Source organism: Streptomyces sp. NPDC057743, from assembly GCF_042798755.1.
Classification (GTDB): Bacteria; Actinomycetota; Actinomycetes; order Streptomycetales; family Streptomycetaceae; genus Streptomyces.
The window spans coordinates 1-41554 of sequence record NZ_JBHVJX010000053.1; the positions used below are offsets into that span (position 1 = coordinate 1).

Consider the following 41554-nt stretch of genomic DNA (forward strand, 5'->3'; position numbering starts at 1 on the left):
AGCTGCCACAGTTCGGGGCGTTGGCGGCGCGGGTCCCACCCACCGAACTCGTCGCGCAGGGAGAAGACGCGTTCCTTGGCGCGGGCCTTTTCCTCATCGCGGCGGCCGCCCCCGAAGACAGCGTCGAAGCGGTGCGAGTCGATCGCATCGAGCAGCGGGACAGTTTGCAGGGGGTTGCGGGTGCCATCAGGGCGTTCGCGCAACTCGCCGCGGTCGATGAAGTCCTGCACCGAGGCGACATGCAACCGCAGCCCGTGGCGGGCCACCGTGTGGTCGCGGTACTCCAACACCTCGGGGAAGTTGTGACCGGTGTCCACATGCAGCAACGCGAAGGGCACCGGCGCCGGCGCGAACGCCTTCAGCGCCAGATGCAACATCAGGATCGAGTCCTTACCACCGGAGAAGAGAATCACCGGCCGCTCGAACTCCCCCGCCACCTCACGGAAGATGTGCACCGCCTCCGACTCCAACGCATCCAGGTGGGACAGCGCGTAGGGGTCGTGGAGTTCCTCGGTGACAGAAGCGACGGTCGTCACGCCAGCCCCCTCTCGACGAGCAGCGCGTGCAGCGCCGCCGCGGACTCCTGGACGGTCTGGGTGTGCGACTCGATCCGCAAGTCGGGTGCCGCCGGCGCCTCGTAGGGGTCGTCGACGCCGGTCAGACCGGAGATCTCGCCGGCCGCCTGCTTGGCGTACAGGCCCTTCACGTCCCGCTCTGAGCAGACCTCGACCGGGGTGGCGACGTGCACCTCCACGTACGGGGTGCCCTCGCCCTGGTGGCGCTTGCGCACCGCCTCCCGGCTGTCCGCGTACGGGGCGATCACCGGGACCAGGACCTTCACGCCGTTGCTGGCCAGCAGCTCGGCGACGAAGCCGATCCGCTGGACGTTGGTGTGCCGGTCAGCGCGGCCGAAGCCGAGGCCCGCGGAGAGGAATTCGCGGATCTCGTCACCGTCGAGCACCTCGACGCGGTGGCCCTCGCCGCGCAGCCGGTCGGCCAACTCGCGCGCGAGGGTGGTCTTGCCCGCGCTCGGCAGACCGGTCAGCCAGATCGTGGCGCCCGTCATCTCTCTCTCCTGAATCTCCGCCATCAGTGCAGTCCGCACTCGGTCTTGTTGGTGCCGGCCCAGCGGCCGGCCCGCGCGTCCTCCCCCGCCAACACCCGGCGGGTGCACGGGGCGCAGCCGACGGAGGCGTAGCCGTCCATCAGCAACGGGTTGGTGAGTACCCCGTGCTCGGTGATGTAGGCGTCCACGTCGTCCTGCGTCCAGCGGGCTATCGGGGAGACCTTGACCTTCTGCCGCCGGGCGTCCCAGCCCACCACCGGGGTGTCGGCGCGGGTCGGCGACTCGTCCCGGCGCAGCCCGGTCGCCCAGGCGTCGTACTGCGCCAGGCCGGCCTCCAGCGGCTCGACCTTGCGCAGCCGGCAGCACAGGTCCGGATCGCGGTCGTGCAACTTCGGCCCGTACGCGGCGTCCTGCTCCGCCACCGACTGACGCGGTGTCAGGGTAACGAGGTTGACGTCCATCACCGCCGCCACCGCATCCCGGGTGCCGAGGGTCTCCGGGAAGTGGTACCCGGTGTCCAGGAACACCACGTCCACGCCGGGGAACGCCCGGGAAGCCAGGTGCGCCACCACCGCGTCCTCCATCGAGGACGTCACGCAGAAGCGGCTGCCGAAGGTCTCCGCGGCCCACCGGAGGATCTCCGGCGCGGAGGCGTCCTCCAGGTCGCGGCCCGCCTGTTCGGCGAGCCGCTGAAGATCGGTGGGTATCACGGCGTACCTCCGTCGGAAGCGGAAGCGGAAGCGGAAGCGGACCGGGGCCCGGCGGCTCCCGGGGCCAACAGGCCCAGGAACGCGAGCCGGAAGCCACGACTGCACGCCCGGCACTCCCAGGCCCCTCCCGCGTGCCCTCGGCCCCGCTCGGCCTGCGGGGCCCCCGATCCGCCCTCCGACGGGCGCAGGTCCTCGTCCCCGCAGTACGGGCAGTAGAACGGCGCGGCGCGTTCGCTCACGATGCCTCCCCGGCTCTCGCGGTGCGGCTCACTTCAGCGCACCCTCTTCGGCGCGCGCCGCCCAGGTGGCGAACCGCTCGCCGTCCGCGCGCTGTTCCTGGAAGTTGCGCAGCACCCGCTCGACGTAGTCGGGCAGTTCGTCGGCGGTCACCTTCAGCCCGCGGACCTTGCGGCCGAAGCCCGGCTCCAGGCCCAACGCGCCGCCGAGGTGCACCTGGTAGCCCTCGACCTGGTTGCCGTGCTCGTCCAGCACCAACTGGCCCTTGAGGCCGATGTCCGCGACCTGGATGCGGGCGCAGGCGTTGGGGCAGCCGTTGAGGTTGATGGTGATCGGCTCCTGGAAGTCCGGCATCCGGCGCTCCAGTTCGTCGATGAGCCAGGAGCCGCGCCCCTTGGTCTCGACGATCGCCAGCTTGCAGAACTCGATGCCGGTGCAGGCCATGGTGCCGCGCCGGAACGGCGAGGGGTTGACCTGGAAGTCCAGCGCCTCCAGGCCCGCGACCAGCGAGTCGATCCGGTCCTCGGCCACGTCGAGGATGATCAGCTTCTGCTCGACGGTGGTGCGCAGGCGGTCCGAGCCGTGCGCGGCGGCGAGTTCGGCGATCTTGGTGAGGGTGGTGCCGTCCACCCGGCCGACGCGCGGGGCGAAACCCACGTAGTAGCGGCCGTCCTGCTGCCGGTGCACGCCGATGTGGTCGCGCCACTGGGCGACCGGCTGCTCCGGCGCCGGGCCGTCCACCAGCTTCCGCTTGAGGTACTCGTCCTCCAACACCTGGCGGAACTTCTCCGGGCCCCAGTCGGCCATCAGGAACTTCAGCCGGGCACGGGTGCGCAGCCGGCGGTAGCCGTAGTCGCGGAAGATCCCGACCACGCCGGCCCAGACGTCGGCGACCTCGTCCAGCGGCACCCAAGTGCCCAGGCGCTGCGCCAACTTGGGGTTGGTGGACAGGCCGCCGCCGACCCACAGGTCGAAGCCCGGGCCGTGCTCGGGGTGGACGACGCCGACGAACGCGATGTCGTTGATCTCGTGCACCACGTCCTGGACGGGCGAGCCGGAGATCGCCGTCTTGAACTTCCGCGGCAGGTTGGAGAACTCCTTGCTGCCGATGTAGCGGTCGTGGATCTCATCCACGGCGGGGGTGCCGTCGATGATCTCGTCGGCGGCGATCCCGGCGACCGGGGAGCCGATGATCACGCGCGGGCAGTCGCCGCACGCCTCGGTGGTGGACAGCCCCACCGCCTCCAGCTTCTCCCAGATGGCGGGGACGTCCTCGATGCGGATCCAGTGCAGCTGGATGTTCTGTCGGTCGGTGATGTCCGCGGTGCCGCGCGCGTACTGCTCGGAGACCTCGCCGATGGCGCGCAGTTGGGCGACGGTCAGCCGGCCGCCGTCGACCCGGACCCGCAGCATGAAGAACTCGTCGTCCAGCTCCTCCGGCTCCAGGATCGCCGTCTTGCCGCCGTCGATGCCGGGCTTGCGCTGGGTGTAGAGACCCCACCAACGCATCCGTCCCCGCAGGTCGTTGGGGTCGATGGAGTCAAAACCGGCCTTGGAGTAGATCGTCTCAATGCGTGTCCGCACATTGAGACCGTCGTCGTCCTTCTTGAACTGCTCATTGCCGTTGAGCGGCGTGAAGTGCCCAGCGGCCCACTGGCCCTCGCCGCGGTGGCGGCCGGCCTTGCGGCGGGTCGTGGCGGTGGGGAGGTCCGGGTTGGCGGCCATGGTTTACGTCCTTCTGGGCGGCTCAAAGGGGCTGCGGACGGCTGCGACGGACCCCGTTTGACCTGCGCGGACATGCCGAACGCGGCGCACGGCGGCGCGCTCTTGGGTGGTTGTGCGCATCGGGGGTGCAGCGCGTCCGCGACGATGGGGACGGCGTGCGAGAACGGTGGTGCTGAGTGGTGTCCGGGGGCGCGGGTGGGGTCCCGGCACGCGCGGCCTCAGCCCGCCCGACAAATGGCGCTGGACATGCGGCCGAGGTCGACGTGCCGCCGACTCACCAAGGCAATTCCAGCTTCAGACATGACGGAAGCGTGGCACGCAGTTCTCCGGACAGTCCACCGTCATCCAAGATGTGGACGTGTACGTACCGAATGGCGAGACGGTGTGGTGTGCGTCACGCGGTGGACGGGCGGCGGGTGAGCGGCGGTTGGGCAGTCGGACGCCGGCGGGAGCGGCGAAGGGGGCCGCGGAGCGGTGCCTGATGTGGCGCGGGAAGCGGCCTCGCCTCAGTTCGCGGCGGTCGGTACCGGCCCCGCGCCGGGCCACGGGCCGGGCGTCTCGGCGGTGGGCTCCTCGCCCACCTCGGTGGCGTACAGCCGGAAGCCGCGCCGCTCGTAGTTGGCCCGCGCGTGCGGCCCGTCGTCGGTGCAGGTGTGCAGCCACACCCGCTTGGTCTCCGGCAGCCCGGGCCACCGCTCGGCCAGGTCCCAGGCCCGCGCCGTCCCGTGGGCGAGCAGCTGCCCGCCGATCCGTCGCCCCCGGAACGCCGGCAGCAGCCCGAAGTAGGTGATCTCCACCGACCCTTCGGGCTGCGCCTGGAACTCGATGAACCCGGCGGGCGTCCCGCGCTCGTACGCGACCCAGGTCTCGGTCCCCGGCTGCCCGAGGTGCTCGGCCCACCGCGCGTACGGCCACCCCAGCCGGTCGGTCCACAGGACGTCCGCGCCGACCGCGGTGTAGAGGAACCGGCTGAATTCGGGCGAGGGTGTCTCGGAGCGGACGATCCGCACCCCCTGCTCCGCCGGCGGCGCGGTCGCGGGCGCGAGGTCGGCGGGCGAGGTCTGTTCCAGGTACCAGGTGGTGACGGAGTGGCTCATGTGGCCAGCACATCACAACGGGGGAGGGGCCGGGCGCCGGTCCGGCAGGCGGGACGCCACCCGCTGAGGGGTGGCGCCCGGCCCACAGATGCTAGGGCACGCCCGGCCAGTCGCCCTCCGGTACGAAGACCGCGTCCGCCAGCCGCCCGACCTGGTCCGGGTCCGGCGACCAGCAGTACAGCATCACCTCGTCCGCCCCGATGGCCAGCAGGCCGGCGACCGCCTCGCGGATCGCCGCCGGGGTGGTCAGCAGACCGTTCACGACGTGGTCGGTGTAGGGGGAGGAGCCGTAGTACGCGCGCAGTTCGCGACGGGCGCGGTCCAGTACGGCGTCGGGGCCGAGGGCGACGTTCACCTGGGCCAGCAGGCGGGGGCTACCGGCCCGGCCGGCGCGGACCCAGGCGGCCTCCACGTCCCGGAACATGGCGTCCATCTGCTGGGACGGCAGGGCCGCCGCGAGGAAACCGTCGCCCCACCGGGCCACCCGCTCCACCACGGCCGGCACGAACCCGCCGAACAGCACCTCGGGACCGCCGGGCCGGGCCGGCGCCGGACCCACCGGACCGACGTCAGCGGACAGCGGCTCACCGGCCCACAGTCGCCGCAGCGTCGCCACCTGCCCGTCCAACCGGCGGCCCCGAGTGCGCAGTTCCACCCCCGCGGCCAGGTAGTCGTCGGCGCGCCCGCCGAGGCCGATGCCGAGCGTGAACCGGCCGCCGGACAGCAGATCCAGCGTTGCGGCCTGCTTGGCGAGCAGCGCGGTGCGGTGCAGCGGGGCCAGCAGCACCTCGGTCTGCAACCGCACCCGGGAGGTCGCGCCGGCCAACGCGGCCAGGGTGATCAGGGGTTCGGGGTTGGCGTAGACGAGCCGGTCGAGCAGCGCGACGGTGGAGAAGGGGGCGGCGTCGGCGCGCCGCGCCCAGGTCAGCAGCTGCGCGGGGTCGCCAATGGGAAGGCCGAGACCTACGGACACGGAAGATCCTCCAGAACGGCATGCCGAGGGCATGCGAAAGCGCGGATGGTCGTGTCGCCCACTCGCTTGGCCCGGCGCGCGGTCCCGCGCGTCGGCCGCTCCCGTTCTGCGACGTCCTTCTGGAGAGCTGTGTCAGAGCGCGCCCACCCTAGGGGAGGGGGTGCTGCCCGTGCACCGGGTTTTCCGGCGGCTGGCCGCCGGGTCGGTCGTCCCCGGACCGTCGGGCCGCCAGCACCCCCGGCGCCGTGGAGTGCGGCAGCAGCTCCACCGGCCGGGCCGGCAGCCGCAGTTCCACCTCCACCCCGTCCGCGAAGCGGTACGGCCGATGGGCCAGCACCCCGGCGAGATGGCGCCGCAGCCGGGACAGCTCGGCCCGGACCGTCACCGTCCGCCCGCCGTCACCGAACACGTCCCGGGCCAGCTCGGCCGCGCTGCGCCCGCGCGGATGGGTGGCCAGCAGGAACAACAGCTCGGCGTGGCGCGGGGTCAGCGCGTGCGACCAACTGCCCGCCGGGCCGGCCACCGTCACCACCGGACCACCCGGCCCGCCGAGGTCCAGCACCACCCGGTGCGGCCCCGGCGCCGGCTCCGGGCGGCCGAGCCGGATCAACCAGCCGCCCGGCAGCGGCTCCAGCGTGCACATCCCGTACCGCGGCAGCCACAGCGGCCCGGCCTCCGGCTCCCTGGGCAGCGCCACCCGGTCCGGCGGGGTCATCCCCGTCACCGCCGCCGTCCAGCCGTGCGGGTCCACCGCCAGCGCCCGCCCGCCGATCCGGGCCAACACCGGTGCCGCGCTGGCCCGCAGGCGCCCCAGGGACGCATGGTGCCGGGTGCGCAGCTCGCCCTCGGCGAGCCGGGCCACCGCGGAGACCAGCGCCAGTGTCGTCGGATGGAACGAGTGCGCCGGGCCGCTGAGGTCGACGGTGCCGAGCAGTCGCCCGTCCCGGGGGTCGCGCAACGGCGCCGCGGCGCACGTCCATTGGTGGTGGCTGCGCAGGAAGTGCTCGGCGGAGTGCACCAGCACCGGGCTGCCGGCCACCAGCGCGGTGCCGATCGCATTGGTGCCGACCACCCCCTCCGTCCAGTCCGCGCCCTTGTCGAAGCCCAGCCGGTCGGCCATCCGCCGGATCGGTGCGCTGCCGTCCCGCCACAGCACCCGGCCCTCGGCGTCGGTGACCACCATGATCTGCTGGGCCGCGTCGGCGGACGGCAGCAGCTCGCCGCCGAGCAACGGCAGCACCGATGCCAGTCGGGACCGCTGCCGCCGGTGCTCCAACTCCGCTACGGAGAGCAGGTGTTGGTCCGAGGGTCGCTCCGGGTCCACCCCGCGGTCCAGCACCCGCTGCCAGGACTCCCCGATCACCGTCCGGGGCGCGTCCCGGGGCGCCTCCGGCGTCAACTCGCCGGTCAGCGCCGCCTCGTGGAGGCCGGACAGCCGCCGCGCGGTCTCCCGGATGTCCTGGGCCGACCGGACGGCGCTCTCCAAAGGTCGCTCGGCCGGCCGGTCGCCGGTCCGTCCGCCGGCCCTCTCGATCGGTCTGTCGTTCACACTGCTCTCCGTCGTGCCCATGCGTCCGGCCTGCCCCCGGTCCCTGCCCATCGTGCCGTCAGCAGCCGTCCAGGAAAGGATATTGAGCAGAACAGGTGCAACGGAATGCAACCGTTGTGGCCTATGACGCCCGCAGGGAAGCCTGAACACCGGCGGTCGATGGCGTCCTTCCTCCACACCCCAAGGCGTGGGGACCCCCATCGGACGTTCGCCGGCCACCCGACGGAGGACCTCCGATGGATGCCGGGGACGCGATCGACCGCCCACGTCGTCGGCACGGTGTGGGAGGGGGCTCACCATGGTGGCCGCTGCCCCGCGGGTCGTGGTGATCGGCACCGGCGAGGGCGGCCGGAGCGCCCGGGCCGTCCGGCTGGCCGGACACTACGGCGTGCCCCGGCTGTCCGCGGTCGACGTCCTGATCAGGCGTCAGCCCCTGCCGACCGGGGGCTATGTGATCGACGGTGCGCCGCAACTCCTCGATCGGGTCGCGCGCTTCGGCGGTCCGTTGCCCGTACCGGCCTTCGCCGACCTCGTCGTGCACCTGCGCGAGGCGGGAGTGGACGGCACGGACGACGCCTACCGCGTGATCCGGTACTACGAGGCGCGCGGGGTCCTGGTCGGCTTCCGGCCGGACGTACCGGACGTCGAGATCATCGTGGTCATCGACGCGGCGCTGCGCGGACGCACCGCGCCGCAGCCGCCGCGATGGCCCTGAAGACCGGGAACGGTGCCGAGTCGGCGCGGTGCCGCTCCCACCCGGCGCGGCGGCGGTTATCCCCTGTCCGTCCCCCGGCCGGAGCCGGCTTGCTGACGGTTCCGGCCGGGGGCACGGAACCGCCGCCGCGCCCCTAACTCCCCTAGGGACTCGGCCCGTTGGCCCGTACTACCCGGCCGCCACCGGTCGCGCCCGCTCCACCACCGCCGCCAGGTCCAGCGTGTGCGGCAGCGTGCCGAACGCCGCCCCCGCGTCGCCGCCGAGCCGGGCGGCACAGAACGCATCGGCCACCTCCGGCGGCGCGAACCGCACCAGCAGCGAGCCCTGGAGTACCAGCGCCAGCCGCTCGGCCAGCCGCCGGGCCCGCGCCTGGATGCCCTCCAGGTCGGCGAGCTCGGTCAACAGCCCCTGGATCGCCCGGTCCAGCCGGTGGTCCGCGCCCCGCGCGGCGCCGATCTCGGTCAAGTAGGCGTTCAGTGCCGCCGGTTCGCGGCGCAGCGCCCGCAGCACGTCCAGCGCCTGGACGTTGCCGGCGCCCTCCCAGATCGAGTTCAGCGGTGCCTCGCGCAGCAGCCGCGGCAGCCCCGACTCCTCCACATAGCCGTTGCCGCCCAGGCACTCCAGCGCCTCGGCCACCAGCGGCGTGCACCGCTTGGTCACCCAGTACTTGGCCGCCGGCAGCGCCAGCCGCAGGAACGCCCGGTCCCGCTCGGTGCCGCCGTCGTACGCCGCCGCCAGCCGCAGCGCCAGCGTCGTCGCCGCCTCCGACTCCAGCGCCAGATCGGCCAACACGTTGCGCATCAGCGGCTGTTCGACCAGCCGGCGGCCGAACGCCTCCCGGTACGCGGCGTGGTGCAGCGCCTGCGCCACCGCCTGCCGCATCACCGCCGCCGACGCGGTCACGCAGTCCAGCCGGGTCGCCGCGACCATCTCGATGATCGTCGCCACCCCGCGCCCCTCCTCGCCGACCCGGCGCGCCCAGGTGTTCCCGTCGAACTCCACCTCCGCCGAGGCGTTGGAGCGGTTGCCGAGCTTGTCCTTGAGCCGCTGGAGGCGGAACGCGTTGCGGGTGCCGTCCGGCAGCACCCGCGGCAGCAGGAAGCAGGTCAGCCCCTCGGGTGCCTGGGCCAGCACCAGGAACGCGTCCGACATCGGGGCCGAGCAGAACCACTTGTGGCCCGTCAACGCGTACTCCCCGGTCGCCGCCAGCGGCCGGGCGACGGTGGTGTTCGCCCGCACGTCGCTGCCGCCCTGCTTCTCCGTCATCGCCATCCCGGCGAGCGCCCCCGCCTTCCGCGCGACCGGCCGCAGTTCCGGCTCGTACACCCGCGAGGTCAGCAGCGGCTGCCACACCGCGGCGAGTTCCGGCTCGGCCCGCAGCGCCGGCACCGCCGCATGGGTCATCGACAGCGGGCAGCCGTGCCCCGCCTCCACCTGGGTCCACACCAGGAAGCCGGCGGCACGCCGGACGTGCCCGTGCGGACGGGACCAGGCGTCGGTCAGCCCGGCGGTCACCGCGTGGCCGAGCAGCCGGTGCCAGGCCGGGTGGAACTCCACCTCGTCGATGCGGTGGCCGTAGCGGTCGTGGGTGCGCAACACCGGCGGGTGCGCATTGGCCTGTTCGCCCCAGCGCTGCGCCTGGGCCGAGCCGGCCGCCCGCCCCAGCCGGCCGAGTTCCTCCCGCACGCCGTCGAGGTGCTCCCCGGTGACGTACCGGGCGACCCCCTCGGTGAGCGCCGGATCGGCGGCGAAGACGTCGTACCCGGTCAGCGGCGGGGGCTGGTTCGTCACGGTATGAGTGGTAGCTGCCATGCCCGATACGGTAAGGAGGTGCCGCCGCCGAACGAACCGAACGAACCGCAGGGACCGCCGCGCGGGCGCCTCATCCGCGCCCGCGCCCTGTACCGCAACGTCTCCACCCACCGGCTCATCTGGCTGTTGCTCAAGGACATCGTCGGCAGTTGCATGCGCTACCGCGTCACCGGTCTGGCCGCCGAGGCCGCCTTCTGGTGCCTGCTCTCGCTGCCCCCGTTGATCCTGGGCCTGGTCGGCATCCTCGGCTACACCGAACCGTGGGTCGGCCACGCCACCGTCGACAGCTTCCGCACGCACCTGCTGCGCGCCGCCGGCACCGTGCTCTCCAGCCGCGGCGTCGACGAGATCGCCCGCCCGCTGCTCAACGACGTCTTCACCGCCCGCCGCCCCGACGTCATCTCCCTGGGCTTCGCCATCGCCCTGTGGTCCGGCTCCCGCGCGCTCAACGTCTTCGTCGACACCATCACGATCATGTACGGGCTCGACGGCCGCCGCGGCATCGTCAAGACCCGGCTGCTGGCCTTCCTGCTCTACCTCGCCGCGCTGGTGGTCGGGGCGATCGCGCTGCCGCTGATGGTCGCAGGACCCGATGTCGTCGTCGGCTGGCTGCCCGCCAGCGAGGACGCCATCCGCATCCTGTACTGGCCGGTCGTGGTGGTCCTCTCCATCGCCTTCCTCACCACCCTCTACCACCTCTCGGTGCCGGTCCGTTCGCCCTGGCGTGAGGACATCCCCGGCGCCGTCGTCGCCCTGGCGATGTGGCTGTTGGGCAGCTTCCTGCTCCGGCTCTACCTGACCGCGACCGTCGAGGGACCCACGATCTACGGCTCGTTGGCCGCCCCGGTCGCGGTCCTGCTGTGGATCGGCGTCTCCGCCTTCGCGGTGCTGGTCGGCGCCGCCATGAACGCCGCCCTGGACCGGGTGTGGCCGTCGGTCGCCACCGCCGCGGCCCGTGCGGAGCGCGAACGGCGGCGCGCCGCCGAGTGACGCGGAGCACCGGGTAGTTCAGGGCACCGGCAGCGGCAGATAGCGCCCGGCCACCCGCACCTCGTCCTCGATCGCGGCGGCGGTTGCGCGCAGCGCCGGCAACACGGCGGAGGCGGTGGCCCGTGGCGGCCGGCCGGCCGCGTGGCCGGCCACGCCCACCGCGGCGAGCACGCGACCGGCGCGGTCGTGCACCGGGACCGCCAACGAACGCAGCCCCGCCTCCAGTTCGTCGTCGACCAGGGCATGGCCCTCGGTACGGACCCGGTCCAGCAGGGCGGGCAGCCCGGCCCGTCCGGCGGCCGTGGCGCCACCCAGACGGGCGGCCCGCTCGGCGGCCGACAGTCCGGCCAGCAGGACCCGGCCCGGGGCGGTGGCGTGCGCCGGTACCCGGGTGCCCGGTGGGAGGGTCACGCTCAGGATGCGCCCGCCCGGCACCCCGGCGACGTACCGGACGGTGTCGCCGCCGTCGGTGGTCAGCACCGCCAACGAGGCCGAGTCCCCGACCCGTTCGGCCAGCGCGGCCAGATGCGGCCGGGCCAGCTCCGGCAGGGTCAGCCCGGAGAGCCGCGCGAAGCCGAGGTCCAGCACCTTCGGGGTGGGGCGGAAGCGCCCGTCACCGGACTCCGTGTAGCCGAGGTGCGTCAGGGTGATCAGGGCGCGCCGGGCGGTGGCGCGGGGGAGCCCGGTGGCCCCGGCGACGGCGGCGAGCGTCAACTCCTCCCGGCCCGGGCCGAACGCGGTGAGCACGGCCAGCCCGCGGGCCACCGACGCGACGAACCCGGGGCCCAGTTGTCGCTTCGCGGCCAGGTGCCCATCGGCCGGGCGGTCGGCGTCCCCGACGGCCGGGGCGGGCGGTGCGCCCAGCGCGTCCTCCATGGCGGCGACCGTGCCGCGGAGCCGGGGGAGGACCGCGTCCGGCAGCGCGAGGGCGGCGTGCCGGCTGGTGTGGCTGACCACGCTCACCGCGCAGACCACCTCGCCCGCCGGCGCCCGCACCGGCACCGCCACCGCGATCAGGCCCGGCTCGATGAGCTGGTCGTCCGCGGACCAGCCGGTCTCCCGCGCCGCGGCCACCCGCGCGGTGAAGTCCGCCGCTATCCGCCGGGCGCCGGCCTCGGCGGCCTCGTCCCGGCCCCGCTGCGGCACCGCGGGGAAGCCCGCGTCGGCCGGGTCCGCGGCCCGCCGCGCCCGCCAGCGGCGCCACTGTGCCGCGCCCCAGTCCGCCGCGAACAGGGCGCCCGGCGCGCCCCGTTCGGCCGGCAGCAGATCGCCGATCCGGAACGCCAAAGACATCGCGCGGCGGCGGATCGCCTGGTGGACGAAGCGCACCCCGTCGCCGTCGGGGACGGCCAGTGACACCGATTCGTCCAGTGCATCGGCGAGCCGGTCGGCCAGCGGACCGAGCCGGTCGGGCAGCCCCGTGGCGGCCAGATAGGCGTTGCCCAGCTCCAACAGCCCCGGGGCGAGCACCGCGTCGCGACCCTCGGCGCGGACGTGGCCGAGGGCGGCGAGGGTGCTCAGCACGCGGTCCACGGTGGCGCGCGCCAGGCCGGTGGCATGGACCAGATCGCTCACCGCCGCCCGCCCGCCGGCCGCGGTCAGCGCGCGCAGCACGGCCAGCGCGCGGATCAGCGGCGCCACCGCCTCCGGTGGCGGCGACGAGGCGGGCAAGGCGGTGCGGACGGACGACGGCAAGGGACCCTCCACGGCAGTGCGGAACCGTACCGGGCGGACCGTTGACACGACCCCGGGCCGGGGCCAGACTCGGGACGACCGCCCGCGTGAACTTCGGTTCACCAGGCGAACGACCCTCTCACAGAAGGGAGTTGAAAGGGAACCGGTCCGTACCCGTCCACCGCAGAAAAGGGCACCATGACCGCACCGCCCTCCTCCGCCCCGGACCCCGTGCCGTACCGCGGAGCCCCCGAGCGCCACCCCCGGCGGCCCCACCACCCCCTCACCGCCGCCACCGACCCCGAGGCCGTCGAGCTGACCGCCCCCGTCTTCGGCCCCGCCGACGTCGACGCCCTGGACGCCGACCTCACCCGACAGCACCCCGGCGCCCCGCTCGGCGAGCGCATCACCGTCGCCGGCCGCGTCCTGGACCGCGCCGGCCGCCCCGTCCGCGGCCAACTCGTCGAGATCTGGCAGGCCAACGCCTCCGGCCGATATGCCCACCGCCGGGACCGGCACCCGGCGCCGCTGGACCCCCACTTCACCGGCGTCGGCCGCTGCCTCACCGACGACCACGGCCGCTACGCCTTCACCACCGTCAAACCCGGCGCCTACCCCCTCCCCGACGAGAGCGCCTGGCGCGCCGCCCACATCCACTTCTCCCTCTTCGGCACCGCCCTCACCCAGCGGCTGATCACCCAGATGTACTTCCCCGGCGACCCGCTCCTCCCCTACGACCAGGTCCTCGCCTCGGTCCCGGCCGCCGCCGACCGCCACCGCCTGATCGCCACCTTCGACCACCAACTCTCCGACCCCGGCGACGCGTTGGCCTACCGCTGGGACGTCGTCCTGGACGGCCCCGCCGCCACCCGGACCGAGGGGAGCCGCTGATGCCGGAAGCCGCCGACCGCGGCGGGCCGCTCGCCCCCACGCCCGCCCAGACCATCGGCCCCTTCTTCGGCCACGCCCTGCCCTTCCCCGGCGGCGCCCGGATCGCGCCCGACGGCCACCCCGACACGTGCACCGTGCACGGCCACGTCCGCGACGGCACGGGCGCACCGGTCTGGGACGCCCTGCTGGAGTTCTGGCAACCCGGCCCCGACGGCCGCCCGCCCCGCGAGCCTGGCTCACTGCACCGCGACGGCACGCACTTCACCGGCTTCGGCCGGGTCCCCACCGACGCCGACGGCCACTACGCGCTGCACACCCTGCCCCCGACCGCGCCTGCCGGCCGCCCGGACACCGCACCCCACCTCGCGCTCATCGTCCACGCCCGCGGCCTGCTGCACCACCTGTTCACCCGCGTCTACTTCCCCGAGCACACCGCGGCCCACGCCACCGACCCGCTGCTCTCGACTCTCCCCGCGCACCGCGCCGCCACCCTGCTGGCCCACTCCGAAGGCCCCTCCCGCTACCGCTTCGACATCCAACTCCAACACCCCCCAAACGGCACCCCAGAGGAGACCGTCTTCCTCACCTTCCGCTGACCCCCCGAACGCGCCGCCCTGACCGCGCCCCTGCGAGGAGGGCCGCCCCCTATGCGGTAAAACCTCGATACGCCGCGGCCATCCCCGGACGCGTACACCGCCCCCACCCGCCCACTCACCCGCACCCGCCCACTCACAGCAACCACGACCCACCAAGAACCCACCCACCCGCGGGAGGTGACGGGCCGGAGGGGTGGGGTGTCCGGACGTAAAGCGAAGCAGTCCGGACGCCCCACCCCGGAGGGCCGTCACCGCACCCCGACAGCCCCGCGCAGCGGATCGGCCCCGCGCCGCAGGCGCAAACAGCAACCCGCACGGCGGGATAGCCAACAACGTGGGAGGCAGCCCGCGCAGCCCACGTGGGAAGGTCAGAACAGGAGCACCATGACACCCCCCGCCGCCCCCACACTGCACCACGCCACCGACGGCCCGCCCGGCGCCCCGACGCTGGTCCTCGGTCCCTCCGTCGGTACCTCGCTCGCCCTCTGGGAGCCCCAACTCCCGGCCCTGTCCCGCCGGTTCCACATCGTCCGCTGGGACCTCCCGGGCCACGGCGGCACCCCCACCGACGTCCTCGCCACCCCCGGCACCACCACCGTCCCCGAACTCGCCGGCCTGGTGCTGCAACTCGCCGACTCCCTCGGCCTGGACGCCTTCGCCTACGCCGGGGTCTCGCTCGGCGGCGCGGTCGGCGCCTGGCTCGCCGCCCACCACCCCACCCGGATCAGCTCGCTCGCCCTGATCTGCTCCTCCGCCCGGTTCGGCGAACCGGCCGGCTGGCGGGAACGGGCCGCGCTGGTCCGCGCCAAGGGTCTGGACCAGGTCGCCGACAGCTCGGCCGGCCGCTGGTTCACCCCCGCCTTCGCCACCACGCCGGAGGCCACCGCCCTGGTCACCGCCCTCCGCCAGGACGTCTCACCCGAGGGCTACGCCGCCTGTTGCGACGCGCTCGCCGCCTACGACCTGCGCTCCGCCCTGCCGCGGATCACCGCCCCCACCCTCGTCGTGGCCGGCCGCGCCGACCCGGCCACCCCGCCCGCGCACGCCCGCGAACTCACCGACGGCATCCCGGACGCCAGCCTCGTCGAACTGTCCGGCGCCGCCCACCTCGCCGGCGTCGAACGCCCCGCGGAGGTCCTCGCCGCGCTCCTCGCCCACCTCGCCCCACTACACGCCCAGCCCGCACCAGGAACGGACTACTGATGCCCGGTACCGCCACCGCTCCGGACGAGACCACCGTCGGCATCATCGGCGGCGGCCCCGCCGGACTGCTGCTCGCGCGGCTGTTGCACCGCGCCGGCATCGACTGCGTGGTCCTGGAGGGCCGCGACCGCGCCTACGTCGAGCAGCGGCAGCGCGCCGGCATCCTCGAACAGGGCACCACCGACGTCCTGCGGGCCTGCGGGGCGGGGGAGCGGCTGGACCGCGAGGGGCTGGTCCACGACGGCATCGAGCTGCGCTACGACCGACGCGCCCACCGCCTGGACTTCCCGTCGCTCACCGACGGCCGCCGGGTCACCGTCTACGCCCAGACCGAGGTCGTCAAGGACCTGATAGCGCTCCAACTCGCAGCCGGGCCACCGCTGCTGTTCGAGGCCCGGGCGCAGGCGGTGACCGGCGCCGACACCGACCGGCCCCGCATCCACTACACCCACGACGGCCGCGAACGCACCCTCGCCTGCCGCTACGTCGCCGGCTGCGACGGCTTCCACGGCGTCGCCCGACAGGCGATCCCACAGTCCGCCCGCCGGACCTACACCCGCACCTACCCCTACTCCTGGCTCGGCGTCCTCGCCGACGCCCCGCCCTCCCAGGACGAGTTGGTCTACGCCCACTCGCCCCGCGGCTTCGCCCTGCTCAGCATGCGCACCCCGGCGGTGAGCCGGCTCTACCTCCAGGTCCCCAACGGCACCGACCCGGACGACTGGCCCGACGACCGGATCTGGGACGAACTGGCGGCCCGTACCGCCCTCGACACCGCCCCCTGGAAACTGGCCCGCGGCCCGCTCACCGCCAAGGCGGTCCTCCCGCTGCGCAGCGCGGTGACCGAACCGATGCGCTGGGGCCGGGTGTTGCTGGCCGGCGACGCCGCCCACATCGTCCCGCCCACCGGCGCCAAGGGCCTCAACCTCGCCGTCGCCGACGTCACCGTCCTGGCCCGCGCCCTGACACAGTGGCACCGCACCGGCTCGACAAAGCCGCTCGACGCCTACTCCGCGACCTGCCTGCGCCGGGTCTGGCGCGCCGAGCACTTCTCGCACTTCATGACCACGACCCTGCACACCGCCCCGGACCAGAGCGACTTCGACACCCGGCTCCAGCTCTCCCAGCTCGACCGGATCGCCGGCTCCTGGCACGCCGCCGCCGAACTTGCCGAGAACTACACGGGGCTGCCGCTGTCCTGACCGCCGCCGGGGCCCGGCCGCTCAGGGTCCCGGTGCCCCACCCGGTACCGCACCAGCAGCATCGCCGCGTCGTCGTGCAGCGGCCCCTCCGCGTGGTCGACCACGTCCTCCCGGACCGCCTGCAACGCCGCCTCCGGGTCGGGGTCCTTGAGCAGCGTCGCCCGCTCGTCGAGCGGATAGAACCAGCCCGCCGAGTCCCGGGCCTCGGTGACCCCGTCGGTGTAGAAGAGCAGTTGGTCGCCGGGCGCGAACGGCACCCGGTACGGGACCGGCGCGTCCGGCCGGTGTTCCATCAGGCCCAGCGGAAGCGCCCGTTCCGGCGGCGCCGCGTAGCCGACCGCGCCGGACGGGCGGACGACCAGGGGGGCGGGGTGGCCGAAGTTGAGCAGCGTGGCGTCGCCGCCGCGGCCGATCTCGGCGAGCACCGCGGTCACGAACCGTTCCCCGGACAGATGGCGGTTGAGCGCCCGCTCGACCCGGGCGCCGACCGCCGACAGGTCCTCCTCGTCGTGCGCCGCCTCCCGGAACGCGCCGAGCACCACCGCGGCGCTCTCCACCGCCTCCAGGCCCTTGCCCTGCACGTCGCCGACGATGATCCGCACCCCGGCCGGCGAGGTCACCACCTCGTAGAGGTCGCCGCCGATCCGTGCCTCGGCCACCGCCGAGGTGTACGAGACCGCGATCCGCAGCGGACCGGCGCTGCGCGGCACCGGCCGCAGCAGTACCCGCTGGGCGACCTCGGCGATCGACCGCACATTGGCCAGTTCCGCCTCCCGGCGCTGCCGCATCACCGCGGCCACCACGCCGGCGGCGGTCACTCCGGCCACCGACACCAGCGCGGTCAGCCCGCGCCGGCTCTCGAACAGCCCGCTGTGGATGCCCAACCCGACGCAGAGCACGGCCGCGGTCAGCCCGATCAGCGCCGTCCGGCGCCAGCCGCCGACCAGACCGGCGAACGCCGGCCCCAGCGACACCAGGGGCAGGAAGCCGACGCCCGGGCCCGCGGTGATGTCCACCGCGCTGACCGCGGCCATGACCAGGTACGGAAGCGCAAAGAGCGCGCGGGAGCGGGTGCGCGGCTCCCCCTTCTGCACGGCCAAGGTCCACTCCGGCGTCTTCAAGGCTCAGGGGAGGCCAGCCGGGCGGTCCCTGAGAGGCGATCGGTCGCGGGGCCCCGGCCGCCGCCCGTTTCGCACTGTCCGAAACCGACCGCCGGGCCCCCGACCTGAGCATATGCAACGTTTGCCGGGCCGAAGGACGGAGTGTGGGCCTCCGTTACCGAATCGCAGCGGGTCGGAGAACCCCGAAGGGGCAGGTCAGGCGAGGTAGGTCCGGGCGTTCTTGACCCGGCCTGGCCGCAGGATCCGGATCGGACCGCGGTTGCAGTCCGGGCAGTCGGCGAGGGTCAGCGGGGAGGGCACCCGACGGCCGTGGCTGAAGTACTCGGCGCGGCGGTGGCCCGCGAGATCGTTGGTGTGCCGGATCTCGTACTCCTCCTCCCACCCGTGCCCGCAGTGCAGACACACGAACGAGTACGCCTCGTGAATCGTCTCGGTGTCCCTTTCCATGGCCACCACGCCCCTCTCCCCGGGCCGTCGCCATCCGCGGCGGCGCCGGACGGATCGATGCCGCACCACCCATTATCGCTCCGTACCGGACGAGGACGGCGGCCCGAAGCCGCCCTAGCCACGCGCCTCCGCCAGCGCCGCGTACGCCGCCTCCACCAGCGACCGGCTGCGCAGGTCCTCGCCGCTGGTGCCGCCCCCGAAGCGGTTCATGACGTAGGCGTACGCCAGCCCGTTCTCCGGGTCGGCGAAGGCGTACGAGCCGCCCGCGCCGCCGTGCCCGAACGCGCCCGGGTTGGGGCCCGCCTGCCCCCGCTCGTTGAGCATGTAGCCCAGCCCCCAGCGGAACGCGTCGGCGGTGCCGTCCGGGGTGAGCGCGCCGAGGGTGAGGTCCGGCTCGTTCGGCCGGCTCTGTGGGCTGCGCATCGCCTCCAGGGCGGCGGGCCGCACCAGTTCGCCGCCGATCAACGCCCCGTAGACGGCGGCCAGGCCGCGGGCCGAGGCGTGCGCGTTGCCGGACGGGATCTCCGCCGCGCGGTAGGCGGCGCTGTTGACGTCGCCGGTGGGGATGTACGTCAGGGCCAGCGCGACGCCGGCCCGCGGGTGGTCGGCGAGCCCGCGCACCGGCGGCGTCGGCAGGTCCGGGAAGCGCTCGCGGAGCAGCTCCGTGGTGAGCTGCCCGACCATGTCGGCGCACCGCGGCTGCTCCTCGGGCGGGGTGCCGACGAACACGTCGGCGTCGAGCCGCCCGGTGATCTCCGCGCGCAGGAACGTGCCCAGCGACTGCCCGGTGATCCGCCGGACCACCTCGCCCACCAGGTACCCGAACGTCACCGCGTGGTAACCCTGCCTGGTCCCCGGCTCCCACCAGGGCGGGGTGGCCGCCAGGGCGTCGCAGACGTACTCCCAGTCGTAGGCCCGGCCCTCGGCCAGCGGCTCGCGGGGGGCCAGCAACCCGGCGCGGTGGCTGAGCAGCCAGCGCACCGGTATGGCCTCCTTGCCGGCCCGGGCGAATTCCGGCCAATAGCGCGCGACCGGCGCGTCCAGGTCCAACTCGCCCCGGTCCACCAGGAGATGGGCGCAGAGCGCGGCCATCCCCTTGGACGTGGAGTACACGTTGACCAGAGTGTCCCGCTCCCAGGCCCGGCTCCCGGCCGCGTCCGCGTGCCCGCCCCACAGGTCCACCACCGGCGCCCCGTCCACCAGCACGGCGACCGCCGCCCCGACCTCCCCCTGGTCGCGGAAGTTCCGCTCGAAGGCGGCCCGCACCCCCTCGTACCCCGGTGCGCAGTGCCCGTTGACGGTGACAGCTTCCACGGTGCTCTCCTCGCGTCGTCGCGGTGCGGATCGGATGCCGCGCCCCACCGGCCCGGCGCCCACGCAGGGACGCGAGTGACGTACGGCCGTGGAGCACCTACGGATGATCCGCCCGGTCGATGCCTGTGGCAACCATGCAAGCCCGGCCAGAAGTGTTCCCGCCCGACCGGCCCAGTGCCGCGCCCCTGGATCATGGAGACCATGACCGACGCACAGATACGCCCCGTGCAGGCCCTCCTCATCGTCGACGTGCAGAGCGCGTTCGTCTCCGGAGCAGACGCGGTGCCCGACGCGGCCCGGGTCCTCGACCGCACCCGCGACCTGCTCGCCCGGGCCCGCGCCGCCGGCGCCCTCGTCGTGCACCTCCAAAACGACGGCGGAGCGGGCACCGTCGACGAGCCGGGCACCGCCGGCTGGGAGCTCCACCTGCCCGTCACGCCCGGCCCCCGCGAGCACGTGGTCCGCAAGACCGAGGACGACGGCTTCTTCGACACCCCGCTCGACGCCCTGCTCGACGACGCGGGCGTGACGGAGCTGACGGTGTGCGGGGTGCTCTCCGAGATGTGCGTCGCCGCCACCGCACGGGCCGCCCTGGAACGCGGCCACCGCGTCGTCCTGCCGCACGACGCGCACGCCACCTACGACATCCCCGCCGCGCCCGGCATCAGCGACACCGTCCCGCACGCGATGTCCTCCCGGGCCGCCGAATGGGCCCTCGGCGACGAGGTCGAGATCGTCCCGCACGCCGCCGCCGTCCCCTTCACCGCCCCGACCGGGACGGTGAACCAGGCGAGCTGAACTAGGCCCACTGCTAGGGGACTTGCGGCTCTCCGTCCTGCTCGCGCGCCGCGTTCTCCAGCGCCGTGACGTACGCGGTCAGGGCGTGGGCGCGGATGCCGTCCGCGGTGGGGGCCAGCAGCTCGGGGGGCAGGCCCCGGCCGCGGTCGAGTGCGCCGCCGAGCAGCGGCATGGTGTTGTGCACCGCGCCCCGCGGGTCGATGTAGCGCAGCGCGGAGACATGGCGGAAGGCCGGCTCGGCCGGGAGCTGGGGGAGCAGGTCGTGGTGGTTCACGAAGCGGTACATCCGGTTCGCGAAGGCGGCGTTGAACTCCCCGGCCAGGACCGGGTCGCAGGTGCGGGGCTGGCCGAAGGTGTAGACGCCGTCGGCGGTCAGGCGGGGGTCCTCGAAGTGCAGTCGGGCGCCGGCCAGCATCGCCAGCGCCCCGCCCAGGCCGTGCCCGGTGAAGTAGACCGCCTGGCCGGCGTCCCGTAGCTCCTTGACCGCGGTGAGGATCTGCGGCCAGACCGACTCCAGGGCCTCGGCGAAGCCGTGGTGGACGTACCCCCGGCCGCCGGGGCCGGGCCAGGGCGGGGTGGCGGCGACCGCCAGCCAGTCCCGCAGCCCGGCGGGCTCGGCGCCGCGGAACGCGGTGACGAGCGCATGTCGCCCGCCGAGGGTGTACGCCCGGACCTCCTCGATGGGGAACGGCGGGCAGAACGCGGTGTGGAGGTGGCGCACCCGGTCGAAACCCCACTCCCTGGCGGTGGTCTCGATCGTCTTCTCGTCCTGGTACGCCAGCGCGGCGGCGCGCACCATGCGCAACGCCTGGCGGAGGCTGTAGCCGGTGGCCTGCTGGTCGACGAGGGGACTGGTCAACGGGGCTCCTGGGGGTGCGGGCGGCAGGGGCGGCAGGACGATTACGGAGAGCGCGCCCTGACTACACAACGTAACTCCGGGCTGGTGTGGCGGGTCGGTGCGCCCGTTTAAACCACTCCTTCGAGCCTCGGGTCGCCGGCTCCGGGACGCGGGGTGAGCCTGGAAGCGTCCGGCACCCTGAGGGAAGGGCCCACAGTGAACAGCGCGGAACAGGCGTCACACGCGGAACACGTAGCGGCCGAGGTCGTCGTGGAGGTCGAGGGCTGTAAGACCGAGGACGCGCACGCCGTCTTCGGCGTCCTGCGCACCGCCTTCCACTCCGACCGCGCCGCGGACGACGTCCCCACCGAAGTGGCCGGACCGGGCGCGACGGTGTGGACCTCCACCGTCGACGTCAGCGAGCGCGGCGCCACCCTCGAGCCGCGCCGGCTGTCCGCCCCCGTCACCGTCTCCCTCCAGGGCGGCTATTGGGCCGTGGACCAGCTCTGCGCCGGCCTGAAGTCCGCCTTCACCGTCGACGTCCTCGGCATGGCCGCCGGCGACCAGGAGAAGGAGGTCGAACTGCGGCTGGCGACGCTGCCGCAGACCGTCACCAAGGGTGCCCCCTGATGCCGTCCGGCGAGTTTGGGGGCGACGCCGGCGGCCCCCGCCCGGTCAACGGCCGCCGCTCCGAACTCACCCTCACCGTCAACGGCACCCCGCACACCCTGACCCTGGACCACCGCACCACCGTCCTGGACCTGCTCCGCGAGCACCTCGGCCTGACCGGCGCCAAGAAGGGCTGCGACCACGGGCAGTGCGGTGCCTGCACGGTCCTGGTCGACGGCCGGCGCGCCAACAGCTGCCTGCTGCTGGCCGTGGCGCACGACGGCCGCCGGATCACCACCATCGAGGGCCTCGCCGACGGCGACCGCCTGCACCCCCTCCAGGAAGCCTTCCTGGACCGCGACGCCCTCCAGTGCGGCTACTGCACCCCCGGCCAGATCTGCTCCGCGCTCGGCGTCCTCGCCGAGGCGGCCGCCGGCTTCCCCTCCCACGTCACCGAGCCCACCGCACGCTCCGGGGCGCCGGTCGCGCTCACCGCCGACGAGATCCGCGAGCGGATGAGCGGCAACCTGTGCCGCTGCGGCGCCTATCCCCGGATCGTCGAGGCGGTCGCCGACGCGGCCGGCGTGCCGGACGTACGGGCGGAGGTGGGCGGCGCATGAGGCCGTTCGGCTACCTCCGGGTCGGCAGCGTCGACGAGGCGGTGCGGGCCGCCGCCGGGCAGCCCGGCGCCCAGTTCCTCGCCGGCGGCACCAACCTCGTCGACCTGATGAAGCTCGGTGTCGAGGCGCCGCGCACCCTCATCGACGTCAGCCGGCTCCCGTTGGACCGCATCGAGGAACTCCCGGACGGCGGGCTGCGCATCGGCGCCACCGTCCGCAACGCCGACCTCGCCGCGGCCCCCGCCGTCCGCGACCGCTACCCGGTGCTGTCCCAGGCCCTGTTGGCCGGCGCCTCCGGGCAACTGCGCAACACCGCCACCACCGGCGGCAACCTCCTCCAGCGCACCCGCTGCAGCTACTTCCAGGACACCGCCAAACCCTGCAACAAGCGGCAGCCCGGCTCCGGTTGCCCGGCCATCGAGGGCGCCCACCGCGACCTCGCCGTGCTCGGGCACTCCGCGCACTGCGTCGCCACCCAGCCCTCCGACCTGGCCGTCGCCCTCGCCGCCCTGGACGCCACCGTCCACCTGCACGGTCCCGAGGGCGAACGCGCCGTCCCCGCCGCCGAGTTCCACCGGCTGCCCGGCGACACCCCCGAACGGGACACCGAGATCCGGCTCGGCGAACTGCTCACCGCCGTCGAACTGCCGCCGGCCCGCCCCGGCGCGCACTCCCGCTACCGCAAGGCCCGCGACCGCGCCTCGTTCGCCTTCGCGCTGGCCTCCGTCGCCGCCGTCCTGACGGTCCGCGACGGCACCGTCGAGCACGCCGCGCTCGCCTTCGGCGGGTTGGCGCACCGCCCCTGGCGGGCCCGCGCCGCCGAGGCCGTGCTGCGCGGCGCGCCCGCCACCGAGGAGACCTTCGCCCGCGCCGCCGACGCCGAACTCGCCGCCGCCGCACCGCTGCGCGACAACGGCTTCAAGGTCCCGCTGGCCCGCGCCCTCGCCGTCGGCGTCCTCGCCGACCTCGCCGCCCGCGGCTGACCCCGCCCGCCCCCGACCCCAAGGACCCGCGCCATGCGCCACGAACCCCCGGAGCCGTTGACGCCGCGTCCCCCGTTGGGCGCCCCCATGGTCCGCCGCGAGGGCCGCGAGAAGGTCACCGGCGCCGCCCGTTACGCCGCCGAACACACCCCGCCCGGCTGTGCCTACGCCTGGCCGGTCCCGGCCACCGTCGCCCGCGGCCGGATCACCGCCGTGGACACCCGCGACGCGCTGGCCCTGCCCGGCGTCCTCGCCGTCCTCACCCACGAGAACGCGCCCCGGCTCGGCGCCACCGAGGACGCGACCCTCGCCCTCCTCCAGGAGGACCGCGTCCCGCACCGCGGCTGGTACGTCGCGCTCGCCGTCGCCGACACCCTGGAGACCGCACGGGACGCCGCCGAGGCCGTCCGCATCAGCTACGCCACCGACGGCCACGACGTGCTGCTCACCGCCGACCACCCCGGGCTGTACGTGCCGGACGAGGTCTTCGGCGGCCCCGGGGCCCGCGAACGCGGCGACTTCGACGCGGCGTTCGCCGCCGCACCGACCACCGTCGACGTCACCTACACCATGGGGCCGCTGCACAACCACCCCATGGAGCCGCACGCCGCCACCGCCCAGTGGACCGACGGCCACCTCACCGTCCACGACGCGAGCCAGGGCGCCACCAGGGTGTGCGAGGACCTGGCCGCGCTGTTCAAGCTCAGCACCGACGAGATCACCGTGGTCTCCGAGCACGTCGGCGGCGGCTTCGGCTCCAAGGGGACGCCCCGCCCCCAGGTCGTGCTCGCCGCAATGGCCGCCCGGTACACCAGCCGCCCCGTCAAACTCGCCCTGCCACGCCGCCAGTTGGCCGCCGTCGTCGGCCACCGCACGCCCACCATCCAACGGGTGCGGCTCGGCGCAGGACCCGACGGCCAGCTCACCGCCCTGGGGCACGAGACCGTCTCGCACACCTCCACCCTCGCCGAGTTCGTCGAACAGGCCGCGATCCCGTCCCGCATCATGTACACCTCGCCCAACAGCCGCACCGTGCACCGGGTCGCCGCCCTCGACGTCCCCACCCCCTCCTGGATGCGCGCCCCCGGCGAGGCCCCCGGCATGTACGCACTGGAGTCCGCGCTCGACGAACTCGCCGTCGCCCTGGGCCTGGACCCCATCGAACTGCGGGTCCGCAACGAGCCCGACACCGAGCCGGACACCGGCCGCCCGTTCAGCAGCCGGCACCTCGTCGAGTGCCTGCACCGGGGCGCGGAACGCTTCGGCTGGGCGACCCGCGATCCGCGCCCCGGCGTCCGCCGCGAGGGCGAGTTGCTGCTCGGCACCGGCGTCGCCTCGGCCACCTACCCCGCCTTCGCCAGCGCCAGCACGGCCCAGGCGCACGCCGCCCCCGACGGCGGCTACCGGATCCGGATCAACGCCACCGACATCGGCACCGGCGCCCGCACCGTCCTGACCCAGATCGCCGCCGCCGCGCTGGGCGCCCCCGAGGACCGCGTCCATGTCGACATCGGCAGCAGCGACCTGCCGCCCGCCACGCTCGCCGGCGGCTCCATGGGCACCGCCTCCTGGGGCTGGGCCATCCACAAGGCGTGCACCGCACTGCTGGACCGGCTCCGCGACCACGAGGGGCCGCTCCCCGCCGAGGGCCTCACGGTCACCCGGGACACCCGCGAGGAGACCGCCGAACCCTCCCCGTACGCCCAGCACGCCTTCGGCGCCGTCTTCGCCGAGGTCCAGGTCGACACCCGCACCGGCGAGGTCCGCACCCGCCGGCTGCTCGGCCAGTACGCGGCCGGACGGATCCTCAACTCCCGTACCGCGCGCTCCCAGTTCGTCGGCGGCATGACCATGGGCCTGGGCATGGCCCTCACCGAGGGCAGCGAGGTCGACCCCGTGTTCGGCGACTTCACCGCCTGCGACCTGGCCACGTACCACGTCCCGGCGTGCGCCGACGTCCCGGCCATCGAGGCGTACTGGCTCGACGAGGAGGACCCCCACCTCAACCCCATGGGCAGCAAGGGCATCGGCGAGATCGGCATCGTCGGCACCGCCGCGGCGCTTGGCAACGCGGTCTGGCACGCCACCGGCGTCCGGCTGCGCGAGCTGCCGCTGACCCCGGACAAGATCCTGGCCGCGCTGGCGTAGCCGCTCACCTGAGAGCCGGTCACCTCAAACGGATCGCTCCCTGTTGCGGGCCGGTAACCCCCGGGGCAGCATGGCATTCCAGCCATTCGTGACGGAAGCTCACTCTTCGTGTTCGGGGTTCGTTGGTGCAACGAGGTGAAGGGCGTGAGCCTCGCGGTGAGGAGCCTCGACATGACACCACCACACCGGCACTACACGGTCGAACTGCCCGCCTCGGCGGAGCGGGTTCCCCAGATCCGGCGGATCGTCGCCGCCCATCTGCGCTACTGGCACCTTGAGTTGGAGATCCCGCCGATGTGCGAGGGGGTGGCCGAGCTCCTGACCAACGTCCACCGCCATGTCGGCCCCGACGCCCCCTGCGTGCTCGAACTCCGGTGGAGCGGCAGCCATTTGACCGCCTCGGTCGCCGACGAGGGCCCCCGGTTGGCGCGGCTGGAGGGCGCGGCCGGCGGCGGGCTCGCCAGGATCGCGGCGCTCAGCGACAGTTGGGGCACCTGCGGCACCCCGACCGGCAAGGTCATCTGGTTCACCCGCCGCGTCGAGGCGGCCCGCGCCGCGCCGGTGGACCCGCCGGTGCCGCTGCGCAGCGTGCCGGACGTGGTGGGGCCCGCGACCGCCGCCCAGCCGCCCGCCGCCGAGGGCGAGCCCACCGCGGACCCCGCCCCCGCCACCGCCCCCGGCCCGGCCGTCGCTCCGGGACCGTCCCCGTCGGAGGCCTCGCTGGTCTAGCCCCGAGCTCCGGGCGGCCTCGCACAGCCGGCGGGTCACGGCACAACTGCCGTGGCCCGCCGGCCGTTCGTCGTGCCGGGGGCGCGGGTGGCCTGGGAGTTCGCCCACCGTACGGTGAAGTGTCACGGCCGGGACACGCCCTCTTTCCCGACCCTCGTTCCTCTTGGAACACTCTGCCCGCAACACCGTCCGCACCCTCCCCCCGATCCCCTCCACCCACGAGGTCCCCAGACACATGGCTGACATCAACCGCCGGCGCTTCCTCCAGATAGCCGGCGCCACCGCCGGTGCCACCGCGCTGTCCAACAGCATCGCCCGCGCCGCCGCCATCCCCGCCCGGCGCAGCGCCGGTTCCATCAAGGACGTCGAGCACATCGTCGTCCTGATGCAGGAGAACCGCTCCTTCGACCACTACTTCGGCTCGCTCAAGGGCGTCCGCGGCTTCGGCGACCCGCGCCCGGTGACGCTCCCCAGCGGCAAGTCCGTGTGGCACCAGTCCGACGGCACCAAGGACCTGCTGCCCTACCATCCGGACGCCAAGGACCTCGGCATGCAGTTCATCGAGGGCCTCAACCACGACTGGCACGGCGGCCACCAGGCGTTCAACAACGGCAGGTACGACCAGTGGGTCCCCGCCAAGGGCACCGGCACCATGGCGCACCTGACGCGCAAGGACATCCCGTTCCACTACGCGCTCGCCGACGCCTTCACCATCTGCGACGCCTACCACTGCTCGCTGATGAGCTCCACCGACCCCAACCGCTACTACATGTGGACCGGTTACGTCGGCAACGACGGCACCGGCGGCGGCCCGGTCGTCGGCAACGAGGAGGCCGGCTACGGCTGGACCACCTACCCCGAGCGCCTGGAGAAGGCCGGCGTCTCCTGGAAGATCTACCAGGACATCGGCGACGGCCTGGACGCGGCCGGCAAGTGGGGCTGGATCGACGACGCCTACCGCGGCACCTACGGCGACAACTCCCTGCTGTTCTTCAACCAGTACCGCAACGCCGCGCCCGGCAACCCGCTCTACGACAAGGCCCGCACCGGCACCAACGCCAAGCAGGGCGACGGCTACTTCGACCAGCTCAAGGCCGACGTCAAGGCCGGCAAGCTGCCCCAGATCTCCTGGATCGCGGCCCCCGAAGCCTTCTCCGAGCACCCCAACTGGCCCGCCAACTACGGCGCCTGGTACGTCTCCCAGGTCCTGGACGCGCTGACCTCCAACCCGGAGGTGTGGAGCAAGACGGCGCTGTTCCTCACCTACGACGAGAACGACGGCTACTTCGACCACGTCGTCCCGCCGTTCCCGCCCGCCTCCGCCGACCAGGGCAAGTCCACCGTCGACACCACCCTGGAGCACTTCGCCGGCAACGCCACGTACGCGGCCGGCCCCTACGGCCTGGGCCAGCGCGTGCCGATGCTGGTGATCTCCCCCTGGAGCACCGGCGGTTACGTCTGCTCCGAGGTCTTCGACCACACCTCCGTCATCCGGTTCATGGAGAGCCGCTTCGGCGTCCACGAGCCCAACATCTCGCCCTGGCGCCGCGCCATCTGCGGCGACCTCACCTCCGCCTTCGACTTCTCCCTGGAGAACACCAAGCCGGTCCCGCTCCCGGACACCAAGGGCTTCCAGCCGCCGGACCACAAGCGGCACGACAGCTACGTCCCCACGCCGCCCGACAAGCCCGTCCTGCCCACCCAGGAGCCGGGCTCCCGGCCCAGCCGCCCGCTGCCCTACGTCCCGCTGACCGACGGCAAGGCGGACGTCGCCGGCGGCCGCTACACCCTCACCTTCAGCGGCGGCGGCGCCGCCGGCGCCTGCTTCCTGGTCACCTCCGGCAACCGCACCGACGGCCCCTGGACGTACACCACCGAGGCCGGCAAGACGCTCTCCGACACCTGGAACACCGCCTACTCCCAGGGCAGTTACGACCTGACGGTGCACGGCCCCAACGGCTTCCTGCGCACCTTCAAGGGCCCCGGCAAGAAGGCCGTCCCCGAGGTGACCGCCCGGCACGACGCGGCCTCCGGGCGGATCGAGCTCTCGCTCAGCAACCCGGGCACCGCCCCCTGCAACCTCACCCTCACCAACGCCTACGGCGGCGCCAAGCAGACCGTCCGGGTGGACCCCGGCGGCACCGTCACCCAGCGCGTCGACCTCACCGCCAGCAAGCGCTGGTACGACCTGACGATCACCGCCGACACCGACGCCGGCTTCCTGCGCCGCCTCGCCGGCCACGTCGAGACCGGCAAGCCCGGCGTCAGCGACCCGGCGCTCCACACCGGCTGACCCGCCCCCGGCCGGGAGGCGCCCGCCCGCCTCCCGGCCACCCGCCCGCGCCGATGTCGCCTTGCCTTGGAGCGCACTCCACCTCCTAGGGTCTGGGCCACCACATCCCGAAGCGAAGGGGACCGCGTGCGGTACACACTGTTCGGCAAGACCGGCCTGCGGGTGAGCGAACTGGCCCTGGGCACCATGACGTTCGGCGAGGACTGGGGCTGGGGCACCGCCAAGGAGACCAGCGCCCGCATCCTGGACGCCTATGCCGACGCCGGCGGCAACTTCCTCGACACCGCCAACAACTACACCGCCGGCACCTCCGAGACGATGCTCGGCGAGCTGCTCGCCGGCCGCCGGGACCGCTTCGTGCTGGCCAGCAAGTACACCTGCGCCACCGCCGAGGGCGACGTCAACGCCGGCGGCAACCACCGCAAGAACCTCGTCCAGTCCGTCGAGACCAGCCTGCGCCGGCTCAACACCGACCGGCTCGACGTGCTGTGGGTACACGCCCGGGACAACTTCACCCCCGTCGAGGAGGTGATGCGCGCCCTCGACGACCTCGTGCGGTCCGGCAAGGTGCTCTACCTCGGCGTCTCGGACTGGCCCGCCTGGGAGATCGCCCAGGCCAACACCCTGGCCGAGCTGCGCGGCTGGACCGCCTTCGCCGGCTCGCAGCTGCGCTACAACCTGCTGGAGCGGACCGTGGAGCGCGAACTGCTGCCGCAGGCCCGCGCCTTCGACCTCGCCGTCCTCGCCTGGGCCCCGCTGGCCGCCGGCAAGCTCACCGGCAAGTACCGGCGCGGCGAGTCCGGCCGGCTGGACGCCACCGAGCGGACCAGTCACTGGGACCACAACGAGGACGAGACCGTCACCGCCGTCCTGGAGATCGCCGAACAGGGCGGCTGGAGCCCCGCCCAGGTCGCGCTCGCCTGGCTGCGCCAGCGCCCCGGCAACATCGTCCCGATCATCGGCGCCACCAAGGAGCACCAACTGGCCGACAACCTCGGCAGCGTCGACGTGGTGCTCGACGCCGACGCCCTGGCGCGGCTGGACGCCGTCAGCGCGGTGCCGCTCGGCTTCCCGCACGCCTTCCTCCGCGAACCGGGCATCACCCAGACCGTTTACGGCGACCGCTGGTCGGCCATCGAGGACCGTCGCTCCACCTACCGGCGCACCGTCCACGACGTCCGCTGACGCCGGCGGGCACCCCCGCCCCGGGCTACGCCGAACGCGCCCGCCCGGATGCCCGGACCCGGCGGCTGCGGTCTAGTGCACGGTGGGCGGCCGGACGCCGCCGGCCCCCCTGTGCCGAAGGAGACGTGCGATGAGGAACCCCGTCAGCGCGGCCGGCCCCGCCGGTGTCGCGGCCGTCGCCGCCCTGGTCGCCGCGGTGCTCGGCGGATGCGCCAACCAGGGCGGCGGGACGGCCCCTTCGCGGACCCAGACGCCGTCGGCCACCGGACCGGTCACCGCCAGCGCCGCGCCGAGCACCCCGCCGCCCGGCCCGGTCGCGGTGCACGCCCGCTCCGGGCCGCTCGGCACCCTCCTCGTCGACGGACAGGGCCGCACCCTCTACCTCTTCGAGGCGGACGGGGAGCGGGAGTCGACCTGTTACGGCGGCTGCGCCGAGCGCTGGCCGCCGGTGCTGGTGAGCGGGGCGCCGACGGCCGGTGCCGGGGTGAAGAAGGAGCTGCTGGGGACGCTCACCCGTCGGGACGGCGGCCGGGAGGTCACCTACGACGGGCACCCGCTCTACTACTTCGTCCGGGACAAGCGGCCCGGCGACGCCAAGGGGCAGGGCGCGGACGACCACGGCGGGAAGTGGTACGTCCTCGCCCCCTCCGGTGACCGGATCACCAAGCCGGCGCCCGGCGCCAGCCCCAGCGGCAGCCACTGACCGCGCCGCCAACGCCCCCGGCCCGGTGACGAGCAACTCGTCACCGGGCCGGGGGCGTTGGGCATGGGCCGCGGATCGTGGCGCGGGCCCGCGGGCGCTACTTCAGGGCGCTCCGCTGCTGCCACTGCTGCCAGTTCTCCTGCCAGACCTCCAGGCCGTTGCCGACGTCGGTCTTCGCGGTGCTGCTGGAGCCCTTGACCTCGACGGTGGAGCCGATGGGCAGGAAGTCGTACGCCTTCTTCGCGTCCGAGGTCGTCATGCCGAAGCAACCGTGGCTGTTGTTGACCACGCCGATGGACTTGTTCCAGGGCGCGGAGTGCAGGAAGGTGCCGGACGCGGTGAGGTGGGTGACCCACTTCGAGTCCAGCATCCACTGGTTGCCGTAGCCGATGGTGGCGGAGTCCATGGTCTCGGAGGCGTTCTTGCTGCGGACGGTGTGGATGCCGTTACGGGTGGGGGCCTCCGGGGAGCCCGCCGAGCCCTTGATGGTGTCGACCGCCTTGCCGTTCTCGTACAGGGTCATGCTGTGCGAGGGCACGTCGATGATGGCCTTGTGGTCGGGGCCTATCGTGAAGTCGAAGTCGTAGTCGCGCGCGAAGTAGCGGCCGTCGCCGGAATCTATCCCGCCCAGCGCGCCCCGCACGGAGACCTTGGTGCCGCTCGGCCAGAGGTCCTTGGGCCGCCAGTCGATCCGGTCCTTGCCGTCCCAGTCCTTCACCCAGCCCCAGGCACCCTCCACCTTCGGCTGGCTGGTGACCGTCAGCGCCTTCTCGACCTCGGCGCGCTTGTCCTTCGCCACCTTGTGGTCGAACTTGATCGAGACCGGCATGCCGGTGCCGACCGTCTGGCCGTTCCCCGGGGTGTTGGTGAGCTTGTTGACCTTGTCGGGCTGCTCGGTGGTGAAGGTCGCGGTGGCCTTGGACTCCTTGCCGCCGGTCGACTTCGCCTCGGTCTGCACGGTGTAGGTGGTCTTCGGCCGGACCTTGCCGTCGGACGTCCAGGACCCGCCGTCGGCGGCCAACTTGCCGGGAACCTTGGCCCCCTTGTCGTCCTTGACGTTGACCGCGGTCAGCTTGCCCCCGTCGGCCTTGACGGATATCGGCGAGCCCAGTTTCGCGGCGGTGCTGCCGCCGGCCGGGGTGACGGTCACCTTGGCCGCCGGCTCCGCCGCTCTGGAGGAGTCGGCGCCGTTCCCACACGCGGTCAGCAGTAGCCCCGCGGCGAGCGCGGCGGGTATCAACCGGGCGGTATGGCGACGTGTTCCGGCGTGCACGAGGGTCCCTCCAAAGCTGAGCAACGGACAGCGGCGGAGCCCGTGGCATCCGCCGCGCTGACGTAGACGTTTTGTCCGCTTCAGAGGTTGTGCGGTGCATCGGTTTATTAGGACACAGTTCGATATCGAAGTGCGGCTACGTCGGGAACGCGCCATCGGCACCCTCCTCCCGGCCCGGCCGGCCCTTCGGCATGCTCCCGTGCGGCCCTGGTGCGTACCGTGGTCTGGAGGGCACTTCGGCCCCGCGTCCCGCAGGAGACAGCGTGAGCCAGTTGCGCGGCCCGGCTGCGGCCGGCCCCCGGAACCCGACACCGCACGGCGCCCCGTCCGCCCTCCGCGGCTGGGCGGACGCCCTCGGCACCGCCGTGGCGGGCCTGCTCACCATGGTGCTGATCGCCGCGCTCGGCCTGTGGGCGGCGGGTGCGGCCGGGCTGCCGGGCGGCGCGTTCCCCGCGGTGGTCGCGGCCGTCGTCGTCGCCGCGGCCGGCGGCTCGCTCGACGCGACCGGCAACGCCGGGGTGATCGCGCAGGCGCACGCCGCCGTCGACGCCGTACCGCTGTCGGTGACCCTGGCCGGCGCCCTGGTCACCGCCGCCGTCTTCCTGCGGCCGCTGCGCCACCGCGCGCTCGCCCCGGCCGGCGAACTGCTGGCCCGGATCGTGCGGACGGCGGTGTGCTGGCTGGTCCTGCTGCTCCTGCTGGCGCTCGCCGCCCGGCACAGCTTCACCATCAGCGTCGGCAACGAGATCGCCGACCGGATCGGCGCCCTCCTCGGCACCACCCCGACCGTCGGCTTCCGCGCCGACATCCCGGCCACCCTCGGCTACGGGCTGCTGTGGCTGCTCGCCGTCCTGGTACTGACCTTCCTCGTCTCCCGTAAGGCCCCGCTCTCCCCCCGGCTGCTCCGCTTCCAGGACTCCGTCCGCCCGCCAGCCTTCGCGATGGTGCTGACGCTGCTGGTCTACGTCGCGCTCGGACTGGTCGTCGGCATCGTCGAGTTGATCACCCGCGGTGACCCGGCGCGGACGCTCGCGGCGCTCCTGCTCGGGCTGCCGAACCTGGCCTGGCTCGCGCTGGGCATCGGCACCGGCGGCGCCTGGACCGGGCACGTCGACGCGGCCCTCGGGCTGCCGCTGCCGCACGTGTTGGAGCAGGTGCTGCGCGGCCGCGAGGAGCGCACCCTCGACCTCGGCTCGCTCGGCGCCCAGGACGGGCGGTACTGGTGGCTGGTGGCGGTGGCCGCGGTGGTGCTGCTCGGCGCCGCGTACATCGCGGCGGTCCGCGCCCCGGCCCGGACGCCCGCCTGGCGGCACGCCCTGGAGATGGCGGTGGCGCTCGCGCTCACCCTGCTCGCCGTCGGGCTGCTGACCCGGATCGACGCGCACTACGGCCTCTCCCTGATCGGCGTCGGCGACCTCGGCGGGGACCTGGGCGACTCGGTCACCCTGGTGCCGCAGCTAGGGCGGCTGGTGGCGGTGGGCGCGGCCTGGGGGTTGGTCACCGGGTTCGTCGGCGCCCTGGCGGCGCGTCGGGCCCGGCACCCCGGAGAGGTCCGGGACGCCTACCGGGCGCCGCCGCCGGGCCGTTGAGGTCCGCGGAACGTCGTACGGCGCCCGCTGACGCTCAGCGCACCGGCGCCTCGCGGTGCTCGCTCTCGGTGAGTTGGTACAGCTCGGGCACGGACACCTTGATCGGCTCCTGGGTGGTGCGGGCGATCACCACGACCACCGGCTCCTCCGGGTCGGGGTTCTCCTCCCGGTGCGGGACGAACGGCGGCACGAGCAGGAAGTCGCCGGGCCCGGCGGCGATCCGCACCTCCTGCGTGCCGTCGTGGTAGACGAAGACGGGGTGCCCACTGACGACGTAGATGCCCGCCTCCGACGCGCCGTGGTGGTGGTTGTCCGTCGCGCTGAGCGGCGGGTTCTCCACCCGGCCCATCCAGAGCCGCCGCGAGCCGACGGTGCTGCCGCTGAGCGCGGTGTGGCCGTCGAGCTCGCCGGAAGGGACGTGGTGGACGCGGTTGTTCGGCGGCGCGTCGGCGCCGGCGTGCGGTGTGGTCGTGTGGTGCGGGTGGGTGGTCATGGCGCGGCCTCCGGTAGGGATCTTGGGCCCCGGTCGTGGAGCGGGCCCGGACTGGCTCCACCCTCCGGCCGCGCCGCGGTACCGACAACTTCCGTTGCCGTACTGGCAATTGGTCCGCGGGTCCGGCGGCGCCGACCGGAGGGTGGCGTCCCGGCGCGCTCATGGTGGGCCCCTTCGCGCTCGCGGCCGGCCGCCCGCCCAATCCGCCGCATTCGGCCGGGAATTCGGGCGCGCCGGTCGCTTCCGGCCGCTCGGCCATATTTCCGAGCGTACCGTGCATTTCCTTTCCCGGAACGCCGGTTACTCGCGCGGAACTGCCTAGGTCAACTAGGGTGAGCGCCCCGACCAGGGCCCGGGTTCCTTCTTATTCACCTACCTCGTGAAGGCAAGGCAGAGATGGCACGACTCGCGCGACAATCCCCCCAGCACATTCCCCGGCAGCGGTCCCATCCGGTCGATACCGTCCTCCCGTTCGGGAAACTCGCCCTCTACGGATTCCAGCACGTCCTTGCCTTCTACGCCGCCGCGGTCATCGTCCCGATCATGCTCGGCAACGCCCTCGGGCTGTCCCGCGAGCAACTCGTCTACCTCATCAATGCCGACCTCTTCACCTGCGGAATCGCCTCCGTCATCCAGGCGTTCGGCATCTGGAAGATAGGCGCCCGGCTGCCGCTCGTCCAGGGCGTCACCTTCACCGCGGTCTCCCCGATGATCGCCATCGGGCTGGGCGCCGGTGGCGGCACCGCCGGGCTGTTGGTGGTCTACGGCGCGGTGATCACCGCCGGTATCGCCACGTTCCTTTTCGCCCCGTTCTTCAGCAAGTTGGTGAAGTATTTCCCGCCGGTGGTGATCGGCACGATCCTCACCATCATCGGCCTGACCCTCATTCCGCAGGCGCTCCAGGACGCGGCCGGTGGCGCCCAGTTGATGGGCAAGCCGGAATTCGGCGACCTGAAGAACCTCGGATACGCGCTGGGTACCCTGCTGTTCATTCTCGTGCTGGTGCGGATCGGAAAGCCGCTGCTGAGCAGCGTCGCGGTGTTGCTCGGACTGGTCGGCGGCACCGCCGTCGCCTGGCTGCTCGGCGACGCCGATTTCGGCGCGGTGGGGAACGCGGACTGGTTCGGCGTCAGCACGCCGTTCCATTACGGAATGCCCAAGTTCGAGCCGTTCCCGATCCTCGCGATGGTCGTCGTCATGCTGATCACGATGGTGGAGACCACCGGCGACGTCTACGCCATCGGCGAGATCACCGGAAAGCCGGTCGGCAATGACACCGTCGCCCGGGCGCTGCGCGCCGACGGCGTCGCCACCGTCCTCGGCGGGATCTTCAACTCCTTTCCCTATGTGGCGTTCGCCGAGAACATCGGCCTGGTGCGGATGTCGAAGGTGATGAGCCGGTTCGTGGTGGTCGCGGCCGGCGGCTTCATGATCGTGCTGGGACTGTTGCCCAAGGCCGGCTCGGTGGTCGCCGCGATCCCGCACCCGGTGCTCGGCGGCGCGGCGCTGTCCATGTTCGGCATGGTCGCCGCGGTCGGCATCCAGATCCTCGGCAAGGTGGACCTGCGCGAGGAGCGCAACGCCCTGATCCTGGCGGTCAGTTTGGGCGCCGCGTTCCTGCCCACCGCGGTCGCGCCGTTCTTCGAGCGGATGCCGCAGGGCGTCCGGGCGGTGCTCGACAGCGGCATCACCCTCGGCGGCCTGACCGCGATCGCGCTGAACCTCCTCTTCAACGTCTTCACCCGCCGCAGGTCGCTGGAGATCGACTGGGACGAGTTCACCGAGGACGAGGACGGGGGAGGCGCCGAGGGCGGGGACGGGCTCCGGGCCGGGGGCGGCTTCGAGGCCGGCGATGCGCACGCGCCGACCGGGCCGGCGTCCGCCGGGCCCGCCCCGGGCGCGTACTGACCCGACGGCGGGACGGCGGACACAACCACCGTCCCGCCGCCTCAGCGCACCGAGTTGAACGGCGGCGCCTCGCCCGCCTCCCCGATCAGCTCCCAGAAGTGGTCGACCAGCCGCCGCAGATACGCCGACCGCTCGGCCGCGATCTCCTTCAGCCGGGCGTCGCCGCTGCGCCCCACCACATGCCCCATGTACCGCTCGGAGAAGTCCGCGAACTCGCCGTGCATGGTGCGCAGCGCATCGCTCACCCGCGTCCGGTTCAACGTGGTGATCTCGGCGATCGGGGCGAGGTGCGACTTCCAGCGGCCCTCGATGGCCGCCCGCAGATGCCCGGCCAACTCCTCCATCCGCCCCATCACGCCGATCAGTTCGCGCAGCGACAGCCCCAACGCCTCCACCAGCGCCTTGGTCTGCCGGTAGTCGCCGTGCCACTGGTTGGCCGCCTCCGCGGCCCGGTACGCGTCCGGGTCCATCCCCACCCACTGCGCCAGCCGCCCCACGCTCACCTGCTTGGCCATCCGGTGCTCGGCCAGCGACCGCGGCTGCACCCCCATCAGCACCGCCGGTGGGCACCACAACACATTGGCCAGCGCGAAGAGTTGGGGTTCGGTGGGCGTCAGGGAGCCGTACTCCCACGCCTCGATCGCCTCGGGGTGCACCGGCGCACCGCACGCCGCCATGGACTGGGCGACCTGAAGCGTGGTCAGGCCCACCCGGGCCCGCGCGGATCGGGCCTGAACGGGGGAGAACGGAACGCTGTTCACGTACGCGACACCTCGCTGCACCCGGCGAGGAGGGGGTGCTGGGGGATGAGGAAGGGAGCCGGCATGGAGGAACATCCAGGGGCGGGCAGATTAACAGACCGGAGAGAGATGCGAACCTCCAGGTCAGAACTCCCGTACCGGGTATAGCCGATGGACCGGCACCTACCGGGCGGTAGCGCCCGTCGAACCCCGCTCGGCGGCAGGACGTAATGAAGGTGTTACGTGGATGAAGGTGCGGTGTCACAGTGATCACGGAGGCTGGCGGGAGCCGACGGGCCTTGCCGAGCGGGGCCGGTCGGTGTACACCTGACATTCGGTCCTCCCCCCACAATCCGATCAGGATGGGACCCTCACCTATGCGATACACGCTCGACCGCCACCGTGCGGTCCGGTGCCCGCAGTTCGCCGTTCCGGTCGCGCCCACCGAGGCCGCGCTCCGCCGTGCCGCCATCCGTTCCGCCGCGAGAAGACGCACGCTGGCGCAGCTCAGACTGTCATGCATCTGACAATCAACGCGCGGTGATGCGGCCCGCCCCACGCGACCGCCGCCCAACCCCCGCCTGATTGCCACCGCCCCCACCCCGCGCGCACCCGGAGCCGCCGGCCTGACCAGCCGGCCCACGGCACCCCAACTCGCCGCCGCACCAGGGCGGTTGCTCCGCCCTGCCCGCGCACGGCCCCCGGGACCGACGCCCCACGGACCGCCAACGCCCCCGGTCTCCACGCCATGTGACCGGACGGCCCCGCCGGCCCGAGGGGCGCCGCGTGCCGGCCACCGCGCGCCGGCCTCCGCGTGCCCCGCAGTCAAGAAAGGACCACGCCAGGTGCTCACTTCGCACCCTGCAGACTCCCAGGGCGCATCCACCGCCCTGCTCGGCGGAACGGACCACCCCACCCCACCCGCCACCCACCCCGCCGGCCACGTCCTGGTCGTCGGCACCCCAGGCCCCCGTCTGGAACGCCTCGCCCACACCCTCCGCACCACCGGGCACGACGTCAGCCACGCCCCACCCGGCGAGGTCGGTCCCCGCGTCCGCCAGACACCTCCGGACGCCGTCGTCGCCCTCGACGAACCCGACGCCCGGCACGCCGCCGACGTCATCCGCGAGGTCCGCACCGTCCCCGCCGGCCGGGCCCTGCCGCTCCTGATGGTGACCGGCGCCCCCGACCCCGCCGGCGTCGCCGACCTGCTGCGCCAGGGCGCCGACGACTGCATACCCGAGGTCTCCGATCCGGATGAACTCTCCGCCCGCATCGAGGCCAAGCTCCGCCGCGTCCCCGTCCCCGTGGAGCAGTTGCTCCGCGACCCCCGCACCGGCCTCTACTCCGGTCCGCACTTCCTCGACGAGCTCGACCGCGAGCTCAAGCGCCCCGGAGCCGCCCGACACGGCGGCGTCCTCGCCGTCATCGGCGTCGCCGAACTCGCCGCGCTGGAGGACCGGTTCGGCCCCCGCATCCGCCGCGAGGTCGCCGAACGCCTGGCCGGCGTCGCCGAACGGCTCGGCGGCGTCTGCGACCGCCTCGGCCGCGACGACGAAGGCCACCTGCTGATGCTGCTCCCCGGCGTCGACGAGGAGGCCGCCCTGCGCAGCCTGGACGCCCTCGCCACCACCGCCGCCGGCACCCGCTTCGTCGTCGCCGACGAGAACGTCCGCCTCACCCCCGCCATCGGCTGGCTCCCGCTCACCCACGTCACCGACGCCGCCGAGGCCACGGACCAGGCCCGCGACGCGGCCCGCGAGGCGCTCCGCCACCGCGACCTGCGCCCGGTCCGCTACGCCCCCTGGATGCGCGAGACCCCGAACCGCCATCGCCGGCCCCCGCTACGCGCGTTGCTTCGCCCCGCGCTCTCGGCCACCTCCCCGGTGCTGGCGCTGCTCCTGGGCATCGGCGTGCCGTTCGCCCTCTACCAGCAGGCGTACCAGGCCGGTTGGGACCTCGGCTCGGCCATGTACTGGGTGGTGGTCGCCGGACTGGTGCTCTCCGCGCTGCTGATCATCCTCGAATGCCTCTACGCGCTCGACGCCCCGGCCCGCCCGGAACGCCCCGGCGCGCCCTACCCGCCGGCCAGCGCCGTGATCGCCGCGTACCTCCCCAACGAGGCCGCCACCATCGTCGAGACCGTCGAATCGTTCCTGCGCCAGGACTATCCCGGCGGCCTGGAGATCGTCCTGGCCTACAACACCCCGCACCCCCTGCCCATCGAGGACACCCTCCGCGAGATCGCCGCCCGCGACCCCCGGCTGGTCCTGCTGCCGGTCGCCGGCAGCACCTCCAAGGCGCAGAACGTCAACGCCGCTGTCAGCCGCGTCCGCGGCGAGTTCGTCGGCATCTTCGACGCCGACCACCACCCCGCCCCGCACGCCTTCCGCGACGCCTGGCACTGGCTCTCCAACGGCTACGACGTCGTCCAGGGTCACTGCGTCATCCGCAACGGCGACAGCTCCCGCATCGCCAGGCTCGTCGCCGTCGAGTTCGAGGCGATCTACGCGGTCAGCCACCCCGGCCGCACCCGGCTCCACGACTTCGGCGTCTTCGGCGGCTCCAACGGCTTCTGGCGCACCGACCTCCTCGCCCGCACCCGGATGCACGGCTCCATGCTCACCGAGGACATCGACTCCACTCTCCGCGCCCTGACCCGCGGTTCGCGGTTCGCCGTCGACCGCACCCTGCTCTCCCGTGAGCTCGCCCCCACCACCCTCACCGCCCTGTGGAACCAACGCTCCCGCTGGGCCCAGGGCTGGCTCCAGGTCTCCCTCAAGCACCTCTGGCGCGGCCTGCGTTCACCGGTCCTGACGGCACGTCAAAAGTTCGGCCTGCTCGTCCTGTTGGGCTGGCGCGAGATCCAACCCTGGCTCACCCTCCAGATCCTGCCGATCCTGCTCTACGCGTCCTGGAAGGCCGGCGGCATCGACCACCTCAACTGGGCCGTCCCGGTCTGCGTCCTCGCCCTGCTGCTCACCCTCGGCGCCGGCCCCGTCCAGGCCCTCTTCGCCTGGCGCCTGGCCGTCCCCGAACTCCGCGCCCGCCGCCGCTGGTTCTGGTCCTACCTGCTGGTGTCGACCGTCTTCTACAGCCACTTCAAGAACATGGTCGCCCGTCAGGCCCACCTCAAGGAGGCCCTCGGCGACCGGCAGTGGCGCGTCACCCCTCGCGCCCAGGCCGCCAAGGCGGTGGCCCGCCGATGACCACGGTCACCGCCCCGCCCGCCCCGGCGCCCACCCGCAGGAGCACCACCCGCCGCCGCCCCGCCGGCGACATCGACGGCTTCCGCGGCATCGCGGCCCTGAGCACCGTCGCCTTCCACGTCTGGCAGCAGTACAGCGCCTACGACGCCGGGGGCACCCACCCGCCCGTCGACAACCCGCTCCTCAACGCCGTCCTCTCCCTCGAAGTCATCGACCTCTTCTTCGTCCTGTCGGCGTTCCTGCTGACCCTCTCCTACGCGCGCGCCGCGATCGACGGCGGCTCCACCCGCCCGGCCCGCGCCTTCCTCTTCCGCCGGGCCATCCGCATCCTGCCGCTCTACGTCCTGGCCGTGCTGGTGGTCTGGGCCACCCGCAACCCCACCCTGCCCGGCAACTGGCAGGACCTCTTCGAGCACCTCACCTTCACCCACGTCTTCGACCAGGAACGGATCTTCTACACCCTCGGCCCCACCTGGTCGCTCTCCCTGGAGGTGTTCTTCTACTTCGTCCTGGTCGGCCTCGGTCCGCTCGCCGTCCGCGCCTGCCGACGACTGCGCCGCCGCGGCAGCCGGGTGGCGCTCTGCGTGACCGGCTGCCTGGCCCTCTTCGCCGGGCCGATGGCCTGGATCACCGTCGCGCACTACGCCCTGGACATCCCGCACACCGACTGGGTCGCCTACTTCGGACCGCAGGCCCGCTTCGGCGGCTTCGCGGCCGGCATGATGCTGGCGGTGACCCTGGCCGCCCTCGGTGACCGGGCCCGCCTCACCCCGCGCGCCGCGCTCTCCCTCACCGCCCTCGCCCTGGCCGGCCTGCTCGGCCTCTCCCTCCAGTCCGACGCCGAGGGCTTCACCTTCACCTACTACCACCCCATCGCCTCCGCGCTGTGGCTGCTGCTCCTCTTCAGCACCCTCCATATCCGCCAACGGACCTTCTGGAACCGCTTCCTGACGGCCCGTTGGCTCACCACGGTCGGGCTGATCAGCTACAGTCTGTTCATCTGGCACGAGCCGGTCATGCTCGTGCTGCACAACGTCGGGCTGCTGCCTCTGGGCGCGGCCGGCTTCCCCTGGGCTCTGCTGATCGTCCTGGCCGCCGCGCTGCTCGTGGCCACCGCCAGCTACTGGCTCGTCGAATACCCGGCCAGCCTGTTGGGCCGTCTCAAGGACGCCCAGGGGCGGCCGCGGGACTTCTACCCGGAGCCGGGCCTGCGGTGAGTTGACGGATACGCCGGGGCCGCGCCGTGCCCGCGGCGCGGCCCCTAGGTCCTGTCGTCAAGCTCCCGTCATCCGCCCGAAGGGCGGGCCGGGCGCCGGACGGCAGACGGGAGTGTGACGACAGGACCTACGCCCCCTCGGTGAAGAGCGTCCCCAGCCGGTAATCCAACGCCCGCCGCACCTGGGCCAACGACCGCCGCCCGTGCAGCACATCGCCGCCCAGCCCCACCGCCGCGGCCACCAGCAGATCGGCCTCCAGGCGCAGGTCCACCCCCGGTGCCAGTCGCCCGTCGTCCCGCGCCATGCCGAGCAGCGACGCCACCAACTCCTCCAGCGGATGCTCCCCGGGCAGGAACACCCGCGCCAGCGCCGGATCGGTCAGGCTGCGCGCGTAGTACGCCGCGAACACCCGTAGCGCCGCGGCCCGTTGGGCGTCCAACGGCAGGAACTCGTCCAACACGTCCCGCAGCAGCGCCCGCGGCCCCGCCGGATCGAAGCGGATCCGGGCCCGCGCGATCCGCTCGTTCTCCTCGTGCAGTTGCCGCAGCGCGTCCACCAACAGCCGGTGCTTGTCCGCGAAGTGGTACTGCACCGCCCGCACCGACACCCCGGCCTCCGCCGCCACCTCCCGGATGCTCGCCGCGTGCAGCCCGCGCTCGGCCGCGATCCGCCACACCGCCTCGATGATCCGCCGCCGCTTCGCCGCCGCCGCGGCCCCGGGCGCGCCCGCCTCCGCGCTTTGCACCGCAGGGGGTGGCACCGGCGGATTCCTCCGACGCCGATACGCCCGGCCCTGGCAGCTGCTTTCTCTGGCACTTCTGCCGTGTCTCTATGCGGATGAGCTGGGGGTTTTCGGACGGTGCTGGACCATGTCTCGTTCGGGTGAAGCGAGTCGGT

38 protein-coding genes are annotated in these 41554 nt (G+C 73.5%); 19 read left to right on the plus strand and 19 right to left on the minus strand.

Annotated features, from left to right (window positions below; translation table 11 throughout):
• From cysD to ACFVFQ_RS35265, 9 genes are all read right to left on the minus strand, one after another.
• Window positions 1-536, minus strand: a 536-nt coding sequence (cysD, locus tag ACFVFQ_RS35225; RefSeq protein WP_383424144.1) for a sulfate adenylyltransferase subunit CysD, incomplete at its 3' end; no start/stop codon positions are given.
• The gene (cysC, locus tag ACFVFQ_RS35230) at window positions 533-1066 is read right to left on the minus strand and encodes an adenylyl-sulfate kinase (RefSeq protein WP_383424146.1); all 534 of its coding nucleotides are present in this window, start codon (window positions 1064-1066) and stop codon (window positions 533-535) included. The genes cysD and cysC, both read right to left, overlap by 4 nt.
• A 23-nt stretch (window positions 1067-1089) precedes the next feature.
• The gene (locus tag ACFVFQ_RS35235; RefSeq protein WP_383424149.1) at window positions 1090-1776 is read right to left on the minus strand and encodes a phosphoadenylyl-sulfate reductase; all 687 of its coding nucleotides are present in this window, start codon (window positions 1774-1776) and stop codon (window positions 1090-1092) included.
• A complete protein-coding gene (locus ACFVFQ_RS35240) occupies window positions 1773-2015 on the minus strand; it encodes a hypothetical protein (protein ID WP_383424151.1) in 243 nt (80 codons plus the stop codon). The genes ACFVFQ_RS35235 and ACFVFQ_RS35240 overlap by 4 nt, the downstream gene beginning before the upstream one ends.
• Before the next feature lie 28 nt (window positions 2016-2043).
• A complete protein-coding gene (locus ACFVFQ_RS35245) occupies window positions 2044-3738 on the minus strand; it encodes a nitrite/sulfite reductase (protein WP_383424153.1) in 1695 nt (564 codons plus the stop codon).
• Window positions 3739-3956: 218 nt separating this feature from the next.
• Entirely contained in the window at window positions 3957-4040 is an 84-nt protein-coding gene (locus ACFVFQ_RS35250) for a putative leader peptide (RefSeq protein ID WP_383424235.1), read from the minus strand.
• A gap of 204 nt (window positions 4041-4244) precedes the next feature.
• A complete protein-coding gene (locus tag ACFVFQ_RS35255) occupies window positions 4245-4835 on the minus strand; it encodes a GNAT family N-acetyltransferase (protein WP_383424154.1) in 591 nt (196 codons plus the stop codon).
• A gap of 91 nt (window positions 4836-4926) precedes the next feature.
• Entirely contained in the window at window positions 4927-5808 is an 882-nt protein-coding gene (locus ACFVFQ_RS35260) for an LLM class flavin-dependent oxidoreductase (RefSeq protein ID WP_383424159.1), read from the minus strand.
• 148 nt (window positions 5809-5956) lie between these two features.
• The gene (locus ACFVFQ_RS35265) at window positions 5957-7357 is read right to left on the minus strand and encodes a GAF domain-containing protein (RefSeq protein ID WP_383424163.1); all 1401 of its coding nucleotides are present in this window, start codon (window positions 7355-7357) and stop codon (window positions 5957-5959) included.
• Between the two features lie 298 nt (window positions 7358-7655).
• On the opposite strand from ACFVFQ_RS35265, the gene ACFVFQ_RS35270 reads away from it, so the two are divergent.
• A complete protein-coding gene (locus ACFVFQ_RS35270) occupies window positions 7656-8072 on the plus strand; it encodes a hypothetical protein (protein ID WP_383424166.1) in 417 nt (138 codons plus the stop codon).
• Window positions 8073-8240: 168 nt separating this feature from the next.
• Here ACFVFQ_RS35270 and ACFVFQ_RS35275 read toward each other — a convergent pair whose 3' ends face one another.
• Entirely contained in the window at window positions 8241-9884 is a 1644-nt protein-coding gene (locus ACFVFQ_RS35275; protein WP_383424169.1) for an acyl-CoA dehydrogenase family protein, read from the minus strand.
• Between the two features lie 18 nt (window positions 9885-9902).
• On the opposite strand from ACFVFQ_RS35275, the gene ACFVFQ_RS35280 reads away from it, so the two are divergent.
• A complete protein-coding gene (locus ACFVFQ_RS35280; protein ID WP_383424172.1) occupies window positions 9903-10874 on the plus strand; it encodes a YihY/virulence factor BrkB family protein in 972 nt (323 codons plus the stop codon).
• A gap of 18 nt (window positions 10875-10892) precedes the next feature.
• Here the strand turns inward: ACFVFQ_RS35280 and ACFVFQ_RS35285 are convergent, their stop codons facing one another.
• Entirely contained in the window at window positions 10893-12569 is a 1677-nt protein-coding gene (locus tag ACFVFQ_RS35285) for an IclR family transcriptional regulator C-terminal domain-containing protein (protein ID WP_383424175.1), read from the minus strand.
• Window positions 12570-12746: 177 nt separating this feature from the next.
• On the opposite strand from ACFVFQ_RS35285, the gene pcaH reads away from it, so the two are divergent.
• The 4 genes from pcaH (at window position 12747) to ACFVFQ_RS35305 (ending at window position 16440) form a co-directional block, all read left to right on the plus strand.
• Window positions 12747-13439 carry a protocatechuate 3,4-dioxygenase subunit beta gene (gene pcaH, locus ACFVFQ_RS35290; RefSeq protein ID WP_383424177.1) on the plus strand — a complete coding sequence of 231 codons (693 nt, stop codon included), beginning with the start codon at window positions 12747-12749 and terminating at the stop codon, window positions 13437-13439.
• Complete coding sequence (gene pcaG / locus ACFVFQ_RS35295) at window positions 13439-14035, plus strand: protocatechuate 3,4-dioxygenase subunit alpha (RefSeq protein ID WP_383424180.1); 597 nt, start codon at window positions 13439-13441, stop codon at window positions 14033-14035. Before pcaH ends, pcaG begins: the two co-directional genes overlap by 1 nt.
• A gap of 384 nt (window positions 14036-14419) precedes the next feature.
• Window positions 14420-15238 carry a 3-oxoadipate enol-lactonase gene (gene pcaD, locus ACFVFQ_RS35300; RefSeq protein ID WP_383424183.1) on the plus strand — a complete coding sequence of 273 codons (819 nt, stop codon included), beginning with the start codon at window positions 14420-14422 and terminating at the stop codon, window positions 15236-15238.
• A complete protein-coding gene (locus tag ACFVFQ_RS35305; RefSeq protein WP_383424186.1) occupies window positions 15238-16440 on the plus strand; it encodes a 4-hydroxybenzoate 3-monooxygenase in 1203 nt (400 codons plus the stop codon). Before pcaD ends, ACFVFQ_RS35305 begins: the two co-directional genes overlap by 1 nt.
• Here the strand turns inward: ACFVFQ_RS35305 and ACFVFQ_RS35310 are convergent.
• The 3 genes from ACFVFQ_RS35310 to ACFVFQ_RS35320 form a co-directional block, all read right to left on the minus strand.
• Window positions 16416-17474, minus strand: coding sequence for a PP2C family protein-serine/threonine phosphatase (locus ACFVFQ_RS35310; protein ID WP_383424237.1), 1059 nt, complete (start codon window positions 17472-17474; stop codon window positions 16416-16418). The genes ACFVFQ_RS35305 and ACFVFQ_RS35310 overlap by 25 nt on opposite strands.
• 282 nt (window positions 17475-17756) lie before the next feature.
• Entirely contained in the window at window positions 17757-18008 is a 252-nt protein-coding gene (locus ACFVFQ_RS35315; protein WP_383424188.1) for a hypothetical protein, read from the minus strand.
• A gap of 114 nt (window positions 18009-18122) precedes the next feature.
• Window positions 18123-19322: a serine hydrolase domain-containing protein gene (locus ACFVFQ_RS35320; protein WP_383424191.1), complete on the minus strand. Its 1200-nt coding sequence runs from the start codon at window positions 19320-19322 to the stop codon at window positions 18123-18125.
• Window positions 19323-19523: 201 nt separating this feature from the next.
• Between ACFVFQ_RS35320 and ACFVFQ_RS35325 the strand changes: the two genes are divergently transcribed.
• Window positions 19524-20120, plus strand: a complete 597-nt coding sequence (locus ACFVFQ_RS35325) for an isochorismatase family protein (protein ID WP_383424193.1) — start codon at window positions 19524-19526, stop codon at window positions 20118-20120.
• Window positions 20121-20133: 13 nt separating this feature from the next.
• Here the strand turns inward: ACFVFQ_RS35325 and ACFVFQ_RS35330 are convergent, their stop codons facing one another.
• Entirely contained in the window at window positions 20134-20979 is an 846-nt protein-coding gene (locus ACFVFQ_RS35330) for a lipase family protein (protein WP_383424196.1), read from the minus strand.
• A 195-nt stretch (window positions 20980-21174) separates the two neighbouring features.
• On the opposite strand from ACFVFQ_RS35330, the gene ACFVFQ_RS35335 reads away from it, so the two are divergent.
• From ACFVFQ_RS35335 to ACFVFQ_RS35370, 8 genes are all read left to right on the plus strand, one after another.
• A complete protein-coding gene (locus tag ACFVFQ_RS35335) occupies window positions 21175-21588 on the plus strand; it encodes a hypothetical protein (RefSeq protein ID WP_383424198.1) in 414 nt (137 codons plus the stop codon).
• Window positions 21588-22187 (plus strand): 2Fe-2S iron-sulfur cluster-binding protein, encoded by a 600-nt coding sequence (locus tag ACFVFQ_RS35340; protein WP_383424201.1) that lies wholly within the window; start codon window positions 21588-21590, stop codon window positions 22185-22187. Before ACFVFQ_RS35335 ends, ACFVFQ_RS35340 begins: the two co-directional genes overlap by 1 nt.
• Complete coding sequence (locus ACFVFQ_RS35345) at window positions 22184-23170, plus strand: FAD binding domain-containing protein (RefSeq protein ID WP_383424203.1); 987 nt, start codon at window positions 22184-22186, stop codon at window positions 23168-23170. The genes ACFVFQ_RS35340 and ACFVFQ_RS35345 overlap by 4 nt, the downstream gene beginning before the upstream one ends.
• A gap of 33 nt (window positions 23171-23203) precedes the next feature.
• Window positions 23204-25318: a xanthine dehydrogenase family protein molybdopterin-binding subunit gene (locus tag ACFVFQ_RS35350; RefSeq protein ID WP_383424206.1), complete on the plus strand. Its 2115-nt coding sequence runs from the start codon at window positions 23204-23206 to the stop codon at window positions 25316-25318.
• 171 nt (window positions 25319-25489) lie between these two features.
• A complete protein-coding gene (locus tag ACFVFQ_RS35355; RefSeq protein ID WP_383424209.1) occupies window positions 25490-26047 on the plus strand; it encodes an ATP-binding protein in 558 nt (185 codons plus the stop codon).
• A gap of 235 nt (window positions 26048-26282) precedes the next feature.
• Window positions 26283-28340: a phosphocholine-specific phospholipase C gene (locus ACFVFQ_RS35360; protein WP_383424212.1), complete on the plus strand. Its 2058-nt coding sequence runs from the start codon at window positions 26283-26285 to the stop codon at window positions 28338-28340.
• 126 nt (window positions 28341-28466) lie between these two features.
• Window positions 28467-29525, plus strand: coding sequence for an aldo/keto reductase (locus ACFVFQ_RS35365; RefSeq protein ID WP_383424215.1), 1059 nt, complete (start codon window positions 28467-28469; stop codon window positions 29523-29525).
• Between the two features lie 130 nt (window positions 29526-29655).
• A complete protein-coding gene (locus tag ACFVFQ_RS35370; RefSeq protein ID WP_383424218.1) occupies window positions 29656-30228 on the plus strand; it encodes a hypothetical protein in 573 nt (190 codons plus the stop codon).
• A 97-nt stretch (window positions 30229-30325) separates the two neighbouring features.
• Here the strand turns inward: ACFVFQ_RS35370 and ACFVFQ_RS35375 are convergent, their stop codons facing one another.
• Window positions 30326-31501 carry an Ig-like domain-containing protein gene (locus ACFVFQ_RS35375; RefSeq protein ID WP_383424220.1) on the minus strand — a complete coding sequence of 392 codons (1176 nt, stop codon included), beginning with the start codon at window positions 31499-31501 and terminating at the stop codon, window positions 30326-30328.
• Between the two features lie 263 nt (window positions 31502-31764).
• Here ACFVFQ_RS35375 and ACFVFQ_RS35380 point away from each other — a divergent pair, with 263 nt between their 5' ends.
• Window positions 31765-33090: a streptophobe family protein gene (locus ACFVFQ_RS35380; protein ID WP_383424223.1), complete on the plus strand. Its 1326-nt coding sequence runs from the start codon at window positions 31765-31767 to the stop codon at window positions 33088-33090.
• A gap of 34 nt (window positions 33091-33124) precedes the next feature.
• Here ACFVFQ_RS35380 and ACFVFQ_RS35385 read toward each other — a convergent pair whose 3' ends face one another.
• Window positions 33125-33583, minus strand: a complete 459-nt coding sequence (locus tag ACFVFQ_RS35385; protein ID WP_383424225.1) for a cupin domain-containing protein — start codon at window positions 33581-33583, stop codon at window positions 33125-33127.
• A gap of 396 nt (window positions 33584-33979) precedes the next feature.
• Here ACFVFQ_RS35385 and ACFVFQ_RS35390 point away from each other — a divergent pair, with 396 nt between their 5' ends.
• A complete protein-coding gene (locus tag ACFVFQ_RS35390; protein ID WP_383424227.1) occupies window positions 33980-35491 on the plus strand; it encodes a nucleobase:cation symporter-2 family protein in 1512 nt (503 codons plus the stop codon).
• 41 nt (window positions 35492-35532) lie between these two features.
• Here ACFVFQ_RS35390 and ACFVFQ_RS35395 read toward each other — a convergent pair whose 3' ends face one another.
• Window positions 35533-36168, minus strand: a complete 636-nt coding sequence (locus tag ACFVFQ_RS35395; protein ID WP_383424239.1) for a transcriptional regulator — start codon at window positions 36166-36168, stop codon at window positions 35533-35535.
• A 908-nt stretch (window positions 36169-37076) separates the two neighbouring features.
• Here ACFVFQ_RS35395 and ACFVFQ_RS35400 point away from each other — a divergent pair.
• Window positions 37077-39440 carry a glycosyltransferase gene (locus ACFVFQ_RS35400; RefSeq protein ID WP_383424229.1) on the plus strand — a complete coding sequence of 788 codons (2364 nt, stop codon included), beginning with the start codon at window positions 37077-37079 and terminating at the stop codon, window positions 39438-39440.
• Entirely contained in the window at window positions 39437-40657 is a 1221-nt protein-coding gene (locus ACFVFQ_RS35405; protein WP_383424231.1) for an acyltransferase family protein, read from the plus strand. Before ACFVFQ_RS35400 ends, ACFVFQ_RS35405 begins: the two co-directional genes overlap by 4 nt.
• A 127-nt stretch (window positions 40658-40784) precedes the next feature.
• On the opposite strand, the gene ACFVFQ_RS35410 is transcribed toward ACFVFQ_RS35405, so the two are convergent.
• Window positions 40785-41417 (minus strand): TetR/AcrR family transcriptional regulator, encoded by a 633-nt coding sequence (locus tag ACFVFQ_RS35410; protein ID WP_383424233.1) that lies wholly within the window; start codon window positions 41415-41417, stop codon window positions 40785-40787.
• Window positions 41418-41554 lie beyond the last annotated feature (137 nt).

Coding starts and splice junctions, on each gene's coding strand:
- cysC (WP_383424146.1), bottom strand. CDS start 1,066: ATGACGGGCGCCACGATCTGGCTGACCGGTCTGCCGAGCGCGGGCAAG.
- pcaG (WP_383424180.1), top strand. CDS start 13,439: ATGCCGGAAGCCGCCGACCGCGGCGGGCCGCTCGCCCCCACGCCCGCC.
- ACFVFQ_RS35275 (WP_383424169.1), bottom strand. CDS start 9,884: ATGGCAGCTACCACTCATACCGTGACGAACCAGCCCCCGCCGCTGACC.
- ACFVFQ_RS35355 (WP_383424209.1), top strand. CDS start 25,490: ATGACACCACCACACCGGCACTACACGGTCGAACTGCCCGCCTCGGCG.
- ACFVFQ_RS35405 (WP_383424231.1), top strand. CDS start 39,437: ATGACCACGGTCACCGCCCCGCCCGCCCCGGCGCCCACCCGCAGGAGC.
- ACFVFQ_RS35305 (WP_383424186.1), top strand. CDS start 15,238: ATGCCCGGTACCGCCACCGCTCCGGACGAGACCACCGTCGGCATCATC.
- pcaH (WP_383424177.1), top strand. CDS start 12,747: ATGACCGCACCGCCCTCCTCCGCCCCGGACCCCGTGCCGTACCGCGGA.
- ACFVFQ_RS35390 (WP_383424227.1), top strand. CDS start 33,980: ATGGCACGACTCGCGCGACAATCCCCCCAGCACATTCCCCGGCAGCGG.
- ACFVFQ_RS35340 (WP_383424201.1), top strand. CDS start 21,588: ATGCCGTCCGGCGAGTTTGGGGGCGACGCCGGCGGCCCCCGCCCGGTC.
- ACFVFQ_RS35315 (WP_383424188.1), bottom strand. CDS start 18,008: ATGGAAAGGGACACCGAGACGATTCACGAGGCGTACTCGTTCGTGTGT.
- pcaD (WP_383424183.1), top strand. CDS start 14,420: ATGACACCCCCCGCCGCCCCCACACTGCACCACGCCACCGACGGCCCG.
- ACFVFQ_RS35370 (WP_383424218.1), top strand. CDS start 29,656: ATGAGGAACCCCGTCAGCGCGGCCGGCCCCGCCGGTGTCGCGGCCGTC.
- ACFVFQ_RS35245 (WP_383424153.1), bottom strand. CDS start 3,738: ATGGCCGCCAACCCGGACCTCCCCACCGCCACGACCCGCCGCAAGGCC.
- ACFVFQ_RS35350 (WP_383424206.1), top strand. CDS start 23,204: ATGCGCCACGAACCCCCGGAGCCGTTGACGCCGCGTCCCCCGTTGGGC.
- ACFVFQ_RS35325 (WP_383424193.1), top strand. CDS start 19,524: ATGACCGACGCACAGATACGCCCCGTGCAGGCCCTCCTCATCGTCGAC.
- ACFVFQ_RS35360 (WP_383424212.1), top strand. CDS start 26,283: ATGGCTGACATCAACCGCCGGCGCTTCCTCCAGATAGCCGGCGCCACC.
- ACFVFQ_RS35255 (WP_383424154.1), bottom strand. CDS start 4,835: ATGAGCCACTCCGTCACCACCTGGTACCTGGAACAGACCTCGCCCGCC.
- ACFVFQ_RS35395 (WP_383424239.1), bottom strand. CDS start 36,168: ATGGCGGCGTGCGGTGCGCCGGTGCACCCCGAGGCGATCGAGGCGTGG.
- ACFVFQ_RS35250 (WP_383424235.1), bottom strand. CDS start 4,040: ATGTCTGAAGCTGGAATTGCCTTGGTGAGTCGGCGGCACGTCGACCTC.
- ACFVFQ_RS35345 (WP_383424203.1), top strand. CDS start 22,184: ATGAGGCCGTTCGGCTACCTCCGGGTCGGCAGCGTCGACGAGGCGGTG.
- ACFVFQ_RS35385 (WP_383424225.1), bottom strand. CDS start 33,583: ATGACCACCCACCCGCACCACACGACCACACCGCACGCCGGCGCCGAC.
- ACFVFQ_RS35270 (WP_383424166.1), top strand. CDS start 7,656: ATGGTGGCCGCTGCCCCGCGGGTCGTGGTGATCGGCACCGGCGAGGGC.
- ACFVFQ_RS35310 (WP_383424237.1), bottom strand. CDS start 17,474: ATGGCCGCGGTCAGCGCGGTGGACATCACCGCGGGCCCGGGCGTCGGC.